51 protein-coding genes (1 of these 51 only partly in view) are annotated in these 56,364 nt (G+C 72.9%); 33 read left to right on the top strand and 18 right to left on the bottom strand.

From position 1 onward, the window contains the following. The 3 genes from ACIRRU_RS22565 to ACIRRU_RS22555 form a co-directional block, all read left to right on the top strand. Window positions 1-582, top strand: the 3' portion of a protein-coding gene (locus ACIRRU_RS22565; RefSeq protein WP_403683299.1) for an XdhC family protein. 561 nt of this gene lie to the left of the window's left edge; the window shows 582 of its 1,143 coding nt (coding positions 562-1,143); its start codon lies off the left edge, out of view; the stop codon is at window positions 580-582. Between the two features lie 113 nt (window positions 583-695). Further along, a complete protein-coding gene (locus tag ACIRRU_RS22560; RefSeq protein ID WP_403683297.1) occupies window positions 696-4,457 on the top strand; it encodes a S8 family serine peptidase in 3,762 nt (1,253 codons plus the stop codon). A 90-nt stretch (window positions 4,458-4,547) separates the two neighbouring features. Further along, entirely contained in the window at window positions 4,548-5,252 is a 705-nt protein-coding gene (locus tag ACIRRU_RS22555) for a hypothetical protein (protein ID WP_403683295.1), read from the top strand. A 67-nt stretch (window positions 5,253-5,319) separates the two neighbouring features. Here the strand turns inward: ACIRRU_RS22555 and ACIRRU_RS22550 are convergent, their stop codons facing one another. Both ACIRRU_RS22550 and ACIRRU_RS22545 read right to left on the bottom strand, forming a co-directional pair. Beyond that, entirely contained in the window at window positions 5,320-6,870 is a 1,551-nt protein-coding gene (locus tag ACIRRU_RS22550) for a peptidoglycan-binding protein (RefSeq protein ID WP_403683293.1), read from the bottom strand. 259 nt (window positions 6,871-7,129) lie between these two features. After that, a complete protein-coding gene (locus tag ACIRRU_RS22545) occupies window positions 7,130-7,576 on the bottom strand; it encodes a nitroreductase family deazaflavin-dependent oxidoreductase (RefSeq protein ID WP_403683291.1) in 447 nt (148 codons plus the stop codon). Window positions 7,577-7,824: 248 nt separating this feature from the next. On the opposite strand from ACIRRU_RS22545, the gene ACIRRU_RS22540 reads away from it, so the two are divergent. The 3 genes from ACIRRU_RS22540 to ACIRRU_RS22530 are packed head-to-tail and all read left to right on the top strand — an operon-like array spanning window position 7,825 to window position 10,242. Further along, a complete protein-coding gene (locus ACIRRU_RS22540) occupies window positions 7,825-8,058 on the top strand; it encodes an acyl carrier protein (protein ID WP_363201495.1) in 234 nt (77 codons plus the stop codon). Then, window positions 8,055-9,317: a beta-ketoacyl-[acyl-carrier-protein] synthase family protein gene (locus ACIRRU_RS22535; RefSeq protein ID WP_403683289.1), complete on the top strand. Its 1,263-nt coding sequence runs from the start codon at window positions 8,055-8,057 to the stop codon at window positions 9,315-9,317. The genes ACIRRU_RS22540 and ACIRRU_RS22535 overlap by 4 nt, the downstream gene beginning before the upstream one ends. A 22-nt stretch (window positions 9,318-9,339) precedes the next feature. After that, complete coding sequence (locus ACIRRU_RS22530) at window positions 9,340-10,242, top strand: alpha/beta fold hydrolase (RefSeq protein WP_403683287.1); 903 nt, start codon at window positions 9,340-9,342, stop codon at window positions 10,240-10,242. Between the two features lie 25 nt (window positions 10,243-10,267). On the opposite strand, the gene ACIRRU_RS22525 is transcribed toward ACIRRU_RS22530, so the two are convergent. From ACIRRU_RS22525 to ACIRRU_RS22515, 3 genes are all read right to left on the bottom strand, one after another. After that, the gene (locus tag ACIRRU_RS22525) at window positions 10,268-12,670 is read right to left on the bottom strand and encodes an endonuclease/exonuclease/phosphatase family protein (RefSeq protein ID WP_403683285.1); all 2,403 of its coding nucleotides are present in this window, start codon (window positions 12,668-12,670) and stop codon (window positions 10,268-10,270) included. Window positions 12,671-12,882: 212 nt separating this feature from the next. After that, window positions 12,883-13,968 carry a glycoside hydrolase family 5 protein gene (locus tag ACIRRU_RS22520; RefSeq protein WP_403683283.1) on the bottom strand — a complete coding sequence of 362 codons (1,086 nt, stop codon included), beginning with the start codon at window positions 13,966-13,968 and terminating at the stop codon, window positions 12,883-12,885. Between the two features lie 188 nt (window positions 13,969-14,156). Beyond that, window positions 14,157-14,552: a VOC family protein gene (locus ACIRRU_RS22515; RefSeq protein WP_363201500.1), complete on the bottom strand. Its 396-nt coding sequence runs from the start codon at window positions 14,550-14,552 to the stop codon at window positions 14,157-14,159. A gap of 140 nt (window positions 14,553-14,692) precedes the next feature. Here ACIRRU_RS22515 and ACIRRU_RS22510 point away from each other — a divergent pair, with 140 nt between their 5' ends. Beyond that, window positions 14,693-16,192, top strand: a complete 1,500-nt coding sequence (locus tag ACIRRU_RS22510; RefSeq protein ID WP_403683281.1) for an MFS transporter — start codon at window positions 14,693-14,695, stop codon at window positions 16,190-16,192. Window positions 16,193-16,202: 10 nt separating this feature from the next. Continuing rightward, a complete protein-coding gene (locus ACIRRU_RS22505) occupies window positions 16,203-17,237 on the top strand; it encodes a glutathione S-transferase family protein (protein ID WP_403683279.1) in 1,035 nt (344 codons plus the stop codon). A gap of 125 nt (window positions 17,238-17,362) precedes the next feature. Here ACIRRU_RS22505 and ACIRRU_RS22500 read toward each other — a convergent pair whose 3' ends face one another. Then, complete coding sequence (locus tag ACIRRU_RS22500; RefSeq protein WP_403683464.1) at window positions 17,363-18,205, bottom strand: response regulator transcription factor; 843 nt, start codon at window positions 18,203-18,205, stop codon at window positions 17,363-17,365. Between the two features lie 130 nt (window positions 18,206-18,335). Here ACIRRU_RS22500 and ACIRRU_RS22495 point away from each other — a divergent pair, with 130 nt between their 5' ends. After that, on the top strand, window positions 18,336-20,012 hold the full coding sequence (locus ACIRRU_RS22495; protein WP_403683278.1) for an AMP-binding protein: 1,677 nt from the start codon (window positions 18,336-18,338) through the stop codon (window positions 20,010-20,012). Continuing rightward, a complete protein-coding gene (locus ACIRRU_RS22490; protein ID WP_403683276.1) occupies window positions 20,009-21,619 on the top strand; it encodes an AMP-binding protein in 1,611 nt (536 codons plus the stop codon). Before ACIRRU_RS22495 ends, ACIRRU_RS22490 begins: the two co-directional genes overlap by 4 nt. A gap of 21 nt (window positions 21,620-21,640) precedes the next feature. Here the strand turns inward: ACIRRU_RS22490 and ACIRRU_RS22485 are convergent, their stop codons facing one another. The 5 genes from ACIRRU_RS22485 to ACIRRU_RS22465 all read right to left on the bottom strand — a co-directional run bounded on the left by ACIRRU_RS22485 (window position 21,641) and on the right by ACIRRU_RS22465 (window position 27,025). Beyond that, window positions 21,641-22,306, bottom strand: a complete 666-nt coding sequence (locus ACIRRU_RS22485; protein ID WP_403683274.1) for a GNAT family N-acetyltransferase — start codon at window positions 22,304-22,306, stop codon at window positions 21,641-21,643. A 144-nt stretch (window positions 22,307-22,450) separates the two neighbouring features. Continuing rightward, window positions 22,451-23,161, bottom strand: coding sequence for a hypothetical protein (locus tag ACIRRU_RS22480; protein ID WP_403683273.1), 711 nt, complete (start codon window positions 23,159-23,161; stop codon window positions 22,451-22,453). A 404-nt stretch (window positions 23,162-23,565) separates the two neighbouring features. Next, window positions 23,566-25,023 carry a catalase gene (locus tag ACIRRU_RS22475; protein ID WP_403683271.1) on the bottom strand — a complete coding sequence of 486 codons (1,458 nt, stop codon included), beginning with the start codon at window positions 25,021-25,023 and terminating at the stop codon, window positions 23,566-23,568. Window positions 25,024-25,211: 188 nt separating this feature from the next. After that, window positions 25,212-26,105, bottom strand: a complete 894-nt coding sequence (locus tag ACIRRU_RS22470) for a 2-hydroxy-3-oxopropionate reductase (protein WP_403683270.1) — start codon at window positions 26,103-26,105, stop codon at window positions 25,212-25,214. Window positions 26,106-26,185: 80 nt separating this feature from the next. Further along, entirely contained in the window at window positions 26,186-27,025 is an 840-nt protein-coding gene (locus ACIRRU_RS22465; protein WP_403683268.1) for a TIM barrel protein, read from the bottom strand. A gap of 232 nt (window positions 27,026-27,257) precedes the next feature. On the opposite strand from ACIRRU_RS22465, the gene ACIRRU_RS22460 reads away from it, so the two are divergent. From ACIRRU_RS22460 to ACIRRU_RS22420, 9 genes are all read left to right on the top strand, one after another. Beyond that, complete coding sequence (locus tag ACIRRU_RS22460) at window positions 27,258-27,497, top strand: hypothetical protein (protein WP_363201622.1); 240 nt, start codon at window positions 27,258-27,260, stop codon at window positions 27,495-27,497. Next, the gene (locus ACIRRU_RS22455) at window positions 27,494-27,895 is read left to right on the top strand and encodes a helix-turn-helix domain-containing protein (protein ID WP_403683266.1); all 402 of its coding nucleotides are present in this window, start codon (window positions 27,494-27,496) and stop codon (window positions 27,893-27,895) included. Before ACIRRU_RS22460 ends, ACIRRU_RS22455 begins: the two co-directional genes overlap by 4 nt. A 152-nt stretch (window positions 27,896-28,047) precedes the next feature. Then, window positions 28,048-28,584 carry a 2-oxo-4-hydroxy-4-carboxy-5-ureidoimidazoline decarboxylase gene (uraD, locus tag ACIRRU_RS22450; RefSeq protein ID WP_403683264.1) on the top strand — a complete coding sequence of 179 codons (537 nt, stop codon included), beginning with the start codon at window positions 28,048-28,050 and terminating at the stop codon, window positions 28,582-28,584. A gap of 20 nt (window positions 28,585-28,604) precedes the next feature. Continuing rightward, window positions 28,605-28,994 (top strand): hydroxyisourate hydrolase, encoded by a 390-nt coding sequence (gene uraH / locus ACIRRU_RS22445; protein WP_403683262.1) that lies wholly within the window; start codon window positions 28,605-28,607, stop codon window positions 28,992-28,994. Window positions 28,995-29,001: 7 nt separating this feature from the next. After that, window positions 29,002-29,925, top strand: a complete 924-nt coding sequence (gene pucL / locus ACIRRU_RS22440; RefSeq protein ID WP_403683260.1) for a factor-independent urate hydroxylase — start codon at window positions 29,002-29,004, stop codon at window positions 29,923-29,925. Between the two features lie 67 nt (window positions 29,926-29,992). After that, window positions 29,993-31,396: a nucleobase:cation symporter-2 family protein gene (locus tag ACIRRU_RS22435; protein WP_403683258.1), complete on the top strand. Its 1,404-nt coding sequence runs from the start codon at window positions 29,993-29,995 to the stop codon at window positions 31,394-31,396. Window positions 31,397-31,441: 45 nt separating this feature from the next. Beyond that, entirely contained in the window at window positions 31,442-32,830 is a 1,389-nt protein-coding gene (locus tag ACIRRU_RS22430; protein ID WP_403683257.1) for an 8-oxoguanine deaminase, read from the top strand. 330 nt (window positions 32,831-33,160) lie between these two features. Further along, entirely contained in the window at window positions 33,161-34,615 is a 1,455-nt protein-coding gene (locus tag ACIRRU_RS22425) for a nucleobase:cation symporter-2 family protein (RefSeq protein WP_403683256.1), read from the top strand. Window positions 34,616-34,727: 112 nt separating this feature from the next. Next, window positions 34,728-35,411, top strand: a complete 684-nt coding sequence (locus ACIRRU_RS22420) for an alpha/beta fold hydrolase (protein WP_403683254.1) — start codon at window positions 34,728-34,730, stop codon at window positions 35,409-35,411. A 112-nt stretch (window positions 35,412-35,523) separates the two neighbouring features. Here ACIRRU_RS22420 and ACIRRU_RS22415 read toward each other — a convergent pair whose 3' ends face one another. Then, on the bottom strand, window positions 35,524-36,150 hold the full coding sequence (locus tag ACIRRU_RS22415) for a TIGR03086 family metal-binding protein (RefSeq protein WP_403683252.1): 627 nt from the start codon (window positions 36,148-36,150) through the stop codon (window positions 35,524-35,526). A gap of 129 nt (window positions 36,151-36,279) precedes the next feature. Between ACIRRU_RS22415 and ACIRRU_RS22410 the strand changes: the two genes are divergently transcribed. Beyond that, window positions 36,280-37,272, top strand: a complete 993-nt coding sequence (locus ACIRRU_RS22410) for a fibronectin type III domain-containing protein (protein WP_403683251.1) — start codon at window positions 36,280-36,282, stop codon at window positions 37,270-37,272. A gap of 75 nt (window positions 37,273-37,347) precedes the next feature. Here the strand turns inward: ACIRRU_RS22410 and aceB are convergent, their stop codons facing one another. Both aceB and ACIRRU_RS22400 read right to left on the bottom strand, forming a co-directional pair. Further along, on the bottom strand, window positions 37,348-38,967 hold the full coding sequence (aceB, locus tag ACIRRU_RS22405; RefSeq protein WP_403683249.1) for a malate synthase A: 1,620 nt from the start codon (window positions 38,965-38,967) through the stop codon (window positions 37,348-37,350). Between the two features lie 256 nt (window positions 38,968-39,223). Then, the gene (locus ACIRRU_RS22400) at window positions 39,224-39,853 is read right to left on the bottom strand and encodes an NTP transferase domain-containing protein (protein ID WP_403683248.1); all 630 of its coding nucleotides are present in this window, start codon (window positions 39,851-39,853) and stop codon (window positions 39,224-39,226) included. A gap of 202 nt (window positions 39,854-40,055) precedes the next feature. Between ACIRRU_RS22400 and ACIRRU_RS22395 the strand changes: the two genes are divergently transcribed. Continuing rightward, on the top strand, window positions 40,056-40,358 hold the full coding sequence (locus ACIRRU_RS22395; protein WP_363201623.1) for a DUF5955 family protein: 303 nt from the start codon (window positions 40,056-40,058) through the stop codon (window positions 40,356-40,358). A 25-nt stretch (window positions 40,359-40,383) separates the two neighbouring features. Here the strand turns inward: ACIRRU_RS22395 and ACIRRU_RS22390 are convergent, their stop codons facing one another. Continuing rightward, window positions 40,384-41,187, bottom strand: a complete 804-nt coding sequence (locus tag ACIRRU_RS22390; RefSeq protein ID WP_403683247.1) for an IclR family transcriptional regulator — start codon at window positions 41,185-41,187, stop codon at window positions 40,384-40,386. 335 nt (window positions 41,188-41,522) lie between these two features. Here ACIRRU_RS22390 and allB point away from each other — a divergent pair, with 335 nt between their 5' ends. The 3 genes from allB (at window position 41,523) to ACIRRU_RS22375 (ending at window position 44,570) form a co-directional block, all read left to right on the top strand. Beyond that, a complete protein-coding gene (gene allB, locus ACIRRU_RS22385) occupies window positions 41,523-42,866 on the top strand; it encodes an allantoinase AllB (RefSeq protein WP_403683245.1) in 1,344 nt (447 codons plus the stop codon). A gap of 61 nt (window positions 42,867-42,927) precedes the next feature. Continuing rightward, the gene (gene alc, locus ACIRRU_RS22380) at window positions 42,928-44,049 is read left to right on the top strand and encodes an allantoicase (RefSeq protein WP_403683244.1); all 1,122 of its coding nucleotides are present in this window, start codon (window positions 42,928-42,930) and stop codon (window positions 44,047-44,049) included. Between the two features lie 191 nt (window positions 44,050-44,240). After that, window positions 44,241-44,570 carry a putative quinol monooxygenase gene (locus tag ACIRRU_RS22375; protein ID WP_363201526.1) on the top strand — a complete coding sequence of 110 codons (330 nt, stop codon included), beginning with the start codon at window positions 44,241-44,243 and terminating at the stop codon, window positions 44,568-44,570. Window positions 44,571-44,601: 31 nt separating this feature from the next. Here the strand turns inward: ACIRRU_RS22375 and ACIRRU_RS22370 are convergent, their stop codons facing one another. Together ACIRRU_RS22370 and ACIRRU_RS22365 are read right to left on the bottom strand one after the other, a co-directional pair. Continuing rightward, window positions 44,602-45,432 carry an aldo/keto reductase gene (locus ACIRRU_RS22370; RefSeq protein ID WP_403683243.1) on the bottom strand — a complete coding sequence of 277 codons (831 nt, stop codon included), beginning with the start codon at window positions 45,430-45,432 and terminating at the stop codon, window positions 44,602-44,604. Window positions 45,433-45,471: 39 nt separating this feature from the next. Then, window positions 45,472-46,137: a TetR/AcrR family transcriptional regulator gene (locus ACIRRU_RS22365; protein WP_403683242.1), complete on the bottom strand. Its 666-nt coding sequence runs from the start codon at window positions 46,135-46,137 to the stop codon at window positions 45,472-45,474. Window positions 46,138-46,370: 233 nt separating this feature from the next. Here ACIRRU_RS22365 and ACIRRU_RS22360 point away from each other — a divergent pair, with 233 nt between their 5' ends. Then, window positions 46,371-47,585, top strand: coding sequence for a sensor histidine kinase (locus ACIRRU_RS22360; protein ID WP_403683239.1), 1,215 nt, complete (start codon window positions 46,371-46,373; stop codon window positions 47,583-47,585). Between the two features lie 87 nt (window positions 47,586-47,672). Here the strand turns inward: ACIRRU_RS22360 and ACIRRU_RS22355 are convergent, their stop codons facing one another. Continuing rightward, on the bottom strand, window positions 47,673-48,692 hold the full coding sequence (locus ACIRRU_RS22355; RefSeq protein ID WP_403683237.1) for a Gfo/Idh/MocA family oxidoreductase: 1,020 nt from the start codon (window positions 48,690-48,692) through the stop codon (window positions 47,673-47,675). A 128-nt stretch (window positions 48,693-48,820) separates the two neighbouring features. Here ACIRRU_RS22355 and ACIRRU_RS22350 point away from each other — a divergent pair, with 128 nt between their 5' ends. The 8 genes from ACIRRU_RS22350 (at window position 48,821) to ACIRRU_RS22315 (ending at window position 56,223) form a co-directional block, all read left to right on the top strand. Next, entirely contained in the window at window positions 48,821-49,579 is a 759-nt protein-coding gene (locus ACIRRU_RS22350) for a GntR family transcriptional regulator (RefSeq protein ID WP_403683236.1), read from the top strand. A 226-nt stretch (window positions 49,580-49,805) separates the two neighbouring features. After that, window positions 49,806-50,786: a sugar ABC transporter substrate-binding protein gene (locus ACIRRU_RS22345; protein ID WP_363201624.1), complete on the top strand. Its 981-nt coding sequence runs from the start codon at window positions 49,806-49,808 to the stop codon at window positions 50,784-50,786. Beyond that, on the top strand, window positions 50,783-51,829 hold the full coding sequence (locus tag ACIRRU_RS22340) for an ABC transporter permease (RefSeq protein ID WP_403683235.1): 1,047 nt from the start codon (window positions 50,783-50,785) through the stop codon (window positions 51,827-51,829). Before ACIRRU_RS22345 ends, ACIRRU_RS22340 begins: the two co-directional genes overlap by 4 nt. Beyond that, the gene (locus tag ACIRRU_RS22335) at window positions 51,826-52,671 is read left to right on the top strand and encodes an ATP-binding cassette domain-containing protein (protein ID WP_363201533.1); all 846 of its coding nucleotides are present in this window, start codon (window positions 51,826-51,828) and stop codon (window positions 52,669-52,671) included. Before ACIRRU_RS22340 ends, ACIRRU_RS22335 begins: the two co-directional genes overlap by 4 nt. Before the next feature lie 133 nt (window positions 52,672-52,804). Next, window positions 52,805-53,971 carry an ROK family glucokinase gene (locus ACIRRU_RS22330; protein WP_363201535.1) on the top strand — a complete coding sequence of 389 codons (1,167 nt, stop codon included), beginning with the start codon at window positions 52,805-52,807 and terminating at the stop codon, window positions 53,969-53,971. A 70-nt stretch (window positions 53,972-54,041) separates the two neighbouring features. Continuing rightward, entirely contained in the window at window positions 54,042-54,638 is a 597-nt protein-coding gene (locus tag ACIRRU_RS22325; protein ID WP_403683232.1) for a hypothetical protein, read from the top strand. A 135-nt stretch (window positions 54,639-54,773) separates the two neighbouring features. After that, window positions 54,774-55,235: a DUF1772 domain-containing protein gene (locus ACIRRU_RS22320; RefSeq protein ID WP_403683231.1), complete on the top strand. Its 462-nt coding sequence runs from the start codon at window positions 54,774-54,776 to the stop codon at window positions 55,233-55,235. A 160-nt stretch (window positions 55,236-55,395) separates the two neighbouring features. Continuing rightward, entirely contained in the window at window positions 55,396-56,223 is an 828-nt protein-coding gene (locus tag ACIRRU_RS22315) for an NmrA family NAD(P)-binding protein (RefSeq protein ID WP_403683229.1), read from the top strand. Window positions 56,224-56,364 lie beyond the last annotated feature (141 nt).

Raw genomic sequence — 56,364 nt, 5'->3', positions numbered from 1 at the left:
CGATGCGGCCGCCCGGTCCAGCTCCTGGTGGAGTCCAGCGTGCCGCCGCCCCGCATGATCGTCTTCGGCGCCATCGACTTCGCGGCCGCCCTGGTGCGCGCCGGGAAGTTCCTCGGCTACCGGGTCACCGTGTGCGACGCCCGGCCGGTCTTCGCCACCGCCGCCCGCTTCCCGGAGGCCGACGAGATCGTCGTCGACTGGCCCCACCGCTACCTCGCCGGGACCGTGACCGACGCCCGCACCGTGCTCTGCGTCCTCACCCACGACGCCAAGTTCGACCTACCGCTGCTGGAGGCCGCCCTGCGCCTCCCGGTCGCCTACGTCGGCGCGATGGGCTCGCGCCGCACCCACCTGGAGCGCGACGACCGGCTGCGCGAGGCCGGTCTCACCGACCGTGAACTGGCCCGGCTGCACTCGCCGATCGGCCTGGACCTCGGCGCCCGTACGCCGGAGGAGACGGCCCTGTCCATCGCCGCCGAGATCGTCGCGGTACGCCGCGGCGGCAGCGGGGTGCCGCTCACCGGGGCGCACACCCCCATCCACCACGACAGCGGCGGACAACCGCTCGCCTCCGTCGCCTGAGCCCGGCCGGGCGGACCGGGCGGTCCGTCCACGCCGGGCGGGTTGCCGCCACGGCGGGTTCCCGCCCCATCCGGACGCGGCGGTCGCACGGGATTTACCGGTAGATCAGCTGCATGACTTCTTCCCCCTCCTCCGCCTCCGGCACCCCGGGCCGGGCGGGACCGTCCCGGCCCGGACGCGGAGCCCTGCTCCTGGCCACCTCGGCGGCGCTCCTGGGCGGCCTGCTGCTCCCCGCCGGACCGGCCGGCGCCGCCCCCGCGCCCACCGCCGCCCGCACCGACGCCCCGCGCTCCGAGAGCCGCACCGTCACCCTGGTCACCGGGGACGTCGTGCGGTACGTGGACGGGCCCGGCGCCCGGGACACGGTCACCGTGGACCGCCCGGCCGGCGCGCCCGGCGGCGTCCGGGTCCAGCAGGCGGGCGAGGACGTGTACGTCCTGCCCGACGAGGCCGCCGCCCTGCTCGCGGCGGGCGTCCTGGACCGACGGCTCTTCAACGTCTCCGCACTGGTGCGGATGGGGTACGACGACGCGGGCACCGGCTCCGTCCCGCTGATCGCGACCTACCCGCGGACCGGGGGCAAGGCGCTGCCGCCCGCCCCGCGCGGCGCGCACAGGACCCGTACCCTCGCCTCCGTCCGGGGCGCCGCGCTCACCGCGGACAAGGACGGGGCGCGGACGTTCTGGAAGAGCGTCACCGGCCCGGCGAACGCCCGTTCGCTGGACGCGGGCATCGGCGAACTGTGGCTGGACGGCCGCTCCGAAGCGCTCCTGACCGAGTCGGTGCCGCAGGTCAACGCCCCACAGGCGTGGGCCGCCGGGTTCGACGGGAAGGGCACCACGGTCGCCGTCCTGGACACCGGCGTCGACACCGACCACCCGGACGTCGAGGACCGGATCGTCGGCTCCCGCAGCTTCGTTCCGGGCGAGGAGGTGGACGACAGGAACGGCCACGGCACCCATGTCGCCTCCACCATCGCCGGTTCGGGCGCCGCCTCCGCGGGCGCGGCCAAGGGCGTCGCCCCCGCCGCCGGCCTGCTCATCGGCAAGGTCCTCAGCGACGAGGGCTCCGGCGCGGACTCCGGGATCATCGCGGCGATGGAGTGGGCGAAGGCCGAAGGGGCCGACATCGTCTCCATGAGCCTCGGCTCCCCGGTGCCGGACGACGGCTCCGCCCCGATGTCCCGGGCGGTGAACTCCCTCTCGGCGGACGGCGGTCCGCTGTTCGTCATCGCGGCGGGCAACGCCTACGGGGCGGGCACCATCGGCTCGCCCGGCGCGGCCGAGAAGGCGCTGACCGTCGGTGCTGTCGACAAGCGGGACGGCCGCGCGGACTTCTCCTCGATGGGCCCGCTGGTCCGCTCGCACGCCCTCAAGCCCGACCTGTCGGCCCCCGGCGTCGGCATCAGCGCGGCCGCCTCGCAGTCCGTCCCCGGCATCGACGGCATGTACCAGTCGCTCTCGGGGACCTCCATGGCCACCCCGCATGTCGCGGGGGCAGCCGCCATCCTGATGCAGCGTCACCCCGACTGGAGCGGCGAGCGCGTCAAGGACGCCCTGATGAGCTCGTCGAAGAAGCTCGACGCGTACACCCCCTACGAGCAGGGGACCGGACGGCTGGACGTGAAGGCGGCCGTCGACACCACGATCGAGGCCACCGGCTCGCTGCCGGTCGCCTCCTACGCCTGGCCGCACAGCCCCGCCGACGAGGTGGCCGAACGCACCATCGTCTACCGCAACACCGGTGAGCGGGACGTCACGCTGAACCTCGCCACCGACACCGACGAGGCGGCCTACACCCTCTCCACCCAGCGGCTGACCGTCCCGGCCGGGGGCACCGCGCAGGCGGTCCTCTCCCTCGACCCGGCGAAGGTCGCGAACGACACCACCTTCTCCGGCCAGGTCGTCGCCACCGACGCGGCGGGCACGACGCTCGCGCACACCGGCTTCGCCCTCACCAAGGAGAAGGAGCTGCACGACCTCACGCTGAGGCTCCGCGACCGCGCGGGCGAGCCGATGGACGGCGTCGTCGTCCTCGGCGAGCTGGGCGCCCCGCAGCTCGACCTCGTCCAGGTCTCCGGCGGCGAGACCACCCTGCGCCTGCCGCCGGGCAACTACACCGCCTGGGCCTCGCTCGACATCGACGGCGACCGGCCCGACTCCCGGGCGCTGGCGTTCCTCGCGGCCCCCGAGACGATCCTCACCCGGCCCACCACGGTCACCCTCGACGCCTCCAAGGCCCGCAAGGTCAGCGTGCGCACCCCGAAGGAGACCGAGACCCGCCAGCTCCGCTACGACATGGCGCGCACCGCCCCGGACGGCACGGTCCAGCGCGACGCCTACCAGATCCCGTTGACGTACGACCAGCTGTGGGCGAGCCCGACCAGGAAGGTCACCGAGGGCGCCTTCAGCTTCCTGACCCGCTGGCGGCAGGGCGAGAAGCAGATCGATGTCGAGGCCGACGGGCGGGACGTGCCGGTCTTCGCCCAGGGCGGTTCGGCGACGGCCGAGGACAGCGAGCAGAAGCCACGCACGGTGTACGCGGGCCGCGGCACGCCTGACGACTACCGGCGCCTGGACGCGCGCGGCAAGGCCGTCGTGATCACCCGCAGCGCCGACGTCACCCCCGCCGAACGCCTCGCGGCCGCGCTGGACGCCGGGGCGAAGGCGCTGTTCGTCGTCAACGACGGCCGGGGCGTGGCGATGGAGAGCTACACCCCGTCGGGCGAGCGGACCACCATCCCCATCGCCTCGGTCCAGCGGTCCGCGGGGGAGACCCTGATCCGGACGGCCCGGCGCGGCGGCCGGATCGAGGTCACCCAGAAGCGGTTCGCGGACTACCTCTACGACCTGGTGGACCGCCACGACGGCACGATCCCGGACCGCTCCCTCGCCTTCGCGCCCTCGCCCCGGGAGCTGGCGAAGGTCGAGAACACCTTCTACGGCCACCGCGAGACCCTCGGCGGCGGCTACCGCTACGACATCCCGGAGTACGGACCGGGCCTCGGCTTCGAGGAGTACGAGCGGTTCCCCGACGTACGCACCGAGTGGGTGAACCCGTTGCCGGGCGATTCCTTCTGGTACGAGAACCACTCGGTCCTCAACGCGGACCGCTCCGACCGGGCCCACGAGATGCGCAGCGACGAGCTGGACTACCGGGCGGGCAAGAGCTACCGGGCCGCGTGGTTCGCCCCGGTGGTCCGCCCCCGGCTGGGCACCGGCTACTGGGGCCCGTTCCGCACGGTGAACGACAGCGTCCAGTTCAACATCACCCCGTGGACGGACGGCGGGGCCGGCCACGCGGGGGCGATGCCGGAGGACGAGTACGACACCACCTCCTACGCCTTCCACCAGGGTGACAAGGAGCTGAAGAAGGGCGCCGGCCGGGCCGGACACATCGGCGACCTCGCCCCCGGCAAGCTCCCCTACCGCCTGGTCATCGAGTCCCGGCGGGACGCGCGGACCTGGAAGACCTCGACCCGTACCCGCTCCGAGTGGGGCTTCGTCTCCGGCGCGCTCGCCGAGGACGGCCCCTACCAGGCCGACATCCCGCTGCTCCAGCTGGACTACGGCGTCGACACCGACCTCGCGGGCGACGTCCGGGCCGGACGCACGACGCGGATCGTCCTCTCCTCCCGGACCCAGGAGTGGCTGCCGGGCGCGGTGAAGGCGAACAAAGCCTCGCTGTCGGTCAGTTACGACGACGGCAGGCGCTGGAGCAGGGTGGAGCTGCGCAGGAAGGGCGACGGCGAGTGGACCGCGACGTTCCGCACCCCCTCGAAGGGCGTGAGCGCGGTCTCGCTCAAGGCGCACGCCGAAGGGCCCGGCGGTCTCGTCGTGGACCAGGAGATCATCCGGGCCTTCGGCCTGAAGTGACCTGCTGAGCGCCCCCGTCGGCCCTGGTCCCGTGCCCCCCGGGGGGGTGCGGGACCAGGCCCGTGCGCACGGGTGCGGTTGGATGAGCCCATGAGCGTTCACGACGTGGCCCGCGGGCTGCCGGACATACCCGCCCTCACCGGTCTCTGCCGTTCCCTGGCGGTCCTCGACGCGATCCTGTGCCCGGAATGGGACCACCGCTGGCACAGCTTCGACGCGCGGTGGTCGCCCACCGAGGAGGCGGCCTCGATGCGGGACGGCTCGGGCGGGGAGTACACCGTGGTCTTCTCCGCCGCCGGCGCCTACGCCCGGGGCTTCGACCACGAGTCGCCGATGAGCCCCCACCTGGCCGACGGCCCCTGGCCCGGGGTGCTCGACGACGTGCCCGCCGTCTTCCGCCGGTACGTGGAAGAGCCCCGGTTCACCGACGAGGACGGTCTGCCCGAGGTCACCGCCTGCTTGTGGCGCGAGAGCACCGACGACCGCTGGCGGGCGGGCTCCGTGGAGTTCCCGGAGGATGGCGAGGACTCCGACGGCGCGGACTGGCTCTTCCAGCTCCTGGTGGCGGGCACCCCCGAGTCGTACCAGGAGTGGGCCGAGGACCACTTCGAGGTCGCCGTCGACCTGGCGGCCGTCCGCCACGTCTACGCGCTGCGCCCGCTCACCGACGAGGTGGTCGCCGCCCTCGCCCCGGGGCGGGGACTCGCCGAACTCGCCGCGGACATCGAGGAGACCGGCTACCCGGCCGCCCCGACCGCCCCCGCGGCGACGCCCCCGGCCGCGACCGGCGCCTGAGCGGCGGGGCGGCCCCGGACCCGGCCCGGCCTCCGCGCCGCCGGGAGGCGACCGGCCGGGACCGCGCTCACTTGCCGCTCTGCAACGCCCCCCAGGTCGTCGGGCCCACCCGGCCGTCGACGCCGAGCCCCCGGCCGCTCTGGTAGCCGCGGACCGCCGTCTCCGTGGCCGGGCCGAAGCTGCCGTCGGCGGCGACGGTGGTGCCGAGGGCGGCGGTCAGGGCGCGCTGGAGGCGCTTGACCGCGTCCCCCGAGGCGCCAGGTGCCAGAGCGGGGGTGGTGCCCGCCGAGAGCAGGGCCGTCCAGGTCTTCGGCCCGACGATCCCGTCGGCGCCGAGCGAGCGGGCCTGCTGGAACCTCCGCACCGCGTCCTGCGTACCGGATCCGAACCGGCCGTCCACCGCGCCCGGCTGGTAACCCTGCTGGGTGAGCAGTGTCTGGACGGCCCTGACCTGCGGGCCCGTCGAGCCGGACCGCTGGGTCGTGTACACGGGGAAGGTCAGGCCGTCGCCGCCGGTGCCCGGGTCGCCGTCGATCAGCTCCATGTAGTGGTCCCAGTCCCAGTTGGGGCCGGGGTCGGTGTGGGTGGCGCCGGGCGCCTCGCTGTGCCCGATGATGTGCGACCGGTCCTTGGGGATGCCGTACCGCGCGGCGAGGTGCGTGGTCAGGGCGGCCGACGAGCGGTACATCGCCTCCGTGTACCAGGCCGGGTCGTCGACGTAGCCCTCGTGCTCGATCCCCACGGACGAGGCGTTGGTGCTGCCCGCGTGCCAGGCGGTGTCCTTCTCCCGCACCGACTGGGTGACCTCGCCGTCCGATGAGCGGATCGTGTAGTGCGCGCTGACCTGCGACGCCGGGTTCTGGTACCAGCTGATGGAACCGGCGTACGACCCCTGGGTGGTGTGGACGACCACCTTGTCGACGGCGGCCTTGCGGCCGACGACGTAGTTCCCGGAGTACGCGGGCACCCAGCGCGCGGCGGGGTAGTCCTCGCTCCGGACGGACAGGCCGGACGACGACACCTCCCCGTCGTCCGGGGCGACCGGGCGGGAGGGCACCCGTACCTCCTCGCCGCCGCCCACCATCGCGCTCACGCCCTCCGCGAGGTACGTGTACACCGTCTCCGCGTACAGCGCGGCGGCCGGTCCGGCGGCGGCGCCGTACCGGGCGACCGCCGGGTACCAGGCATCCACGTCGCGGCGCTCGGCGGCGTCCAGGCCCAGCGCGTCCGCGTGGTCGCGCAGCACGGCCGCGCCGCCGAGGATGTTGGCCCTGGTGTCCCGGCGCAGCCGCGCCGTCGGCTCACCGGTCAGCTCGGACGCCCTCTCCAGGGAGCGGTTGACCGGGTTGTCGGCCAGGTGCATCACGCCGTAGCCGTTCGCCTGGCTGGGCCTGCCCGCGTGGCCGTTCAGCCGGGACTCGCCGTAGCCGACGGCGGCCAGGAGATCGCGCGGTACGCCGTACTCCCGGGCCGCGTCGGCGAAGGCGCGGTTCACCGGGTCCGCCGTGGTCCGGTGCGGCACGGCGTCCGCCGGTCCGGTGGCGAGGAGGGCCGTGGCGGTGAGGACCGTCAGGGCGCAGACGTGGACCCGGGCGCGGGCTGCGGTGCGTGGGGGCATCGGGGCTCCTGCTCTGTGGTCGTGGGAGGAAGAGAAAAGCCCTCGGGCCGGGGCGGCCGGAGGGACGGGGAGCACGGTCAGGCTAGCGATATGAGGTGGCCATGACAATGCGATGAACGGGGGTGACCGCTGACGGCCGACCGGCGAAAATGCGTGAAGTGGCCCCCTCCTGGCGGCTCTTCCCCGGCAGCCCTCTCCGGGCAGCCTTCTCCGGGCGGCCCTCTCCGGGCTTCTCCGGGCGCCCCTCCCCGGGACCCGCTCAGCGCCGGGTCAGCCGGACCACCGGGATGTCCCGCTCGGTGGCCGCCTGATACTCGCCGTAGCGCGGGAAAGGCTCCACCAGGCCCGGCCACACCCGCGCCTTCTCCTCGGCGGGCAGCGTCGCCGCGACCGCGCCGAACCGCTCGGTCTTCACCCGGAGTTCGACCTCCGGGTGCGCCTGGAGGTTGAGATACCACTGCGGCGGCCGGGGCGACCCGCCGTTGGACCCCACGATCAGGTAGTCCTCGCCGTCGCGCCCGTACATCAGCACCGTGCGCCGCACGAGGCCGCTGCGCCGCCCCACGTAGTCCAGCAGCAGACAGTCCACGCCGAGCTGGGTGGTGCCCTCCGTGCCGCCGGAGGACTCGTACAGCTCGGCCTGCCGGGCGACCCACTCGGTGGGCGGGAGTACGACCTCGCCGCGATCGTCCCGCTCCGTCGTCATCCGGATGCTCCTTCTCTCTCGCTCTCCCGTACGGGCTGCCCCCATCCTGGCACCCGGCCCGTGCCGCACCGGCGGGATTCGTACACCTGGACAGCCTTCCCACCGCACGGGGGAACGCGGGCCGGGGACCTGTCCGCGAAGGCGTATAAAGGGTCCTTCCGGAGCAGCCGGCGTCCCCCGATGGCCCCTCCCTCACCTCCCCTCACACGCGGCAGGCGTCACCGCGTCACCGAGCCCAGGAGAGTCGTATGAGCACGTCGGAAGAGATCAGCACCCTGCTGGTGACGAAGTTCGGGACCGACCCGGAGGCCATCCGCCCCGAGGTCCCGCTGCACCGGCTGCGGCTGGATTCCCTGGCCCTGGAGGAGTTGCGGCTGCTCATCGAGGACCGGCTGGACGTGGACCTGGAGGACGTCGCGCTGACCTCCCGCGACACCGTCGGACGGCTCATCGAGGCCGTCCACGTCAAGGTCGCCGCATGAGCGCCGCCGCCCGCCCCTACCGCCGTCCCGCGCTGCCCCCGTACGCCGCCGCCGTCACCGGGGTCGGCCTGGTCACCGCGGCCGGTACGGGCGTGGACGCCGCCTGGCACGGCGTCACCGAGGGGCTAACGCCCAACGTCGGCCCCCGCCCCGAACTGGCCGAGCTGCCCTGCGACTTCTTCTACTCCGTCACCGACAGTGACCCGGCCGCCGCCCTCGGGGTGGCCGCCCAGCGGCTGATGGACCGTTTCGCCCAGCTCGCCGTCGTCGCCGCACGGGAGGCCGTCGCGGACGCCGGGCTCGACCCGTCCGTGTGGGACAGCGGCCGGGTGGGCGTCGTCATCGGCTCCGCCCACGGCGGGCTGCCCTTCTACGACGAGCAGGCGGCCGCCCTCGCCGACCGGGGCCCCCGCCGGGTCTCCCCGAAGCTCGCCCCGCTCTGCGTCGTCAACGGCGCGGCCAGCAGCGTCAGTCTGGACCTAGGCGTCCGGGGCCCCAGCCAGGCCGTCTCCACCGCCTGCTCCTCCGGTACGGTCGCCATCGGCACCGCCCACCAGATGCTCCGCTCCGGTGCCTGCGACATCGTCATCGCGGGCGGCGCGGAATCCACCTGCACCCGTCTGCTGATCGCCAGCGCCTGCCGTCTCAAGGCCGTCTCCACCCGCCGTGAGGACCCCGCCGCCGCCTGCCGCCCCTTCGACACCCACCGCGACGGCTTCGTCGTCGGCGAGGGAGCCGGGCTGCTCGTGCTGGAGCACCCGGACCACGCGCGGGCCCGGGGTGCCACCGTCCGCGCCCACGTGGGCGGTTACGGGGCCTCCAGCGACGCCCACTCCGCCGTCGCCCCGGACCCCGACGGCCTCGGCATCGAAGCGGCCCTGCGCACCGCCCTCGCCGACGCGGGGCTCTCCCCGCGCGACGTCGGCCACGTCAACGCGCACGGCACCTCGACGCTCTCCAACGACCTGATCGAGGCGACCATGCTCCACCGGGTCCTCGGCGAGAGCCCGCTGATCACCTCCACCAAGGCGATGACCGGACACACCCTCGGCGCGGCGGGCGGCATCGAGACCGCGCTCACCGTCCTCGCCCTCCAGCACCAGCGCGTCCCGCCCACCGTCAACCTGGACGCGCCCGACCCGGCGATCCCGGTCGAGGTGGTGGCCAAGGAGGCCCGCGCCGCCTCCTTCGACTGCGCCGTCAAGACCTCGCTCGGCTTCGGCGGGCACAACGCGGCGCTCGTCCTCACCAGGGCCTGACCGGAAGGGAACACAGGAGCACATGCCCGAGGAGATCATCCGGACCCTGTCGGTCCAGGGAGTGCGCTACGGCTACCGCGTCCTGCCCCGGGACCGGAGCGGCGGGGCCGGCCCCCGCACCGAACCGGCGCTCATCCTGGGCGGCGCGCTCCAGGGCATGTTCGGCTGGCCCCAGATGGACGACCACCTCGGTCCGGCCGCCGACGTGGTCACCGCGGACCTGCCCGGCATGGGCACCGCCGACCCCCTGCCGCCCGGCCCCAGCGCCGACATCCTGCGCCGCGCCGTCCTCGGCATCGCCGACGACCTCGGCGCACCCCGGATCAACCTCTTCGGCTTCTCCTACGGCACCGCCATCGCCTTCGGGTTCGCCCAGCGGCACCCGGAGCGGGTGGCGCGGCTCGCCCTCGGCGGTGTCCCGGTCCACATCGACGCCGCCCAGGTCGAGTGCTGGCAGCGGGCGCGGGCGCTGCTCGCGGACGGCGACCACGAGGGGTTCGCGGCGCTCGCCGCCGACGCGCTGATGTGCCTCGACCCCGAACGGCCGGTCCACCGGCGTGAGCTGGCCCGGCGCTATGTGCGGCGCTCCTTCCTGCATGCGCTCGCCCACTCCCCGCACGCGGCGGATTCCCTCTACCGGGCCCTGGGCGACCGGCCGGACTTCTCCGGCGGGCTGTCCGGTGTGCCCGCGCTGGTCTTCGCGGGGGAGCACGACACGGTGACCTCGCCCGCGCGGCAGCGGGAGTTCGCGGCGACCATCGAGGGCAGCCGGTTCCTGACGATCGAGGAGTCGGACCACTGGGTGGTGCTGGAGCGGGCCATCGAGGTCGCGGAGCTGGTGTCGGCGTTCTTCACCGGGGGGACGCCCGTGGGCGCCCCGGTGAGCCTGCCCCGGCAGGCGGGCGCCCCGGTGGGCCGGAGCTGAGAGTCCGGCCCACCGGGGCCCGGTCTCAGAACCAGAAGCCGGTCCGCACCCGCACCACCTGCGGGTCGTGGTCGCTCGCCTGGTCGGCGAACTCCGCGTTGATGTGCACCACGTCGTAGTCGAAGCGCCGGATGCCGGGGCTCGTCAGGATGTGGTCCAGCGTCTGGGAGTTGCCGTCGAAGACGTAGCTGTACCGCTCGGACGCGGGCAGCGTGGTGATCAGCGGCTTGAGCACCCTGCCCCGGGTCAGCGCCGTGAACGTCGGGGAGAACTCGAAGTCGTTGAAGTCCCCGAGCGCCACCACCCGCGCCGACCGGTCCGCCTTCAGCAGCGAGGTGACGAAGGAGTTGACCTCGGCGGCCTGCTGGACCCGCTTGGTCTCCGAGGACCGCGTCGGCTCCTGGAAGCGGCCGTGCAGCGGCTGGTCGCCGCCCTTGGAGCCGAAGTGGTTGCCGATGACGAAGACCGGCCTGCCCCGGAAGACGAACTCGCCCACCAGCGGCTTGCGGCTGGACTCCCACGCGGGGCTCGCCGGGTTGATCCGGCCGGGCGAGGCGGAGAGCTTCACGCCCTTCCAGGTCTTCACCGCCTCGACGGGGGTGGTGGCGTCGCCGCCGGGCCGGTCGGCGAAGGAGACCCGCTCGGGGTTGAAGAGGAAGACGTTACGGATGTTGCCGCCGGGCTCCCCGCCGTCCTTGTTGTTCTCCGGGGCGATGTAGCGCCAGGCGTAGCGCGGGCCGCCCTGCGCGACGATCGCGTCCGTGAACCGCTTCAGCGTCGCCTCGGAGCCCGTGGTGCCGTCGTTCACCGGCCCGTTGTCGTCCTGGATCTCCTCCAGCGAGACGATGTCGGGGGAGGAGAGGTTGACCGCGACGCCCTCGGCCAGCGTGTCGAACTTCGCCTGCTCGTCGGCCGCGTCCAGGTTCTCCACGTTGTACGTGGCGATGGCCAGCTCGTCCGACCGCTGCGCGCGGGTCACCTCGCGCCGCAGTCTCCGGTCGACGTGCGTGCCCAGCTCGGTGGCCTGGAGCTGATAGCCGCCGAAGGAGGCGTAGTCCAGCACCCCGGTGCTGCGGCCCTTCAGCACGTCCCCCACGTTCGCCGCGGGGACCGGCCGCGCCGGGTCCAGCGACATCACCTTGAGGCGGCCGGTGTTCTGGTCCTGGTAGGAGGCGTAGCGCGTGCCGCCGCGCCGGGTCGGGTTCTCCCACGGCTTGACGGTCACCCAGATCTCGTCGTACGCGGTCCTCGCCCCGGTCACCCGGGTGTCGGCGATCTCGACCCGGGACCCCTCCAGCGCCTCGTACAGGTCCAGGGCGTAGCGCCGCGGCTCCAGCGGCAGCGCGTCGATGGACCCGCCGCCCGCCGTGGGCACGTAACCGGCGGGCACCGAGCGGGCGTCGAGGACGACCGGGGCGGGCAGCGCGTTGCCGGAGGACAGGACGGTGGTGCGGGGGCCGGTGATCTGGGTGACCGACTGGGTGGCGGTGCCCGGGTAGTACTCGGCGACCTTGCCGCTCACCAGGACGGAGTCGCCCGCCTTCACGGCCGGTGCGGTGGAGCCGGTGTAGACGAACAGCCCCTCGCTGGTGCGCGGGTCGTCGTCGGGCGCGGTGTCCTGGATCCAGAAGCCGCGCGAACCCGTGGTCCGCACGCCGGTGACGATGCCCGGGACCCCGGTCACCGCGGTGCCGTCGAGCGGGGAGACGCGCGTGGTGCCCTGGATGTCGTGGACGCGCACCGGACCCGGCTCGGTCGGACCGGGCTCCTGCGGCCCCGGGCCGCCGGACGTCTGGCCCGCCGTGTTCGTCGGGGTCGGAACGCCCGCGGCCAGGTCGGCCGCGTTGTCGTCGGTGTCGGCCAGGGACGCGCCCCGGGCGACGGACGCGGTGGCCGAGGCGCCGGCGGCCGCGCCGCCGCCCTCCCGGACGACCGCGGAGCCGTAGCCGACCAGGTCGACGATGCGGGGGTCGGCCGCGCAGTCCGCCGCCGACTTGCAGCTGAGCGGGGCCGTTCCGGATACCAGGGCGACCGTGCCGCTGCCCGCCGCCATGGCGACGGTGCCGGTGGCGTCGGCGGTGGGCAGGGCGACCGTCCCGCCGGTGCCCGCGGCCTGGGCGACCAGGTAGCGGCCGCCCGGCGCGATCGAGCCGGACAGGGCGGAGACCTGCCACAGCGAGCCCGCCGACGGGGAGCCCGGCAGGTACTGGAGGCTGAGGCCCCCGACCTCGAAGGGCGCCGTGCCCGCGTTGGCCAGCTCGACGAAGTCACGGGTCAGCGTCGCGCCCGCGTTGCCGCCGCCCCCGTACACCTCGGAGATCACCGCGGTGGCGGACGGGGCCGCGTGGGCGGCGGGCAGGGCGGTCACCGCGAGCGCGACGGCGACCGCGCCGGTCAGCAGGACGGAACCGGATCTGGATATCTGCACGAGGGGTGCCCCCAACTGGACGGCGGAGAGGCCGAACTGAGTGATAGGGGCAAAAGCTATGCGCGTAGAACGGGGCGTGACAAGACGGCGGAGGTTAATTCCGGGCATCGGGCAGGGGTGCGCCCGGCGCGGCGCTGTGGGGGAAGCGGCCGTGCCGGGCGCGGCAGGCTGACCGGCCCCGCCCGGTCGGCGGCGGGCGGGGCCGGCCGGGCTCACTGGCGGATGCGGTCGCGGATCCAGACCCCGGCCTCCTTGAGGACCCCGGTGCCGGTCCAGGTGGAGCCGTTGCAGGTGCCGGTCTTGAAGACGGCGCCGGAGCGGTGGTCGTCGGAGTAGTTCCAGTTGGTCCAGGAGATCTTCTTGCGCTTCATCAGGTCGAGATAACGCTGTGCCATGGCGAAGTCGTTGGCGCCCTCGCCCGCGTAGTCCTGCGTCCCGAACTCCGTGACGAAGACCGGCAGCCGGTCGGAGGCCCGGTCGAGGGCGGCGAGGTAGGCCTCGCGGTGCGAGGCGGCGTAGAAGTGGAAGGTGTACATGATGTTCGAGGCGTTGACCGGGTTGTTCACGACCTCCGACTCGTTCGCGCCCTCGGAGACGCCGAAGGAGGACCACGCGCGCGTCCCCACCAGCACGACCCCGTCGGGGTCCTCGGCCCGGATCACCGGGATGATCTGCTCGGCGTAGGACTTGACGGCCGACCAGCTCACCCCCGAGGGCTCGTTGGCGATCTCGTAGAGGACGCCCGGGTGGTTCTTGTACTTCTTCGCCATGGCCCTGAAGAAGGTCTTCGCCCGGTCCAGGTTCGCGTTCGGGTCGCCCGGGGTCAGCATGTGCCAGTCGATCACCGCGTACATCCCGCGCGCGTGCGCCGCGTCCACGAACTGCTGGGCCCGCGCGGTGAATCCGGCCGGATCGGTCTCGTAACCGCCCTCCTGTACGTACGTGGAGACGCGCAGCACGTCGGCCCGCCAGTCCTGGGCGAGGGCGTCGAGCGAGCCGCCGGTGACGCACTGGGCGTACCACTGGGTGCCGTGCGTGCTCATCCCGTTGAGGGCGACCGCCTGGCCGGAGGCGTTGCAGAGCTGGCGGCCGCAGACGGAGAGCTGGCCGTTGGCCGCGAGGGGCGTGGCGGCGGTGGGCGAGGCCCCGGCGGGGGAGACCGGGGCCGGGGCGGCGCCCGCCCGGACGGGAGCCATGAGGGCGGTGACCACACCGAGCGCGGACGCGGCGAGCAGGGCCTTGCGGGCGAGACGGCGGCGGCCGGTGGGCCCGGTGGGGGGTGTGGGGCGCTGGTGCATGGTGGTGCTCCCTTCGGAGGGGGGTGGGAGGCGCCATGTCGGCAGCACTGAAAGTAAAGCTTCCTTCCAATTGGCGTCAACAGTGTTCGGAAACTTTCCTGTCAGTTAACGCGCGTACGACGGAAGGGATCGGAACCCGTGCGGCGGAGGGGCCCCGGACCCCTCCGCCGCCCTCCCGGGCCCCGTGCTCAGCCCTCCGGCAGCGGATAGACCGCCAGGGTGAACGAGTGCCCCGCCGGGTCCCCGTACGTCCGGACGTCCCGGGGGCCGCTGTTGCTGTCACCGGTGTCGACGGGCCGGGCCCCGAGCGATATCGCCTCCCGCTCGGCCTCGTCGATGTCCTCCCGGCCCACCAGGATGCGCAGATGCGCCTGCTGCGAGTCCTCCGGCCGGGGCCAGCTCGGCGGCGCGTAGCCGTGGTCGCGGCGGATCGCCAGCCGGACACCGTCGTTGCCGACGATCTCCACGAAGTCGGGATCGGTGCCGACACGGACCTCCGCGCCGAACAACCCGGCGTAGAACTCGGCCAGCTCCATGGGTTCGGCACAGTCAAGGACGAGGACGCTCGTCTTCTTCACAGTCATGCCGAACCCTTACCCCCCGCGGGCTCTGACACGCCGTCGCGGGGGCCCGCCGCCCGCGCGGGACGGACAGGCCCGCCCTGGGGGGTGGTCCTGCCGATCATGCCGGGCTGATCACCAAGACAGCCCTTAGGCTGCCAACCATGGCAGCGAGCGCGGAGCAGACCGGTCCGTCCGGGCGGGACACCACCCCCGGCGATCCCGACCCCCGACGCTGGCAGGCGCTCGGCGTCTGCCTGGTCGCGGGGTTCATGACCCTGCTGGACGTCTCCATCGTCAATGTGGCCCTCCCCTCCATCCGGGAGGGGCTGAACACCCCCGAGTCCGACCTCCAGTGGGTGCTGTCCGGCTACGCCCTCGCCTTCGGCCTCTTCCTCATCCCCGCCGGACGCCTCGGCGACGCGCGGGGGCGCCGGGCGGTCTTCATGGCGGGCCTCGCCCTGTTCACCCTGGCCTCGGCCGCCTGCGGGGCGGCCCAGTCCAGCCTCTGGCTGGTGATCGCCCGACTGGTCCAGGGCATCGCGGGCGGTCTGATCTCCCCGCAGATCTCCGCCCTGATCCAGCAGATGTTCTCCGGCCGCGAGCGCGGCCGCGCCTTCGGCATGTTCGGCACCGTCGTCGGGATCTCCACCGCCGTGGGCCCGCTGCTGGGCGGCCTGCTCATCCAGCTGGTGGGCCCGGAGCACGGCTGGCGCTGGGTGTTCTACGTCAACCTCCCGCTGGGCGTCCTGTGCCTGCTGCTGGCCCGGCGGCTTCTCCCGGACACGCCCTCCGCCCGCCGGGTGCGGCCCCGGGACCTGGACCCGGTCGGCGTACTGCTCCTCGGGTCGGGGGTGCTGGCCCTGCTGCTGCCGTTCGTCCAGGCCCAGCAGTGGCCCGGCAACGGCAAGTGGCTGCTGCTCGTCCTGGCCGCCGCGCTGCTCGCCGCGTTCACGGCCTGGGAGTCGCGGTGCACCGGCGGACGCGTCCAGCCGGTGCTGGACCTGTCGCTGTTCCGGCTGCGCTCCTACTGGCTGGGCTGCCTGCTGATCCTGCTCTACTTCGCCGGGTTCACCTCGATCTTCTTCGTCACGACCCTCTACCTCCAGTCCGGCCTCGGCTACTCCGCCCTGCTGGCCGGGCTCGCCGTCACCCCCTTCGCGCTGGGCTCCGGCGTCGCCGCGTCCATCGGCGGCCGGCTCGTCGGGCGCTTCGGCCGCCCCCTGGTGGTGGCGGGTCTGGTCATGGTCGCCCTCGGTCTCGCGGCCACCGCCCTCGTCGTCCACCTGGTCCCCGGCTCCGGTGCGGGCTGGGCCATGGCCGCACCGCTGCTGCTCGCCGGGCTCGGCAGCGGCCTCGTCATCGCCCCGAACCAGACCCTGACGCTGGCCGAGATCCCGGTCGACCGGGCCGGAAGCGCCGGGGGCACCCTCCAGACCGGCCAGCGCGTCGGCTCCGCGATCGGCATCGCCGCCGTGGGCGCGGTGTTCTTCGCCCAGGTCGGGCCGGACGGCTGGGCCGACGCCTACGACCACGGGCTCATCGTCTCCGTCGCCTTCGTGCTCGCCGCACTGATCGTGGCCCTGGCCGATGTCGGGGCGGACCGGCGGGGCAGAAGACGAGGCAGGCGACCCGACAGCGGCGCATCCAGCGGCACGACATGAGGAGCACCACATGAGCGACACGGCAGCGGACGCCCGAGGCGCGGCCGACGCGGACAGCGCGGGAAGCGACGGCAACACCTCCTACGGGCACAAGCCGTTCAAACGGTCCCGCAGCCACTTCGCGGACCGGATCACCGCCGACGGCCGCGACGGCTGGCCGGTCGAACCCGGCCGCTACCGGCTCGTCGTCAGCCTGGCCTGCCCCTGGGCGAGCCGCGCCCTGGTCTCCCGGCGGCTCCTGGGCCTGGAGGACGCCCTGTCCCTCGCCGTCGCCGACCCGATCCAGGACGACCGCAGCTGGCGCTTCACGCTCGACCCGGACGGCAAGGACCCGGTCCTCGGCATCCGCCACCTCGCCGAGGCCTACGAAGCCCGGGAGCGCGACCACCCCGGCGGGGTGAGCGTCCCCGCGATCGTGGACGTGCCGAGCGGGCGGCTGGTCACCAACGACTACCAGCAGCTCACCCTGGACCTCGCCACCGAGTGGACCGCCCTGCACCGCCCCGGCGCCCCCGACCTCTACCCCGAGCCGCTGCGCGCCGAGATCGACGACGTCATGGAGGACATCTACCGGGACGTCAACAACGGCGTCTACAGGTCCGGGTTCGCCAGCTCGCAGCAGGAGTACGAGGAGGCCTGCACAGCCCTCTTCGCCCGCCTGGACCAGGTCTCCGCCCGCCTCGCCGACCGCCGCTACCTCGTCGGCGACACCATCACCGAGGCGGACATCCGGCTCTTCACCACCCTGGTCCGCTTCGACGCCGTCTACCACGGCCACTTCAAGTGCAACCGGAACAAGCTGACCGAGGACCCCGTCCTGTGGGCGTACGTCCGCGACCTCTATCAGACGCCCGGGTTCGGCGACACGGTCGACTTCGACCACATCAAGCGCCACTACTACGAGGTCCACACCGGCATCAACCCCACCGGCATCGTCCCCCTCGGCCCCGACCTCTCCGGCTGGACCACCCCGCACCACCGCGAACAGCTCGGCGGCCGCCCGTTCGGCGACGGCACACCCCCGGGGCCCGCGACACCCCGCTGACCCACCGAGGCCACCGAGCAGGCTCAGCGGACGCCGGGCGGGACGAGGGACGCGGCGGACCACGCCGGACCGTGGCGTACGGTCCGGCGCCTCCCGGACTCCGGGGAGGGGGAGCGGCGCGCGGCTCAGGGCAGCAGGCCCGCCCGGCGCGCCGCCACCACCGCCTCCAACCGGGTGTGCGCGCCCAGCTTGCGCATGGCGGAACGCAGATAGCCCTTCACCGTCTCCGGCCGCAGCCCCAGCCGCTCGGCCGCCGCCGCGTTCGTCGCGCCCGCCGCCACACACGCCACCACGTCCACCTCGCGCGGGGCCAGCCGCACCTCGCGGGTGGCCGGGACCCGGGCCCCCGACGCCGACGACAGCCGCCCGCACACCTCCAGCAGCTCCGCGCGCAGCACCGTGTCGAGGATCCTGGGGGCCAGCGCGCGCAGCTCGCGGTGGGCCTCGCGCACGTCCTCCCAGCAGCCGGGGACCGGGTCCGGGTCGGCCACCTCCTGGCGGGACGCCGCCAACAACCGGCGTGCCTCGTCCCGTACGGCGAGGGCCTGCTCCACGTCACGGGCCGCCGCCACCACCGCGTCGAAGGTCCGGTCCCCGAGCGTCACCGGGGTGCGCAGCGCCCCGTACAGCACCCCCCGCACGGAACGCCCCACGACGACCGGCACCGCGACCACCGAGCGCAGCCCCTCCGCCGCCACCGCCGTGTCGTACTCGTGGCTGATGTGGCGCGAGGAGGCGTAGTCCGTCACCGCGCAGGGCCGGGACAGGGCGATGGCCTTGCCGCCCAGACCGCTTCCGGCGGAGATGACCAGCCCCCGCAGGGCGCTGGTCTGCGCCCCGTTCAGCTCGGCGATCCGCGCGTGCCGGGCGTCGGACAGCAGGCCGCCGAAGACCACGGGCAGCCCGCTCGTACGGCGCAGCCTCGCCAGCGCCGCCTGCATCTCCACCACGTCGACCGGTTCCCGCACCCCACGCCCCTCCGCCCGGTCCGCGCCCGCCCGGGGCGGGATCCGGCCACCCCCGTCCGGGGGTGGTGAGACCTGGGTCACTCTCTGGAAGATGGTAGGCGACCGGCCGGAGCCGTACCGAGGAGGGCACATGTCGGCAACCAGCGCCACGGACACGTTCCGGGCCGCCCGGGACTTCCTGCTGGCACACCGCGAGGACTACGAGACGGCGTACGCCGGTTTCCGCTGGCCCCGGACCGACCGCTTCAACTGGGCGCTGGACTGGTTCGACGTCATCGCCGAGGGCAACGACCGCACCGCCCTGCACATCGTGGAGGAGGACGGCCGGCGGACCGAGGTGTCCTTCACCGCGATGTCCGAGCGCTCCGACCGCGTCGCCAACTGGCTCCGCGCGCAAGGCGTCCGGGAGGGCGACCGGATCCTCGTCATGCTCGGCAACCAGGCCGAGCTGTGGGAGAGCGCGCTGGCCGCGATGAAGCTGCGCGCGGTCGTCATCCCCGCCACCCCGCTGCTGGGCCCCGCCGACCTGCGCGACCGCGTGGAGCGCGGCCGGGTCCGCCAGGTGCTCGTCCGGGACGTGGACACCGGCAAGTTCGACGAGGTGCCGGGGGAGTACACCCGCATCGCGGTGGGCGAGGAGGTGCCGGGCTGGCTGCGCTACGGGGACGCGGCGCGGGCGGCCGCGGAGTTCACCCCTCTCCGGGAGACCGACGCCGACGAACCCCTGATGCTCTACTTCACCTCGGGCACCACCGCCCGGCCCAAACTGGTCGAGCACACCCACGCCTCCTACCCCGTGGGCCACTTGTCGACGATGTACTGGATCGGGCTGCGCCCCGGCGACGTCCACCTGAACATCTCGTCACCCGGCTGGGCCAAGCACGCCTGGTCCAGTCTCTTCGCCCCGTGGAGCGCCGAGGCCACCGTCTTCGTCGTCAACTACACCCGCTTCGACGCCACCCGCCTGATGGCCGAGATGGACCGCGCGGGCGTCACCAGCTTCTGCGCCCCGCCCACCGTCTGGCGGATGCTCATCCAGGCCGACCTGTCGGGCCTCGCGGTCCCGCCGCGTGAGGCCGTCGCCGCCGGGGAGCCGCTGAACCCCGAGGTCATCGAGACGGTCCGGCGGGCGTGGGGGGTCACCATCCGGGACGGCTTCGGCCAGACGGAGACCGCGGTCCAGGTCGCCAACACCCCCGGCCAGCACCTGAAGACCGGCTCCATGGGCCGCCCCAGCCCCGGCTACACCGTCGAACTGCTCGACCCGGTCACCGGGCGGCCCGGCGCCGCGGAGGGGGAGATCGCCCTCGACCTCTCCGACCGCCCCGTCGGCCTGATGACCGGCTACCACGGCGACCCCGACCGCACCGCCGAGGCGATGGCGGGCGGCTACTACCGCACCGGGGACATCGGGGCCCGCGACGAGGACGGCTACATCACCTACGTGGGCCGCGCCGACGACGTGTTCAAGGCCTCCGACTACAAGATCTCGCCGTTCGAGCTGGAGAGCGCCCTGCTGGAGCACGAGGCGGTCGCCGAGGCCGCCGTCGTCCCCGCCCCCGATCCGCTGCGCCTCGCCGTCCCGAAGGCCTACGTCGTCCTGGCGGAGGGCTGGGAGCCGGGGCCGGACACCGCGAAGGTGCTCTTCGCCCACTCCCGGGCGGTCCTCGCCCCGTACAAACGCCTCCGCAGACTGGAGTTCGCGGAGCTGCCCAAGACCGTCTCCGGCAAGATCCGCCGGATCGAGCTGCGGGAGCGCACCGCGGCCGGTGAGGGCACCGAGTACGACGAGGGGGACCTAACGTGAGCGCCGGACTGTCCTACGCGCACGGCACCGGCGCCACCGCCCTGCTCGGCGACACCATCGGCCGCGACCTGGACCGGACGATCGCCGCCCACGGGGAGCGCGAGGCCCTGGTCGACATGGCCTCCGGCCGCCGCTGGACCTACACGCGGTTCGGCGAGGACGTCGACGAACTGGCCCGCGCCCTGATGGCGTCGGGGGTGGAGAAGGGCGACCGGGTCGGCATCTGGGCCGTCAACTGCCCCGAGTGGGTGCTGCTCCAGTACGCCACCGCCCGCGTCGGGGCCGTCCTGGTCACCGTCAACCCGGCCTACCGCGCCCACGAGCTGGCGTTCGTCCTGAAGCAGGCCGGGGTCCGTCTGCTGGTCGCCTCCCTCGCGCACCGCACCAGCGACTACCGCGCCTTGGTCGGCGAGGTCCGCGACGACTGCCCGGCGCTGCGCGCCGTCCACTACATCGGCGACCCGTCCTGGGACGCACTGACGGCCACCGCCTCCGCCGTCACCCCGGAGCACCTGGCCGCCCGTGAGGCCGGGCTGTCCTGCGACGACCCGATCAACATCCAGTACACCTCCGGCACCACCGGCTTCCCCAAGGGCGCCACCCTCTCCCACCACAACATCCTCAACAACGGGTATTTCGTGGGGGAGACGATCGCCTACACCGAGGCCGACCGGGTCTGCCTGCCGGTGCCCTTCTACCACTGCTTCGGCATGGTCATGGGCAACCTCGCCGCCACCTCGCACGGCGCGTGCGTCGTCATCCCCGGCCCCTCCTTCGAACCGGCCGCCGTGCTCGCCGCCGTCCAGCGGGAGCGCTGCACCTCGCTGTACGGCGTCCCCACCATGTTCATCGCCGAACTGGACCTGCCGGACTTCGCCTCGTACGACCTCTCCTCGCTGCGCACCGGGATCATGGCCGGTTCGCCGTGCCCGGTCGAGGTGATGAAACGCGTGGTGACGGAGATGAACATGGCCGAGGTGTCCATCTGTTACGGGATGACGGAGACGTCGCCGGTCTCCACCCAGACCCGCCGCGACGACGACCTGGAGCGGCGCACGGGCACGGTCGGCAGGCCGCTGCCGCACATCGAGGTCAAGGTCGTGGACCCGGACACCGGCGTCACCCGGCCGCGCGGCACCCCCGGGGAACTGTGCACCCGCGGCTACAGCGTGATGCTCGGCTACTGGGACCAGCCCGAGCGCACCGCCGAGGTGATCGACGCGGGCCGCTGGATGCACACCGGGGACCTCGCGGTGATGCGCGAGGACGGCTGTGTCCAGGTCGTCGGCCGGATCAAGGACATGATCATCCGGGGCGGCGAGAACGTGTACCCGCGGGAGATCGAGGAGTTCCTGTACGGCCACCCGAAGATCGCGGACGTGCAGGTGGTCGGCGTGCCGGACGAGCGCTACGGGGAGGAGATCGTGGCCTGCGTCATCCCCCGCGACCCGGCCGACCCGCCGACGCTGGAGGAGGTCGCGGCGTACTGCCGGGAGAGGCTCGCGCACTACAAGATCCCGCGCGGACTGCGGATCATGGACGCCTTCCCGATGACGGTCAGCGGCAAGGTCCGCAAGGTCGAGCTGCGCGAGTCGTACGAGCGCTGAACCCGCCCCGGCCCGGGAGCCCTACGCGCCGCCGCCGACCGCCACCGCGCGCGGATCCCCGAGGACCCCCGGGCCCCCGGGGACCCGGACCTCCCGGGCCCCGGGGTCCGCCGGGCTCTCCCGGGCTGTCGACGGCCCGGGCGGCTCCGGGTCCTGGGCGGCGGCCACCACCACCTCGCGCCGCATGCAGACCCGGGGCCAGCGGTCCAGCCCGTTCTGGGCCTCCTCGGCGCGGATCGCCCGCAGCCCGTCGGTGAGTTCGCCCTCGGCCAGCACCCGGAAGCCGATCCGGGCGTAGTACGGGGCGTTCCACGGCACGTCGGTGAAGGTGGTGAGCGTCAGCGCCCTCATCCCGCGTTCGGCGGCCGGAGCGGCCAGCCGGTCGATGAGGGCGCGGCCGATGCCCCGGCGGGCCGCGGCCGGATCGACCGAGACCTGCTCGATGTGCAGGGCGCCGTCGACGGGGTCGGCGAGCAGATAGCCGAGCGGCCGGTCACCGGTGGCGGAGAGGGGGTCGGTGGCCACCCAGCAGCGGTCTGCGAGCCGGTAGCTCTCCAGCAGGTCGAGCGGCGGCGGATCGTCGTCGGCGACGAAGGCCATGCCCAGGGTGCGGAACGGTTCCCCTGCGGCCCGCTCGATGTCCTGGAGATACGGGAGATCGGAGCGTCTGGCGAAGCGGATACGCATGGACCAAGTGTGCCGCGCCGGACGCGGCACCGGTACGCCGTAACCGGATTCCCCCCTCCGACACGCCGCCCGGCCACTTACGCGGGGGCAGGTGCGGAGCACCGCTCTCCTAAAGCGGGTGTCTCTTGCCACGCCCCGCCTCGCTCAAGGCCCCGTGCTGACCAGTTCGTCGGCCGGGCTGTTCACCGGCTGCGGGGTCCCGGCGAGGTCCAGGACGAAGAGCGGGAGTCCGACGCCGTCGGCGCGGGCGCGAGCGTCCGGCGCGTACCCCGCGAGGGAGAAGAAGACCCCGGTCACCGAGGCGCCCAGGGCGTTGAGCCAGAGCGTCTCCACCGCGCGCAGGGTGGCCGGTCGGGTGCTGGTGTCGACCTGGGCGATCAGTCCGTCCGCCCGCAGGTCGATCCCGGAGGCGGGGCCCGCCCCCGGGCGGCCGACCTCGTGGTAGCCGAGCCAGGTCAGGTAGAGCCCGGCCGCGCTCACCGCGTCCTGGCCGGTGCGGATCGTCATCGGCCGGAACGCGGGGCGCGGGTGGGCGGCGGTGCGGGGCAGCGGGATGTGGGCGGGGGAGACCGGCGGGTCCGGGGCCGCCGCCTCGGCCGCCGGGCGCACCGGGAGACGCAGGACGGTCCCGCACGGGCAGCCCAGTTCGGGCTGCGGCCACTGGTCCTCCCGGCCGCAGGACGCGCAACGGACGGCGACCCAGGTCTCGTTCCAGCTGCGGTGGGTGACGGGGAGCGGCGGAGCGCCGGGCAGCAGCTGGGGGACGGTTGGCGCCCCGCACGGGCACGGGTAGGCCGGTGCGCTGTAGGAGTGGTCCCGGCCGCACGACGGGCACCGGACCGGCACGGATTCCACGATCGTCTCCCTCCGGCACGGTGTGCGCGGACGACTGCGCTCCGTGCCTCCCTGGTCACTCCATCGTCCACCAGGAGCGAGGCTCGGGGGAGGGGTTCGCCGTATTTTCGCGGGCGGGTGAAGGGCGGCCGGCGGCCCGGACGTGGAGAAGGGCGCGGAGTACGGGACCGTATCCGTACTCCGCGCCCTCGTTCGGGGAGCGACAGAGGTGTCGCCGGGGTGACAGGGACCGCGGCGGCGGGCGATCGCCCCGGGGGAGGGCGTCTCCTTCAGGTCAGGAGACGGCCCCCGGCGCTTCACCACCGCACTGGCATCGCACAGCCGCCGCGGCCTCGTCGACCTGCCCGTGCCGCGCGGCACCCCTCATCCGGGTGCGCGGTACGGGCAGGGATCCAAGGGGAGGCTCAGTCCTCGCGCAGGGCGCGGACGGCCTCCTCCACGCGCTTGCCGTAGTCGGCGTCGGCGGCGTGGAAGTGGGCGAGGTTCTTGTCGATCACATCGTCCCGGGAGACCTGGGAGAGGCCTCCGGCGATGTTGGCGACCAGGCGGCCCTTCTCGTCCTCCGACATGAGCCGGAAGAGCTCGCCCGCCTGGAAGAAGTCGTCGTCCTTGGCGTGCGCGGGCGCCTCGTGCGCACCCGTCCAGCCGTGGACGGCGAGCGGGGCGCCGAGCGCCGCGTCGGTCTGGGCCGGACCGGAGTACGAGTTGGGCTCGTAGTTCTTGTCGTGGCGCGAGCCGTAGCGGGTGGCGTGCAGTCCGTCGCGGCCGTAGTTGTCGGCCTCGGTCGCCCGGGGGGCGTTGACCGGCAGCTGGGTGTGGTTGACGCCCAGGCGGTAGCGGTGCGCGTCGGCGTAGGCGAACAGGCGGCCCTGGAGCATCTTGTCCGGGGACGGGCCGATACCGGGTACGAAGTTGTTCGGCGAGAACGCGGCCTGCTCGACCTCGGCGAAGACGTTGTCCGGGTTGCGGTCCAGCACCAGGCGGCCGACCCGCTGGAGCGGGTAGTCGCCGTGCGGCCACACCTTGGTGAGGTCGAACGGGTTGAACCGGTAGTCCGCGGCCTCGGCGGCGGGCATCACCTGGACGTACAGCGTCCAGGACGGGTTCACGCCGCGCTCGATGGCCTGGAGCAGGTCCGTCTGGTGCGAGTTGGCGTCCTTGCCGACCAGTTCGGCGGCCTGGTCGGCGGAGAGGGACCGCACGCCCTGGTTGGTCTTGAAGTGGTACTTGACGAAGAAGGCCTCGCCCTCGGCGTTCGTCCACTGGTAGGTGTGCGAGCCGTAGCCGTTCATGTGGCGGTAGGAGGCGGGGATGCCGCGGTCGCCCATCAGCCAGGTGACCTGGTGCGTCGCCTCGGGGGAGTGCGCCCAGAAGTCCCAGACGTTGTCCGGCTCCTGCTTGCCCGTGAACGGGTCGCGCTTCTGGGAGTGGATGAAGTCGGGGAACTTGAGCGGGTCCTTGATGAAGAACACCGGGGTGTTGTTGCCGACCAGGTCGTAATTGCCCTCGGCCGTGTAGAACTTCAGGGCGAAGCCGCGCGGGTCGCGGACCGCGTCCGCGCCGCCGAGCGAGTCGGCGACGGTGGAGAAGCGCAGGAACGTCTCGGTGCGCTTGCCCACCTCGGAGAGGAAGTCGGCGCGCGTGAAGCCCGTGACGTCGTCGGTCACCTCGAAATAGCCGTACGCGCCCGAGCCGCGGGCGTGGACCACGCGCTCCGGGATGCGCTCACGGTTGAAGCGGGCGAGCTTCTCCAGCAGGTGCTGGTCCTGGAGGAGGACCGGCCCGCCGACGCCGGCGGTGGCGGAGTTCTGGTTGTCGGCGACCGGGGCGCCTGACTCGGTCGTGAGCACACGCTTAGCCATGTGGCGGGATGACCTTTCGTACGAGCTGCTGACGGCTTGAGGAGCGTAGGTTCGCCGCGAAGAGAACGTCAACAGTTTGTTGAAAACGAAGTGTGTGGTTCCGGGCCGCGGCGGCGCCTGGGCGCGACAGGACAGGTGTCAGCACCACCGCGGCCCGGAGTTCAGGGGCCCCTTCGCGGGGCGAGGGGTCAGACCTGGGAGCCGGAGAGCCGCTCGACCGAGCGCAGCAGCGCCGAGTGGTCCAGGCCGCCGTCGCCCTGGGCGCGCAGCGAGGCGACCAGCTGGGCGACCACGCCGCCGACGGGCAGGGCCGCGCCGACGTTGCGGGCCGCGTCGGTCACGATGCCCATGTCCTTGTGGTGCAGGTCGATCCGGAAGCCGGGGGCGAAGTCCCGCTTGAGGAAGTTGTCCTTCTTGCGGGTCAGCACGGTCGAGCCGGCGAGGCCCCCGTTGAGGACGTCGAGCGCGGCGGTGAGGTCCACCCCGGACTTCTCCAGGAAGACCACGGCCTCGGCGCACGCCTGGATGTTGACCGCGACGATCAGCTGGTTGGCGGCCTTCACCGTCTGGCCGGAGCCGTGCGGGCCGCAGAGCACGATGGTCTTGCCGAGCGCCTCCAGCAGCGGCTTCGCGGAGTCGAAGTCCGCCTGCTCGCCGCCGACCATGATGGACAGGACCGCCTCGACGGCACCGGCCTCGCCGCCGGAGACCGGCGCGTCCAGGACCCGGATGCCCTTGTCGGCCGCGTTCTTCGCCAGGTCCACCGAGGTCTGCGGGGTGATGGAGGACATGTCCACCAGCAGCGCCCCGCGCCGGGCGTTCTCCAGGATGCCGTCGGGGCCGTAGGCGATGGCCTCGACCTGCGGCGACGCGGGCACCATCGTGATGACGACATCCGCGTCCCCGACCGCCTCCGCGATCGAGGAGGCGCCGGTGCCGCCGGCCGCGACCAGCCGGTCGATCTTGTCCTGCTCCAGGGTGTACCCGGTGACGTCGTAACCGGCCTTGATCAGGTTCTCCGACATGGGGGAGCCCATGATGCCGAGACCGATCCAGGCGACCTTGGGGAGGTTGTTGCTCATGAGGGTGCCTTCCTGAAAAACGTGTGTACGTGAGGGGGGCGGGCCCGCCCGGGGGCGGCCCGGCCCGTCCGCGCGGCCGGTCAGCCCGCCGCTCGGGCCGACGCCGGGAGCCAGTCGAAGGACTCCGCGCTCGGCCGGTCGCCCGGCTTGTACTCCAGGCCGACCCAGCCCGCGTAACCGGCGTCCTTGAGTTCGTCGAGCAGCCGCTCCAGCGGGAGGTCGCCGGTGCCCGGCGCGCCGCGGCCCGGGTTGTCGGCGATCTGGACGTGGCCGGTCCTGGCCGCGTACGCCTTGATGACCTGGCTCAGGTCCTCGCCGTTCATCGACAGGTGGTACAGGTCCAGCAGGAACTTGGCGTTCCCCAGGCCCGTCGCCGCGTTGACCTTGTCGACGACCTCGATCGCGGCCGGTGCGCTGACCAGCGGATAGCGCGGCGACTCCGGCTTGTTGAGGGTCTCGACCAGGAGGATCGCTCCGACGCGGTCCGCCGCGCGGGCGGCCAGCACCAGGTTCTCCAGGGCGAGCGCGTCCTGGACCTGCGGGTCCGCGCCCTCGACGCGGTTGCCGTACAGCGCGTTGAGCGCGGTGCAGCCGACCGAGGCGGCGAAGTCGGCCGCCACCTCGATGTTGGCGCGGAAGCGGTCCGACTCCTCACCGGGCACGGAGAGCGCGCCGCGGTCGGGGCCGGGCAGCTGACCGGCGTAGAAGTTCAGCCCCACCAGCTGGGTGCCCGCGTCGTCGAGCGCCTTCTTGAGCGCGTCCAGTTCGGCCCGCGGCGGGGTGGGGGTCTCGATCCAGGGCCACCACAGCTCGACCGCGGTGAAGCCCGCCGCGGCGGCTGCCGCGGGACGCTCCAGAAGCGGGAGTTCCGTGAAGAGGATCGAGAGGTTCACATTGAAGCGCTGGTCCGGGTATCCCATGAGGAAGTCGGCGCTCCTTCCGTATTGCGGAAGTTAGTTTCTGCTTAACGGAAGATTGCCCGGAGCGGGGCGAGGCTGTCAAGGGGGCGGGGGAAAATTCGCCCCGGTCAGAGCCCCCTCCGCCCGGGGGGACGGCCGGGCGGCGGCCCCCCGGCCGCGGATACAGTCGTGGCCGAGCCGCGCGGGCCCGCACCCGCGGCGAGGACATCAGGGAGGCACAGTGCGCTTGAGGGTGGAATTCACCACCGAGCCCTTCGATCTGGACGAGGCGCCCGCCCACGCGGTGGTGGCCCGCGAGGTCATCCAGGGCGCCGAGCTGGACGCGGTGGACGTCGGCCCGTTCGGCAACACCGCGGAAGGGGGCGAGGAGCAGGTGCTCACCGCGGTGGACTCCCTGCTGCGCCAGGCCCTCGCCGCGGGCGCCACCCGGGTCTCCCTCCAGGTCAACGTGATCGGGGAGGACGCACGGTGAGCGCGTCCGCCGACCGCCCCCCGGGCCTGCCCGACCACCCGCTGGTCTCCGCCATCAAGCCGCTCGTCGACGCGATGGGCGCCGAGCTGCTCGCTCCCGGACAGGCCCAGCCGGACGACGTGGTGCTCGCCTGGGAGGGCCGGGACGTCATAGCCGTACGGCTGCCCCAGCTCTCCGACTCGCTGGACCGCATCCTCGCCGCGATGGAGCGGCGGCACGGGATGCCGCTCGCCGACCTGGACCGCAGGTCCAAGCAGTCGGTGGTCCGGACCCTGGAGGCGCGCGGTGCCTTCTCCGTACGCCACGGCGTGGAGACCGTCGCCGGGGCGCTGGGGGTCTCCCGGTTCACCGTGTACAACTACCTCAACCGGCAGGATTCCCCCCAGGGCGAGCAGTAGGCCGAACGCACGGGAAAGCCGCCGTCCGCACGCCGGGACGGCGGCTTTCTCCGTTCGCGAGATTTCAACAAAGTGTTGACGTGGTGTTGCGGAGGGCGTTAGCTGTCCGCAGCCCGAACAACGCACAGCGAAAAACAGCCACGGAGGCTCCCGTGACGTCGAGCTCCACACCGGGCCTCACCCGGTTCAACACCCTGGCGGACGGCGAGGCCACTGCTGTACTCCACGAGGTGTGCGCCAGTGGAACCTGGGGAAACAGCCTTCTCGCCGGGCGTCCGTACGCCACCGCGGAAGCCCTCCTCACCGCGAGCGACGCCGTCATGGCGCGGCTCGACGCGACGGATCTGGCCGAAGCGATGGCAGGGCACCCGCCGATCGGCCGCCCGAAGCCCGGCGACCCGACCTCCTCCCGCGAGCAGCGGGGGATGGCCGGTGCCTCCGAGGAGCTCAAGACCGAGATGCTCGAACTGAACCTGGCCTACCAGGAGCGGTTCGGACACGTCTTCCTGATCTGCGCCACCGGTGCCACCGGTGAGCAGATGCGCGACGCGGTGAAGTCCCGGATCGGGAACGCGCCCGAGCAGGAGCGGGAGATCGTGCGCACCGAACTGGGCAAGATCAACCGCATCCGGCTGACCCGTCTCGTGACGGAGGCCCTCGCCGAGGACGCCCCCGCACAGGACTCTTGAGATCTAGGAGAGTGACGGTCTTGAGTACCGACACGACCGCATCGGTGTCCACGCACATCCTGGACACCAGCGTCGGCCGCCCCGCCGCGTCCGTCGCCGTCTCGCTCGCCGCCCGCGGCGGCGGTGACGCGCCGTACGTGACGCTCGGAGCCTCCGCGACCGACGCGGACGGGCGTTGCAAGGACCTCCCGGCGCTGCCGGAGGGCACCACCCATGTGCGTCTCGCATTCGACACCGAGACGTACTTTTCCAAGAAGCAAGCCGAGGCGCAGCAGGACGCCCCCCGCGTAAGGGACAGCGGCGCGTTCTTCCCGGAAGTGACGATCGCCTTCGCGGTCGTCCCGGGCGAGCACTATCACGTACCGCTGCTGCTCAACCCGTTCGGCTACTCCGTTTACCGAGGGAGCTAGCACCGACATGCCCACGATTCTCGGCCAGAACCAGTACGGCAAAGCAGAGAACCGCGTCGTGAAGATCACGCGGGACGGCGACACCCACCACATCAAGGACCTCAACGTCTCGGTCGCCCTCTCCGGCGACATGGACGACGTCCACTACTCCGGCTCCAACGCCAACGTCCTGCCGACCGACACCACCAAGAACACGGTGTTCGCGTTCGCCAAGGAGCACGGGATCGAGTCCGCCGAGCAGTTCGGCATCCACCTCGCCCGCCACTTCGTCTCCTCGCAGGAGCCGATCCACCGCGCCCGCATCCGGATCGAGGAGTACGCCTGGGAGCGCATCGCGACCTCCGAGGGCAACTCCCGGTTCATCGGCGCCGACGAGGTCAAGCACTCCTTCGCCCGCAAGGGCCAGGAGACCCGGGTCAGCCAGATCACCTACGACGGTGAGAGCTGGGAGGTCGTCTCGGGCCTCAAGGACCTGAGCGTGATGAACTCGACCAACTCCGAGTTCTGGGGCTACGTCAAGGACAAGTACACGACGCTGAAGGAGGCGTACGACCGCATCCTCGCGACCGACGTCTCCGCCCGCTGGCGGTACAACTGGACCAGCGACGAACAGCGCATGCCGAACTGGGAGAAGTCCTACGAGCAGGCGCGCAAGCACATGCTCCAGGCCTTCGCCGAGACCTACTCCCTCTCGCTCCAGCAGACCCTCTACCAAATGGGTTCGCGCATCATCAACAGCCGCAGCGAGATCGACGAGATCCGCTTCTCGCTGCCGAACAACCACCACTTCCTGGTGGACCTCGAACCGTTCGGCCTCAAGAACGACCATGAGGTCTACTTCGCGGCCGACCGTCCCTACGGTCTGATCGAGGCCACCGTGCTCCGGGACGGCGTCGAGCCGAAGATCCCGGTCGACATGACCAACCTCTGACGCGGAACCGACCCGCCCCCGTCCGCCCGCAGTCGGGCGGGGGCCGGTCGTCCCGGAGGGAACACCCATGGCACAGCCTGCAACGGGGCCCGCCGAAGGCCCGTGCGAAGACCCCGCCGAACCCCCGGCCGGCACAGCAGTCCACCCGGTCGACGAGAAGCTTCCGCCCGCGCGGCTCCTGCCCGCGGCGCTCCAGCACATCGCCGCCATGTACGCGGGCGTCGTCACCCCTCCGCTGATCATCGGCCAGGCCGTCGGGCTGGACCCCGCCGGAATGACCCGGCTCATCGCGGCGAGCCTCCTGATCGCCGGACTCGCCACCCTCCTCCAGACGATCGGGGCCGGCCGCTTCGCCGGGAACCGGCTCCCCTTCGTCAACGCCGCCTCCTCGGCCGGAATCGCCCCGATGCTGGCCATCGCCGAGACCAGCGCCCCCGGCCGCCAACTCCCCGCGATCTACGGGGCGGTGCTCGTCGCCGGAGCCTTCTGCCTCGCCGTCGGACCGTTCTTCGGCAGGCTGCTGCGCTTCTTCCCACCGCTCGTCACCGGCGTGGTCATCACCCTCATCGGTGTCACCCTCATGCCGGTCCCGGTCGCCTGGGCCCAGGGCGGCGACGCCGAAGCCGCCGACTTCGGCGCCATGAAGTACCTGGCGCTGGCCGCCTTCACGCTCGTCGTCATCCTGCTCGTCCAGCGCTTCGGCCGCGGCTTCCTCAAGCAAGTGGCCCTCCTCGCGGGCATGTTCGTCGGCACGCTGGCCGCGATCCCGTTCGGCCTCGCCGACTTCTCCGCGCTCACATCCGCCCCGCTCGCCGCCCTGCCGACCCCGTTCGCCTTCGGCGCACCGGAGTTCCAGCCCGCGGCGATCCTCTCCCTCTGCATCGTCATGCTCGTCCTGATGACCGAGTCCTCGGCCGGGATGCTGGCCCTCGGCGAGATCTGCGACCGCCGCACCGACGGCCGCACGATCACCCGCGGCCTGCGCACCGACGGCATCGCCACCCTCCTCGGCCCGGTCTTCGGAGGCTTCCCCACGAGCGCGTTCGCCCAGAACGTCGGCGTCGTCTCACTCACCCGGGTGCGCAGCCGGTACGTCGTCGCGGCGGCGGGCGGGGCCCTGCTGGTCCTCGGCGCCTTCCCGGTGCTCGGCGCGGTCGTCTCACTCGTGCCGATGCCGGTCCTCGGCGGCGCGGGCATCGTCCTCTTCGGCTCCATCGCGGTGAGCGGCATCCGTACGCTCTCCGAGGCCGGACTCGACGACAGCTCCAACATCATCCTGGTCGCCGTCGCGCTCGGCGCGGGCATCATCCCGCTCGCCGCGCCCGCCTTCTACGCCGGTTTCCCGGCCTGGGCGCAGACCGTCCTCGGCTCCGGCATCAGCGCGGGAGCGCTGGTCGCGGTCGTCCTCAATCTGTTCTTCCACCATCTCGGCACCCACAGCCGCAACGCTGTGGCACTCAAATCCTCCTAGGGTCCTGCCGTGCCCACATCGCCACAGAGAGAAGAAGGAAGCGCCATGGCAGCTTCGGCAGACCCTCAGCGCATCGTCATCGAGAACTGCTCGATCGCCACCGTCGACGCCCAGGACACGGAGTACGCCTCGGGGTACATCGTCGTGGCGGGCAACCGCATCGAGTCCGTGGGCGCGGGCCGGGCCCCGGAGGGCCTCGCCGGGGTCGTCCGGCGCATCGACGCCACCGGCCACCTCGCGACCCCCGGCCTGGTCAACACCCACCACCACTTCTACCAGTGGATCACCCGGGGCCTGGCCACCGACCACAACCTCTTCAACTGGCTCGTGGCGCTCTACCCGACCTGGGCGCGCATCGACGAGCCGATGGCCCGCGCCGCCGCCCAGGGCTCGCTCGCCACGATGGCCCGCGGCGGGGTCACCACCGCCATGGACCACCACTACGTCTACCCCGAGGGCTCCGGCGACCTGTCCGGCGCCATCATCGGGGCGGCCCGCGAGACGGGCGTACGCTTCACCCTCGCCCGGGGCTCCATGGACCGCAGCGAGAAGGACGGCGGACTGCCCCCGGACTTCGCCGTCGAGACCCTGGACGGCGCGCTCGCCGCCACCGAGGCGACCATCGACGACCACCACGACGCCTCCTTCGACGCCATGACCCAGGTCGCCGTCGCCCCCTGCTCGCCGTTCTCGGTCTCCACCGAACTGATGCGCCAGGGCGCCGAGCTGGCCCGCCGCCGGGGCGTACGGCTGCACACCCACGGGTCGGAGACCGTCGAGGAGGAGCAGTTCTGCAAGGAGCTGTTCGGGATGGGCCCGACCGACTACTTCGAGTCCACCGGCTGGCTCGGCGACGACGTGTGGATGGCGCACTGCGTCCACATGAACGACTCCGACATCGCCGCCTTCGCCCGTACCGGAACGGGCGTCGCCCACTGCCCGTCCTCCAACGCCCGGCTCGCCGCGGGTATCGCCCGGGTCACCGACATGCTCCGGGCCGGGGTGCCCGTCGGCCTCGGCGTGGACGGCACCGCGTCCAACGAGTCCGGCGAACTGCACACCGAACTGCGCAACGCCCTGCTCATCAACCGCCTCGGCGCCCACCGCGAGGCCGCCCTGAACGCCCGTCAGGCCCTGCGCCTGGGCACCTTCGGCGGCGCCCAGGTGCTGGGCCGCGCCGACCAGATCGGCTCCCTGGAGGCCGGCAAGCTCGCCGACCTCGTGCTGTGGAAGCTGGACACGCTGGCCCACTCCTCGATCGCCGACCCGGTGACCGCGCTCATCTTCGGCGCGGCCGCCCCGGTGACCCTCTCCCTCGTCGACGGCAAGCCGGTCGTCGAGGGCAACCACCTCACCACGGTGGACGAGGACGCCGTCGCGCGCTCCACCCGCGACGAGGCCCGCCGCCTCGCGCGGATCGCCGCCGGAGCCTGAGGCCCGGCGGTGCCCCCGACCGGCCGGTCTGGGGGGACGGCCCGAGACCGGCCGCCGTGGACCCGAGCCGGGTCCACGGCAGCCGGTCCGGCGGACGCGCGCCCCAGGGCGCCCGTCCGCCGGACCGGTGAGACCCCCTGCCCGTACGCGCCCCCACCGCGACGGTTCCGCACCACGACACCCGCACCGCCCGCACGCCGTGAAGCACCCGCACCCCCGCACGACCTGAACCACCTGAATCACCTGAGAGAGCCGCATCACCGCACTCCTACGCACCACCTCCCTGACACCCGCGTCACCGACGACGTGTAACCGACCGGAGGAACCGCCGTGGCCGCCAAGCCCAGGTTTCACAAAGACGCAGACACCGCCGCCGAAGCGCCGGACGCTGCCGTCGCAGATGCAGGAACCGACCGCAAACACCCGGTCGACGAGACCCTTCCCCCCTTCAGGATGTTCACCAGCGGCCTCCAGCACGTGGCCGCGATGTACGCGGGCGTGGTGGCCCCGCCGCTCATCGTGGGGCCCGCCGTCGGCCTCACCGCCAAGGAGACCGCCTTCCTGATGGGGGCGAGCCTCTTCACCGCGGGCATCGCCACCCTGCTCCAGACCATCGGCTTCTGGAAGGTCGGCGCCCGGCTGCCCTTCGTCAACGGCGTCTCGTTCGCCGGGGTCGCCCCGATGATCGCGATAGGCAAGGACCGGGGGCACGACGGGATAGCCGTGATCTTCGGCGCGATCATCGTCGCGAGCCTGCTGGGGTTCGTCCTCGCCCCGTACTTCTGCAAGCTGGTCCGCTTCTTCCCGCCGGTGGTCACCGGCACCGTCATCACCCTGATCGGTGCCTCGCTCCTGCCGGTCGCCTTCAACTGGTCCCAGGGCGGCAACGCGGCGGCGGACGACTACGGTTCGATGACCAACATCACCATGGCCGCCGTGACCCTGGTGATCGTGCTGGCCCTGCGCAAGCTGCTGCGCGGCTTCCTCCAGCAGATCGCGATCCTGCTCGGCCTGGTGATCGGCACCCTGATCGCCGTCCCGGCCGGCATCACCGACTTCAGCGCCATCAGGAACGCCGACGTCGTCGGCTTCCCGACGCCGTTCGCCTTCGGCGCCCCGCAGTTCGAGATCGCCGCCATCATCTCCATGTGCATCGTGATGCTCGTCTGCATGACCGAGTCCACCGCCGACATGCTGGCCCTCGGGAAGATCGTCGGCCGCCCCGCCGACGAGAAGATCATCGAGGGCGGTCTGCGCGCGGACACCCTGGGCAGCGCCATCAGCCCGGTCTTCAACGGGTTCATGTGCAGCGCCTTCGCCCAGAACGTCGGCCTCGTCGCCATGACGAAGATCCGCAGCCGGTTCGTCGTCGCGGCGGGCGGCGGCATCCTCATCCTGCTCGGCCTGGTCCCCGTCGCCGCCTCCGTCATCGCCCTCGTGCCGCTGCCGGTGCTCGGCGGGGCGGGCATCGTCCTCTTCGGCACGGTCGCCGCCAGCGGCATCCAGACCCTGGCCACCGCCGCCCTGGAGAAGGGCGAGAACGCGCTGATCGTGGCGGCGGCCCTCGGTATCGGGCTCATCCCGATCGCGGCGCCGCAGTTCTACCACGCTTTCCCCGAGAGCCTGCTGGTCGTCCTCGACTCGGGCATCTCGACCGGCTGCGTGGTGGCGATCGTGCTGAACCTCGCCTTCAACCACGTCGGCCGCGGGGCCGAGGAGCGGGACGAGGAACAGCGGCCCGGCGAGCACGTCGTCCCGGCCGCCTCCGGGACGGGCCTGCACTGACCCGTCCCACGGCCGGTACGACAGGCCCGAGGGCCCCGCGCACCGGGCGGGGCCCTCGCCGTACGACGGGGCACCGGGGGCGCCCGCGGCCGACGGCTGTAGCGTCGGGGGCATGGAAGATCAGTCGGTGGTTGATGTCGGCGATGTGCGCCTCGCGTACCGGACCTGGGGCGACTCGTACGGCTCGCCCGTCGTGCTGCTGCACGGCCTGGGCGGCTCGGCCGCGGACTGGGAGGAGGCCGGGCCGCTGCTGGGGCAGGAGTGGCGGGTCTTCGCCCTGGACCTGCGCGGCCACGGCGAGAGCGACTGGCCCGACGCCTACGACCTGGAGCTGATGGCCGAGGACGTCGTGGGCTTCCTGGGCGAACTGGAGCTGGACCGGGTCGGTCTCGTCGGCCACGGCATGGGAGGCGCCGTCGCCCGGCTGGTGGCCCAGGAGCACTCCGACCGGGTGGAGCGGCTGGTGCTGGTGGAGACCCCGGCGCCGTTCCCCGGCGACCCCGGACCGGCGGGGCGGCCCGAGGGGCCGGTGGACTACGACGAGAACGCGGTGGCGGCCGTACGCGCCCAGCTCGCCGAACCGGGACCGGGCGCCCCCGACGGCCTGGGGGACATCGTCTCCCCGACGCTGATCGTCACCGGTGGCCCGGACAGCGCCCTGGAGCAGCACCGCCAGGCCGACATGGCCTCCCTGATCCCGGACTCCCGGCTGATCACGGTGCCCGGCGGCCACCGGCCGCACCGGACCCGCGCGGACCAGGTGGCCGCGCACATCACGGAGTTCTTCACCAGCTGACCGCGGCCCCGCGCGCGTCGGGGCGCGCCCCCGGTCCCCGACGTCCGCACGCGGGAAGCCTCCGCGGGCGCGGGGCCTCGTACGCGCCGAGGCCTGGCCCGGTGCGGGCGGCTCAGCCCCCGGGCAGCCAGTCCGGGCGGCGGCCGCTGAGGGCGATCACCCGGTCCAGCAGCGGCGCGTCGTCCGGTACCGGGACCGGCGGCCCGAAGATCCCGCCCCGGTCCGGGTCCTCCTCGTCCGGGGCGAGCAGCGCCGCGCAGGCGAGCAGTTCGGCCTCGCCCGCCTCGTACGGCTGACCCGTCGACCGGGCCAGATCCCAGCCGTGGACGACGAGTTCGTCCAGGGCGACGGCCCCGGCCGCCTCGCCGGGCAGCTCCACCCCGCCCGCCCGGGTCATGCCCGCCCAGGCGCCGGGGGAGCGCCAGGCGGCGGCCACCTCCGCCAAGCGGAGCGGCAGCGCCGCCCGCCAGCCCTCGTCCAGGATGGGCAGCACCGCGCCCGGGTCGGTGGCCGTGCCCGGCCCGAGGTCCTTGCGGGCCGCGTCCCGGAAGGCGGCGGTGAGCATGAGGAGGTGGCCGAGCAGCTCGCGTACCGCGTAGTCGGGGCAGGGGGTGGGGGCGTCCAGCCGGGCGTCGTCCACCCCGTCGAGCAGCTTCGCGACGCGCCGGGCGGCGGGCCCGAGGTCCAGGGCGGGGAAGCCGGCGGCGGAGCCGGACGCCGGGGTCTCATGAGTGTCCATACAGTGACGACTCCCGCGCCCGCCCCAACTCATCGCCCCGCACACCGGCACATAGCGGAAGGTTCCCCGCCGGACCCTTGTCGGCTGCCCCCACCCCGTGTCATACAGGTCTGGACCATTGCTGTCCGGATGGAAGGCACCCTCGTGCGACGCCCCCACAGATCTGCCGCGTTGGCCTGTTCCGCCGCCCTGCTCCTCGCCGCCCTCACCGCCTGCGGCGGTACCGCCGACGCCGACACCCAGCGCCCGAGCACCCCGGAGGGTGTCACCGCGCAGGCCAGCAGCTCCACCTCGGTGCACGTCATGTGGGCGCCCGCCACCGACGACGAGAAGATCGCCGGGTACGAGGTCTACCGCGGCGGGACCAAGGTGAAGTCGCTCCCGGCGGCCAAGCACATGACCGACGTCGACGGGCTGACCGCCGCCACCGACTACACCTTCACCGTCCGGTCCAGGGACACCGCCGGGAACCTCTCCACGCCGAGCGCCGCCGTCCCCGTCACCACCCAGGAGACCCCGCCGAAGGACGAGACTCCCCCCACCGTCCCGGCGAAGCTGACCGCGACCGCCGAGGGCGGCCGCGCCGCCACCCTGACCTGGCGGCCCGCCAAGGACGACGTCGGCGTCACCTCCTACGACGTCTACCAGGAGGACTCCCGCATCCACAGCGTGCCGGGCACCGAGACCACCGCGAAGGTGACCGGTCTGCGCCCCGGGACCGTCTACACCTTCACCGTCCGGGCCCGCGACGCCTCCGACAAGTCCTCGCCCGACAGCGACGCCGTCGACCTCACCACCGCTTCGGCCCCCGGCGCCCCCGCGAGCACCGCCCCCACCGGGCTGCGCGCCGAGACCGGCAAGGAGGGCGCGGAGTTCACCGTCGACCTCTCCTGGGACCAGCCCGAGACGGGGGGCGTGATCCCGGCCTACGAGCTGTACCTGAACGGCAAGCTCACCACCACCGTCGTCTGGGGCGGTACGCCTCCCCAGGGCCGGGCCACCTACCGGCTGACCCTCGCCGACCCGCCCGGCACCCGCTACTCCATGAAGCTCAGGGCCAAGCTCCCGGACGGCAAGTGGGGCGACTTCTCGGCCCAGCGGACGGTCGTCCTGGCCGGCTGACGCCCCGCCCGCACACCGCCGCCCCCGGCACCGTGCGGTGCCGGGGGCGGTTCGCGTACGGTCCCGCCGGGCGGCTCAGCGCAGCTGCTCGTACGCGGGCAGGGTCAGGAAGTCCGCGTAGTCCTGGTCCAGGGAGACCTGGAGCAGGAGGTCGTGGGCCTGCTGCCACTTGCCCGCGGCGAAGGTCTCCTCGCCGACCTCCTCGCGGATCGCGGCCAGTTCCTCGGCGGCGACCTCGCGGGCCAGGTCCGCGGTGGCGTGCTCGCCGTTCTCGAAGACCACGTCCGCGTTGATCCACTGCCAGATCTGGGAGCGGGAGATCTCGGCGGTGGCCGCGTCCTCCATCAGGTTGAAGATGGCGACCGCGCCCAGGCCCCGCAGCCACGCCTCGATGTAGCGGATGCCGACCGCGACGGCGTTGCGCAGCCCCTCGTACGTGGGACTGGCGTCGAGCGTGTCGATGGCGATCAGGTCGCCCGGGGCCACCGAGACGTCCTCGCGCAGCCGGTCCTTCTGGTTCGGCTTCTCGCCGAGGACCGCGTCGAAGGAGGCCAGGGCGATCGGGACCAGGTCGGGGTGGGCGACCCAGGAGCCGTCGAAGCCGTCGTTCGCCTCGCGGTCCTTGTCCGCCTTGACCTTCTCGAAGGCGACCTTGTTGACCTCGGCGTCGCGGCGCGAGGGGATGAAGGCCGCCATGCCGCCGATCGCGTGCGCGCCGCGCTTGTGGCAGGTGCGGACCAGGAGTTCGGTGTAGGCGCGCATGAACGGGGCGGTCATCGTCACCGCGTTGCGGTCCGGCAGGACGAACTTGGCGCCGCCGTCACGGAAGTTCTTGACGATGGAGAAGAGGTAGTCCCAGCGGCCCGCGTTCAGCCCGGCGGCGTGGTCGCGCAGCTCGTAGAGGATCTCCTCCATCTCGTACGCGGCGGTGATCGTCTCGATCAGGACGGTCGCGCGGACCGTGCCCTGGGGGATGCCGACGTAGTCCTGGGCGAAGACGAAGACGTCGTTCCAGAGGCGGGCCTCCAGGTGCGACTCCGTCTTCGGGAGGTAGAAGTACGGACCCTTGCCGAGGTCGATCAGGCGCTGGGCGTTGTGGAAGAAGTACAGGCCGAAGTCGACCAGCGCGCCGGGCACGGAGACTCCGTCCAGCTGGAGGTGGCGCTCCTCCAGGTGCCAGCCGCGCGGGCGCATGACGACGGTGGCCAGCTCCTCGGCGGACTTCAGCGCGTACGACTTGCCGGATTTCGGGTCGGTGAAGTCGATGCGGCGCTCGTAGGCGTCGGTCAGGTTGAGCTGGCCGAGGACCACGTTCTCCCAGGTGGGGGCGGACGCGTCCTCGAAGTCGGCGAGCCAGACCCTCGCGCCCGAGTTCAGGGCGTTGACCGTCATCTTGCGGTCGGTCGGACCGGTGATCTCCACCCGGCGGTCGTTCAGCGCGGCCGGGGCCGGGGCGACCCTCCAGGAGTCGTCCGCGCGGACCGCCGCCGTCCCGGGCAGGAAGTCCAGCGTGGAGGTGCGGGCGATCTCGGCGCGGCGCTCACCGCGCCGGGCGAGCAGCTCGTCGCGGCGCGGGGTGAACCGCCGGTGCAGCTCGGCCACGAACGCGAGGGCCGCGTCGGTCAGGACCTCCTCCTGCCGGGGCAGGGGCTCGGCATCGACGATGGCCAGCGTGGACGGCGCTGGTGCGGACATGAGCTGTCACTCCTTCAGCGGGCGGCGGCGTCGGGCCGCCGGGTCGCCTGTAACGGCACAGCGTGCCAAGGCTCCGAGATACGGCCGTGGGCGCCGTCTGAGGTTCAGAGGGCTTCTGACCAGTGGATAGTAGTTTCCTCATAGTGGAAGTTCAATGGTTTGTTGACGTCGAGATTCTCCGGGTCGACAGAAACCGCCTCCCGGTGGCGCGGCGTGCCAGGACGGCCACCCAGGGTGCACCCCGGCCTCCCGCCCCTCACTCCAGGTGCCCGAGATCCGCCGCGGTGTCGATGTCGTACGCCTGCGCCACATCCGAACACTCCACGAGCGTGATCGCATCGCGGTGCTCCCGCAGATAGCCGCGCGCCCCCTGGTCGCCCACCGCCCCCGCCGCGATGTCCGCCCACCGGTCGGCCCCGAACAGCACCGGATGGCCGCGCTCCCCGTCGTACGCGGCCGCCGCCAGGCTCGACCGGGAGCGGCAGGCCTCTCGCACCCGGGCCACCGCCTCCGCCCCGATCCCCGGCTGGTCGACCAGCAGGACCAAGGCCGCGTCCGCGTCCGAGCCGGCCAGCGCCGCCAGGCCCAGCCGCAGCGAGGAGCCCATGCCCTCCTCCCAGCCCGGGTTCACCGTCACCGCGCAGCCCGTGAGCTCGGCCCGCTCCCGCACCTCCCCGGCCGCGGCGCCCAGCACCACGTGCAGCGGGCCGCAGCCGCCGTCGCGCAGGGAGCGCACCGCGTGTTCGACCAGGGGGCGGCCCCGGTGCTCCAGCAGCGCCTTCGGGCGGCCGCCCAGCCGGCGCCCGCCGCCCGCGGCCAGGAGCACCCCCGCCACCTCGGGGCGCCGCGTACCGGATGCCGCGTTCGCGGCCGTGTTCGTCACCATGGGGCCTGGATACCACCGAGTCCTTCGCACACGCGACAGGCATGTCACTCTCAGGGGGCACCCTGATTTCTTTCCGTGGGCTGGCGCACACGGCCTGTCATGGCGTTAACTTGCGGGCGAGCCGCAGGACTTGGCCACGGCCCCGGTTGGGGGTCGCACACCGGCACGAGGACGTGCGAGGGGGAGTGCTGTGTTGCGAAGCGTGGGGCAGAAGCGGCTGACCGGCAGCGGCGAGGACCCGAGAGTGGCCGGGCTGCGGGTGGCGGTCTCCCGGCTCCGCCGTGAGCTGGCCGGGCTCCGGGCGGACTTCCCCGACCGGCCGATCGCCGAGGACGAGCTTGCCGCCCTGGACGCCATGGCCGTGAGCGGCGTCCCGGAGATTCCCCGGATGCGCAGCTCCCTGCTGCTGATCGCCGGGGCGATCGGATCGGTGAGCGCGCTGGCCCTCGCCCTGCGCGAGGTGCGCAACGCGGTGGACCTCTTCGGCGAGCCGCCGCGCGGCTGAGCACTCCGGCCGCGCGGAGCGGGGCTCAGCCGCCGGTCGTACCGCTGCTCGCCAGCGCCTGTGACAGCTCCCCCGCGACCTGCTGGAGGATCGGCACGATCCGCTCCGTCGCCTGCTCCGTCACCCGCCCCGCCGGGCCCGAGATGGAGATCGCGGCCGAGGTGGGGGAGTCCGGCACGGAGACCGCGAGGCACCGCACCCCGATCTCCTGCTCGTTGTCGTCCACCGCGTACCCCGCCCGGCGCACCTGCTCCAGGGCCTCCAGGAAGCCGTCCGGCGTGGTGATCGTCTTCTCCGTGGCGGCGGGCATGCCCGTACGGGCCAGGAGCGCGCGGACCTCGTCGGCGGGGGTGTGCGCGAGGAGCGCCTTGCCCACGCCGGTGGAGTGCGGGAGGACCCGGCGGCCCACCTCGGTGAACATCCGCATGGAGTGCTTGGACGGCACCTGCGCGACGTAGACGATCTCGTCCCCGTCCAGCAGCGCCATGTTCGCCGTCTCTCCGGTCTCCTCCACCAGCCGGGTGAGGTAGGGGCGGGCCCAGGTGCCGAGCAGCCGGGAGGCGGACTCGCCGAGCCGGATCAGCCGGGGTCCGAGAGCGTAGCGGCGGTTGGGCTGCTGGCGCACGTAGCCGCAGACGACCAGGGTGCGCATCAGCCGGTGGATGGTCGGCAGGGGCAGACCGCTGCTCGCGGACAGCTCGCTCAGCCCGACCTCGCCCCCGGCGTCGGCCATCCGCTCCAGCAGATCGAAGGCGCGCTCGAGGGACTGCACGCCACCGCTGGGACCGGCGGGCTTGGAGTCTGCTGTGCTGGCGTGGGACGGCGGCACGTGTGCGGTCCTTTCGAAGCGGAAGGCAAGGCAGCAGCCTACCGGGCGCCGCCCGATCGGCCCACAGCCGTCCGGGCGGCGTCCGTGCCGGTCAGGGCCGGTTTTGTCCGGGTGCCGACGGTCGGTGCGGGCGGTTCCGGGCGGCGTATCCTGGCTCATACTACGTTCCACAGTCCGAAATATGAGTTTTACTTTGTGGAATCTCCAGCCGGGGTGGCAAGGCTGGCCCGCCCGCCCTCCGTGCCGGAAGGTGGGTCTTGACGAGGGCGATTCCCCGGTGAAGACTCCGTCGAGTCTTCAACAGTTCGTTGAATTCCTGGCGGTAAGGAGCAGAGGTGTCCGGTGCGGACGTGAACCTGGTACTGCGTTCGACGCGTGTCGTCACGCCCGAGGGCATCCGTCCGGCGGCGGTCGCCGTCGCGGGCGGGAGTATCGATGCGGTGCTGCCGTACGACGCCGGGGTTCCCGCCGGGGCGCGGCTGGAGGATGCCGGTGACGACGTCGTGCTGCCGGGTCTGGTCGACACCCACGTGCATGTGAACGACCCCGGCCGCAGTGAGTGGGAGGGTTTCTACACCGCCACCCGGGCCGCGGCGGCGGGTGGGATCACCACGCTGCTGGACATGCCGCTCAACTCGCTGCCACCGACCACGACAGTGGAGAACCTGCGGGTCAAGCAGGCGGTGGCCGCCCCGAAGGCGCACGTGGACACCGGGTTCTGGGGTGGGGCCGTGCCCTCCAACGTCGGGGATCTGCGGCCGTTGTACGAGGCGGGGGTGTTCGGTTTCAAGTGCTTCCTGTCGCCCTCGGGGGTGGAGGAGTTCCCGGAGCTGGACCAGGAGCAACTGGCCGGTGCGATGGCGGAGATCACGGGGTTCGGCGGGCTGCTGATCGTGCACGCCGAGGACCCCGGCCATCTGGCCGGTGCCCCGCAGCGGCCCGGTCCGGCCTACGCCGACTTCCTGGCCTCCCGTCCGCGTGCCGCGGAGAACGCGGCGATCGAGGGGCTCATCGCCCAGGCGAAGCGGCTGGACGCGCGGGTGCACGTACTGCATCTGTCCTCCGGTGACGCGCTGCCGCTGATCGCGGCGGCCCGGCGGGAGGGGGTGCGGGTGAGTGTGGAATCCTGCCCGCACTTCCTGACCCTGACGGCCGAGGAGGTGCCGGACGGGGCCACGGAGTTCAAGTGCTGTCCGCCGATCCGCGAGGCCGCCAATCAGGACGCTCTGTGGGCGGGGCTGGCCGATGGCACCATCGACTGTGTCGTCAGTGACCACTCGCCGTGCACCACCGATCTGAAGACCTCCGACTTCGCGTCGGCCTGGGGCGGTATCTCCTCCCTCCAGCTCGGGCTGCCCGCGATGTGGAGCGAGGCCCGCAGGCGGGGTCACACCCTGGAGGACATCGCCCGCTGGATGTCGGCCGCTCCGGCGGAGCTGGCGGGGCTGCGCCGCAAGGGGGCCATCGAGGCCGGTCGTGACGCCGACTTCGCGGTGCTGGCTCCGGAGGCGGTCTTCACCGTCGATCCCGCCGAGCTCTTCCACCGCAACCAGGTCACCGCCTACGCGGGCAGAACCCTGCACGGTGTGGTCCGCTCCACCTGGCTGCGCGGCGTGCGCATCGCCGCCGACGGCGTCCTCACCGAACCCACCGGCCACCTCCTCGAACGCGACCGCTGAGCCCCTGCCCGGCCGCTCGCCCGAACGCGGGCCCCGGCCGTCCCCGAAAGGACCCCCGACCATGACGGACGCCGCGATACCGCGCTTCACCGGCGACGCGAGCCCGTACGCGGGCGGCGACCCCTACGCCGACCACCGCACGGCCGACTTCCCCTTCACCCACCTGGTCGACCTGGCCGACCGCCGTCTCGGGGCCGGGGTCATCGCCGCCAACGACGAGTTCTTCGCCGAGCGCGAGAACCTGCTGAAGCCAGGGCCCGCCGTCTTCGACCCGGAGCGCTTCGGCCACAAGGGCAAGATCATGGACGGCTGGGAGACCCGCCGCCGGCGCGGTGCCGGCGCCGCCGAGCCGCATCCCACCGCCGACGACCACGACTGGGCCCTCGTCCGGCTCGGCGCACCCGGCGTCATCCGGGGCGTCGTCCTGGACACCGCCCACTTCCGCGGCAACTACCCGCAGGCCGTCTCCGTCGAGGCCACCTCCCTGCCCGGCTCCCCGTCCCCCGAGGACCTGCTCGCCCCCGACGTGAGGTGGACGACCCTCGTCCCGCGTACCCCGGTCGGCGGCCACGCGGCCAACGGCTTCGCCGTCGACGCCGGACAGCGCTTCACCCATCTGCGGGTCAACCAGCACCCGGACGGCGGGATCGCCCGGCTGCGCGTGCACGGAGAGGTCGCCCCGGACCCCGCCTGGCTCGCCGCTCTCGGCACGTTCGACCTGGCGGCCCTGGAGCACGGCGGCCAGGTCGAGGACGCATCCGACCGCTTCTACTCCCCGGCCACCAACACCATCCAGCCCGGCCGCTCCCGCCAGATGGACGACGGCTGGGAGACCCGCCGCCGCCGCGACCGGGGCAACGACTGGATCCGCTACCGCCTCGCCGCCCACTCCGAGATCCGGGCCGTGGAGATCGACACCGCGTATCTCAAGGGCAACGCGGCAGGCTGGGCCGCCCTGTCCGTCCGGGACGGGGAGAGCGGCGAGTGGACCGAGATCCTGCCCCGCACCCGGCTCCAGCCCGACACCAACCACCGCTTCCCGCTGGACGCGCCCGTGCGGGCCACCGGCGTACGGATCGACATCTTCCCGGACGGCGGCATCTCCCGGCTCCGGCTGCACGGATCGCTCACCGACGAGGGCGCCGCCGCCCTGGCGGCCCGGCACCGGGAACTCGGCGGCTGATCCCCGCCGCCCACGCGCCGGCCACCGGGCGCACCGCGGTCGCAGGGGTACCGCGGTGCGCCCGGCCGGTCCCGTTACGTGAGGGTGTGTCACCCTGTCGAGGTGTGGGGAGCGGGCCCGGAGGGCAGGCGAACCGCACCTTTCGGTGTCGCGACGTATCCGGCGTTCCACCGCCCCGACCAGGAGCCCCCATGATCTTCATCGCCGTCAAGTTCACCGCCCTCGTCGCCGAGCGCGACAACTGGCTGCCCCGGCTGGAGGACTTCACCCTCGCCACCCGCAGTGAGCCCGGGAACGTCTTCTTCGACTGGTCCTACAGCGTGGAGAACCCCAACGAGTTCGTCCTGCTGGAGGCCTTCGCCGACGCGGCCGCCGGGGAGGCGCACGTGAACTCCGACCACTTCAAGGCGGCGATCGGGACGATGTCGGAGATGGTGGCCGACGTCCCCGAGATCATCAACGTCGAGGTGGAGGGCACCGGCTGGTCGCGGATGGCGGAGGTCACCCCGCGCAACCGCTGACGCCGCGTCGGGGCGGACGGCCGTCGGCGGCTCAGAACTCCTCGTGCGACTCCGGGTCGCCGCCGATCCGCCGCTGCCGCCCGGCCCCGATGGTCGTCAGCTCCTGGGCGGTCAGCTCGAACCCGAACAGGCCGAGGTTCTCGCGCTGCCGTCCGGGATCGGCCGACTTGGGGATCGGCACCGCGCCCAGCTGGGTGTGCCAGCGCAGCACCACCTGACCGGGGGACACCCCGTGGTCCCGGGCGATCGCGACGGTCGAGGGGTCCTCCAGCACCTCGCGTCCCCGGGCCAGCGGGCTCCAGCTCTCCGTGACGATGCCCTTCGCCGCGTGCACCGTCCGCAGCTCCTCCTGCGGCAGCAGCGGATGCATCTCGATCTGGTTCACCGAGGGCAGCACCCCCGTCTCCCGCTCCAGCCGCTCCAGATGGTCGGCGGTGAAGTTGGAGACGCCGATCGAGCGGACGAGCCCGTCCTCGCGGAGCCGGATCATCGCCTTCCAGGTGTCGACGTACTTGTCGACGCGGGGGAGCGGCCAGTGGATCAGATAGAGGTCGACGTACGCGACGCCCAGCCGGGCCCGCGACTCCTCGAACGAGGCGAGGGTCTCCTCGTACCCCTGGTGCCGGCCGGGCACCTTCGTGGTGACGAAGACCTCCTCGCGGGGGACGCCGCTGCGGGCGATGCCCCGGCCGGTGCCGGTCTCGTTGCCATAGTTGAGGGCCGTGTCGACGAGCCGGTAGCCCATCTCCAGGGCCCCGGCGACGGCCTCCTCGGCCGCCGCGTCGTCCAGCGGGTAGGTGCCGAGCCCCACCGCGGGGAGCTCGTTGCCGTCGTTGAGCGCGTGAACCGGTGTGCCGGACATGTGCTGTTCCTGCCCTTCCCGTCGTCGTCCCCGTCCCGGTCAGCGTAGAGGTGAGGGAACCCGCCGCGGCGTCGGCAGCAGTGCCGGGTCCGTCGCCGCCGCCCGCAGCCGCCCGAGGACGGAGCGGGCCGCCTTCTCGTAGCCGAGGCTGCTGTTCTGGAGCACCGACTCGGCGTTGGCCAGCTCCAGGAAGGCGATGATCTCGAACGCCAGCTGACCCGCGTCGGTGTCCGCGGCCAGCTCCCCGGCGGCCCTGGCCTCGTCGATGGTCTGCTCCACGAAGGTGACCCAGCCCGTCTGCGCGGCAGCCAGGGCGTCGTGGACCTTGCCGGGCCGCGAGTCGAACTCGGCGGTGGCGGCGTAGAAGAAGCAGCCGCCCCGGAAGACCCGGTCGCGGGAGTAGGCGGTCCACGCCTCGCACAGCCGCCAGACCCGGCGGAGACCCGGGGGCACCGAGCGGGCGGGGCGCAGCACATGGTCGACGTAGACGGTCACCGCGGCCCGCACGGTGGCCAGTTGGAGCTCCTCCTTCGAGCCGAAGAGCGCGAACACCCCGCTCTTGCTCAGGCCCAGCTCCGTCGCCAGCCGCCCCAGCGACAGCCCCTCCAGCCCCTCGACCGAGGCGATCTGCACCGCTCGCCCCAGGATCATCTGCCGGGTCTGGTTCCCCCGCTCGACCCGGCCGTCCGCCCTCGCCAACGCCATGTGACCAATCCGTGCCTCAGAGTTATCGGGCCGTCAGTCTACTGACGCCCCGGCGGCCGGGGCGGGCCGCCGCACGCGCCGCCTCGGCCGGCCGACCGCGTCCGGCGCCGTCATGACCACGGCCCCCGTCGCCGGTCTCCGCCGGGCGCCGAAAGGGACGAACCGCGCGACTTTGGCCGCCGATGGGCGGCGCGACTCCCCTCAGGGGCGAGATGCTGCGTAACTTTGTCGACATGAAGCGCACCGAGTACCGCTGGCTGCTCCCCTCGGCGATGGCTGACACCGAGCTGCCCGGCGACCGGGCCAGGGCGCGCCGGACCGTACGCGACTGGATCGTCGACCTCAGCGCGTTCCTCATCGCCGTGGGCGTCGGCCTGGCCGCTCTCGCCGCGGTGGAGGCCGACGGCTCCACGGGGGACGCGGTGCTGTTCGTGGACGCCGTGGTGGGCGCTGCCGCCTGCTGCGCGCTCTGGGTCCGCCGCCGCTGGCCGTTCGGGCTGGCGCTGACCCTGACCCTGGTCTCCACCGTGGAGCCGGTCGCCGCCGGGGCACTGCTGGTGGCGCTCTTCAGCCTCGCCGTGCACCGCCCGTTCCGGCCGGTGGCGGTGATCGGGGCGCTCGCGCTGGTGCTGGTTCCCCTGCAACCGTTCCTGCGCCCCGACCCGGCGACCAGCTTCCTCGCCTCGGTCATCTTCGGGGTCCTGATGATCCTGCTGGTGATCAGCTGGGGCATGGCCGTACGCTCCCGGCGCCAGCTCGTCCTCACCCTCCGCGAACGGGCCCGCCGCGCGGAGGCCGAGGCGGAGCTGCGCGCCGAGCAGGCCCAGCGCCTGGCCCGCGAGGCCATCGCCCGCGAGATGCACGACGTCCTGGCCCACCGCCTCACCCTGCTCAGCGTGCACGCCGGGGCGCTGGAGTTCCGCCCCGACGCTCCCGCCGCCGATATCGGCCGGGCCGCCGGGGTCATCCGGGACAGCGCCCACGAGGCGCTCCAGGATCTCCGCGAGATCATCGGCGTCCTGCGCGCCCCCGGCGACAGCGACGAGGGCGGGCGGCCGCAGCCCACCCTCGCGACGCTGGACGCCCTCGTCGCCGAGTCCCGGCTCGCCGGGATGAAGGTCACCGTCGACAACCGGGTCGCCGACCCGGGGGCCGCCCCCGCCGCCACCGGCCGCACGGTCTACCGCATCGCGCAGGAGGCCCTGACCAACGCGCGCAAGCACGCCCCGGGCACCGAGGTCACCGTCCTGGTGGCGGGCGGCCCCGGCCAGGGGCTCACCGTGGAGGTGGAGAACCCGGCCCCCGTCGAACCCTTCGAGCGCGTCCCCGGCTCGGGCCAGGGGCTCATCGGCCTCACCGAACGCGCCACCCTCGCCGGGGGCGAGCTGGAGCACGGCCCGACCCGGGACGGCGGCTTCGCGGTCCGCGCCCGGCTCCCATGGCCGTAAGGGCAGGCCGTCGAACTGTCGCGCGGCCGCCCTCCGTGCGGCCACCCCCTGGGGAGCGCCCCGCCGGTCACACCGGGGCCGGGCCGCTCAGCCGCCGGGGATCTCGGTCAGCGCCACCGGCCTGCGTTCGCGCCGGGACACCTCGCACGCCTCGGCGATCCGCAGCGCGTGCAGGGCCTCCCGCCCGTCGCACGGATTGGCCAGCTCGCCCCGGACGACCCGGACGAAGGCGTCCAGCTCCGCCTCGTAGGCGGGGGCGAACCGCTCCAGGAACCCCGGCCACGGCTTCGGCGGGGCGCCGGGGCCCTCCGGCTCGGCCGAGGTCAGCGGCGTACGGTCGTCCAGGCCGACCACGATCTGGTCCAGCTCCCCGGCCAGCTCCATCCGCACGTCGTACCCGGCGCCGTTGCACCGGGTGGCGGTGGCGGTGGCGAGGGTGCCGTCGTCCAGGGTGAGCAGGGCGGCGGCGGTGTCCACGTCGCCCGCCGCCCGGAACATCGCGGGACCGGCGTCCGAGCCGGTGGCGTACACCTCGCCGACCTCGCGGCCCGTGACCCAGCGCAGGATGTCGAAGTCGTGGACGAGGCAGTCGCGGTAGAGCCCCCCGGAGAGCGGCAGGTACGCGGCGGGCGGCGGCACGGGGTCCGAGGTGACGGCCCGTACGGTGTGCAGCCGCCCGAGCCGGGCCTCCCGTACGGCGGTCCTGGCCTCGCCGTACCCCGCGTCGAAACGGCGCATGAAGCCGAGCTGGAGGACGCTGCCCGCCGCCTCGACCTCCGCCAGCGCGGCCAGGGTGCCGGGCAGGTCCAGGGCGATCGGCTTCTCGCAGAACACGGGCAGCCCGGCGCGGGCGGCGCGGGAGATGAGAGCGGCGTGGGCGGCGGTCGCCGAGCAGATCACCACGGCGTCCGGCAGGCCCCCGGCCTCGCCGCCACCGGTGAACAGCGCGTCCACCCCGACGGCGGTGGCTCCCGTCCGGGCGGCGGTCACGGCGGCCCGCTCCGGGTCCGCGTCCGCCAGCAGCAGGGCGTCCACGGCGGGGTGGCGGCTGAGCGCCTCCGCGTGGAACGTGCCGATCCGTCCCGTTCCGATCAGTCCGATGCGCATGGCCCCCAAGGTGGCGTTCGCCCGGTCGTCATGTCAAGCGTTTGTCCTGACAAATGGCCGCCATGTGGACCGTCGCTCCCGCCCGGCGCGCCATGGCTTTGTCCGGACAACCGAACTACGCTCGCCCCGTGACCGCACAAGGAGCCGATCAGCCGCTGCCGCTGAGCGTGGACCGCACCAGCCCGGTGCCGCTCTACTTCCAGCTCGCGCAGCAGTTGGAGGCCGCCGTCGAGCAGGGGCGGCTGGCCCCCGGCACCCTGCTCGGCAACGAGATCGACCTCGCCGCCCGCCTCGGGCTGTCCCGCCCCACCGTCCGCCAGGCGATCCAGTCCCTGGTCGACAAGGGGCTGATGGTGCGCCGACGCGGCGTCGGCACCCAGGTCGTCCACCGCCGGGTCCGCCGCCCGCCGGAGCTCAGCTCGCTCTACGACGACCTGGAGGCGGCCGGCCAGCGCCCCGCCACCCGCGTCCTGCGCCTCACCACCGAGGCGGCCACCGCCGAGGTCGCGGCCGCCCTCGGCATCGCGGAGGGCAGCGAGGTCCAGATTCTCGAACGGCTGCGCAGCGCGCACGACGAGCCGATGGCCCTGCTGCGCAACCACCTGCCACCGGGGCTGCTGACCCCGACCAGCGAGGAGCTGGAGGCCACCGGCCTGTACCGGCTGATGCGCGTCTCGGGCATCACCCTGCACAGCGCCCGCCAGTCGGTCGGCGCGCGCGCCGCGGCTCCGGGGGAGGCGCGGGCCCTGGACGAGGAGCCGGGCGCCCCGCTGCTGACCATGGAGCGCACCACGTACGACGACACGGGCCGGGTGGTGGAGTTCGGCGCGCACGTCTACCGGGCGGCGCGGTACGCGTTCGAGTTCCAGCTGCTGGTACGCACCTGAGGGCACCGGGCCCTCCCCTCCCGGAGGCCGGAGGGCCGGAAATGGTCCGGGCACACGGGTTGCGCGCGGCGGCCACCGTGCCCCAGGCTCCGTGTCCGTCGGGCGCTCGGGGATACTTGGGCAGCCGGTCCCGGGCTCACAGCCCGTCCCGGCCAAGCGAAGCGCACAGCGAGCAGCAGGAGAAGGGCACCGCGTCGTGGCAAGGGTTCGGACAGGGGTACGCGCACTGGGCGCCGTGCTGGCAGTGGTGCTGGGCGCCTCCCTCGTGGGATGCAGCAGCACCGGCGGCAAGCGGGCGGAAGAACGCGCGGCCGCGGCCGCCGAGGGGCGGGCCGCGGTGAACACCCCGCGCTGGACCTTCGCCATGGTCACCCACTCGGGAGACGGCGACACCTTCTGGGACATCGTCCAGAAGGGCGCCGAGCAGGCCGCCGTCAAGGACAACATCAACTTCCTGTACTCGCACAACGACGAGGCCCAGCAGCAGGCCCAGCTCGTGCAGACCGCGATCGACAAGAAGGTCGACGGGCTGATCGTCTCGCTGGCCAAGCCGGACGCCATGAAGGCCGTGGTCGCCAAGGCCGTCAAGGCGGGCATCCCGGTCGTCACCGTCAACTCCGGCTCCGCCGAGTCCAAGGAGTTCGGCGCGCTCACCCACATCGGCCAGGACGAGACCATCGCCGGTGAGGCCGTCGGCGACGAGCTGAACGAGCGGGGCCGCGAGAAGGCCCTGTGCGTCCTGCACGAGCAGGGCAACGTGGGCCACGAGCAGCGCTGCGCCGGGGCGAAGAAGACCTTCGAGGGCACGATGCAGAACCTGTACGTCGACGGCACCAACATGCCCGACGTCACCGCCTCCATCGAGGCCAAGCTCCAGTCCGACAAGAGCATCGACGCGGTCGTCACCCTCGGCGCCCCCTTCGCCGACGCCGCCGTCCAGGCCAAGCAGACGGCGGGCAGCAAGGCCGAGGTCGACACCTTCGACCTGAACGCCAAGGTCGCCACCGGCCTCCAGGACGACAAGCTCGGCTTCGCCGTCGACCAGCAGCCCTACCTCCAGGGCTACCAGGCCGTCGACCTGCTCTGGCTCTACCGCTACAACCGCAACGTCCTCGGCGGCGGCCTCCCCGTCCTCACCGGCCCCCAGGTCATCACCAAGGACGACGCCGGGGCGCTGGCCGACTTCACCAAGCGGGGCACCCGATGAGCGGTTCCACCGCCGCCCCCGGGCGGCTGGACGAGCGCCTGGTGCACACCTCGCCGCTGCGCAGACTGCTCGGCCGCCCCGAACTCGGCTCGGTCGTCGGCGCGCTCGCCGTCTTCCTGTTCTTCGCGGTCGTCGCCGACAGCTTCCTCCAGGCCTCCAGCTTCGGCACCGTGCTCTACGCGGCCTCCACCCTCGGCATCATGGCCGCCCCGGTCGCCCTGCTGATGATCGGCGGCGAGTTCGACCTGTCCGCCGGTGTCCTGGTGACCAGCTCCGCGCTGATCTCGTCGATGTTCAGCTACCAGATGACCGCCAACGTCTGGGTCGGCGTCCTGGTGTCACTCCTGGTCACGCTCGCCATCGGCGCGTTCAACGGGTTCATGCTGACCCGCACCAAACTGCCCAGCTTCATCATCACGCTGGGCACGTTCCTGATGCTGACGGGCCTCAACCTCGGCTTCACCAAGCTGATCAGCGGCACCGTCTCCACCAGGGCCATCGGGGACATGGAGGGCTTCGACTCGGCCCACGCCCTGTTCGCCTCGACGCTGACCGTCGGCGGCGTCGAGTTCAAGGTGACGATCCTCTGGTGGATCGCGCTGGTCGCGCTCGCCACCTGGATCCTGCTCCGCACCCGCTTCGGCAACTGGATCTTCGCCGTCGGCGGCGAGGCGGACGCCGCCCGCGCGGTCGGCGTCCCGGTTATCCGCACCAAGATCGGGCTCTACCTCGGCGTGGCCTTCGCCGCCTGGGTCTCCGGTCAGCACCTGCTGTTCAGCTACGACGTCGTCCAGTCCGGCGAGGGCGTCGGCAACGAGCTGACGTACATCATCGCCGCCGTCATCGGCGGCTGCCTGATCACCGGCGGCTACGGCTCCGCGATCGGCTCGGCGGTCGGCGCCTTCATCTTCGGCATGACCAGCAAGGGCATCGTCTACGCCGAGTGGAACCCCGACTGGTTCAAGTTCTTCCTGGGAGCCATGCTGCTCCTGGCCACCCTGCTCAACGCGTGGGTGCGCAAGCGCGCGGAGGCGACGACATGACGACCACGTCCGACAGGCCCGCGGGCCCCCTGGTCGAGCTGGACGACGTCGCGAAGTTCTACGGCAACATCAAGGCCCTGGAACACGTCTCCCTGGAGGTCCACGCGGGCGAGATCACCTGCGTCCTCGGCGACAACGGCGCGGGCAAGTCCACCCTGATCAAGATCATCGCCGGGCTGCACCGGCACGACGCCGGACGCTTCCTGATCGACGGCGAGGAGACCGCCCTCGCCAACCCGCGCGACGCCCTGGACCGGGGCATCGCCACCGTCTACCAGGATCTCGCCGTCGTCCCGCTGATGCCGGTCTGGCGGAACTTCTTCCTCGGCTCCGAGCCCACCACCGGCGTCGGCCCCTTCCGGCGCCTGGACGTGCGGACGATGCGCGAGACGACCCGCAGGGAACTGCTGCGCATGGGCATCGACCTGCGCGACGTCGACCAGCCCATCGGCACCCTCTCCGGCGGCGAGCGCCAGTGCGTGGCCATCGCCCGCGCCGTCTACTTCGGCGCCAAGGTCCTCGTCCTCGACGAGCCGACCGCCGCCCTCGGCGTCAAACAGTCCGGGGTCGTCCTCAAGTACGTCGCCGCGGCCCGCGACGCCGGGCTCGGCGTGGTCCTCATCACCCACAACCCGCACCACGCCTACCTCGTCGGCGACCGGTTCGTGCTGCTCAAGCGCGGCGCCATGTCCGGCAGCCACACCCGGGACGGCGTCACGCTCGACGAGCTCACCCGGCAGATGGCGGGCGGCAGCGAGCTGGAGGAGCTCAGCCACGAGCTGGAGCGCACCCCGGCACCCACCCTCCCCGGCGGCCCCGCCGCCGCCCACGAGGACTCCTGACCGCCGGAGGGCCCCGGCGCGGCCCACCCCGGCCGACGGCCGCCGGGGCCCGGCAGTGGCAGAATCGAGCGCGGCGGGCGCCGTCCGCCGCCGGACACCCCACCCGCCCGGCCCCCACCACCCCGCAGGGACGATGAGCACGTACCGCGACTTCGCCCACCGCGGCTCCGCCCGCGCCACCGTCCTCAAGACGGTCGGCACCAAGGAACGCCGCTCGCACCTGTCCGCGCCCCGCGTCCCCACGGTCGGGATCGACATCGGCGGTACGAAGGTGATGGCGGGCGTCGTCGACGCCGACGGCACCATCCTGGAGAAGGTCCGCACCGAGACGCCCGACAAGTCCAAGAGCCCCAAGGTCGTCGAGGACACCATCGTCGAGCTGGTCCTGGACCTCTCCGACCGGCACGACGTGCACGCGGTCGGCATCGGCGCGGCGGGCTGGGTGGACGCCGACCGGTCCAAGGTCCTGTTCGCCCCGCACCTCGCCTGGCGCGACGAGCCCCTGCGCGACGCCATCGCCTCCCGCCTCGTCGTCCCCGTCATGGTCGACAACGACGCCAACACCGCCGCCTGGGCGGAGTGGCGCTTCGGCGCGGGCCGCGGCGAGGACCACCTCGTCATGATCACGCTCGGCACGGGCATCGGCGGCGCGATCCTGGAGGACGGCCAGGTCAAGCGCGGCAAGTACGGGGTGGCCGGTGAGTTCGGCCACATGCAGGTGGTGCCCTCGGGCCACCGCTGCCCCTGCGGGAACCGGGGCTGCTGGGAGCAGTACAGCTCCGGCAACGCCCTGGTCCGCGAGGCGAGGGAGCTGGCCGCCGCGGACTCCCCGGTCGCCCACTACCTGCTGGACCGGGTGAAGGGGAACGTCTCCGACATCACCGGCCCCCTCATCACCGAACTGGCCCGCGAGGGCGATGCGATGTGCATCGAACTCCTCCAGGACATCGGCCAGTGGCTCGGCGTCGGCATCGCCAACCTGGCCGCCGCGCTCGACCCCTCCTGCTTCGTCATCGGCGGCGGGGTAAGCGCCGCCGACGACCTCCTGATCACCCCCGCCCGGGACGCCTTCAAGCGCCACCTCACCGGCCGCGGCTACCGCCCCGAGGCGAGGATCGCCAAGGCCCAGCTGGGGCCGGAGGCGGGTATGGTCGGCGCCGCGGACCTGGCCCGGCTGGTCGCCCGCCGCTTCCGCCGGACCAACCGGCGCCGCGTCGAGCGGTACGAGCGCTACGCCCAGATCTACGACCAGGCGGCGAGCACCATCCGCAACACGCGCTCCACCCGCGCCGTCGACTGAACCGCGGCCGCCCCCCTCGGCGTCCCCCTCCCCGTACGCCACGACCGCAGCACCTAGGGACCACCTGATCATGATCGCAGCCGAGCACCCCGTGGTACCGCACCAGTCGGAGTCGCCGGGCGGCGGCGAGAGCAAGCCGCCCGAGGACCGCCGACGGGTGTTCAAGCGGCGGTTCATCACCGCGACGATCATCGTGCTGCTCATCGGCATCCCGGCGGGCTACCTGCTGATCTCCGCCGGTCAGAGCCGCCGGTCCGGCATGGACAAGGAGACCGAGGCCGCCGCCCAGGGGCTCCGCGAGGGCTGGCCCTCCAAGATGCAGCGCCGGATCTTCGAGGTACCGGTCCCCGGCAACGGCGCCGGGGTCCAGTACTACGAGACCAACAACTGGAAAGCCAGCCGGATGTACGTGAAGTTCCGGACCACCTCCGCGGGACTGGACCGCTTCCTGACCGGCATCGGCACCGGCCGCGCGGCGCTGGAGCCGGACAGGATCGACATCAGCGACCGGGACGTCAGGATCACCGGCTGGCACTTCGGCCCGGACCAGCACTGGGCCAGCACCACGCACCGGAACAAGAAGCCGCGGCCCACCCAGAACATCACGGTCAACATGACCGATCCGGCCAGCCCCGTGGTGTACGTGGTCTCCGCGGCGACCCCCTGACCCTCTGACCGGCGCTTTCGCCGTGCCCGGAGCGGGAGCCGCCGGCCGCGGACGGGCCGAGAACCGGCCGAGTTCTTTCGGCTCGTCTCAAAGTCGCCCTGCGAAGGCACGCCTCCGGCGGCCATGATGATCCACATGCCGGAAGCTCTGGAGATCCTCGCCCTCGCCTGTACCGGTCTGTACGCCGGGTACATGCTCGCTTTCCTGTCGGGCGTCATGCCCGCCCTCAAAGAGATGGACGACGCGTCGTTCACCTCGGTCATGCGGACGGTGAACCGCAAGGTTCCCGGCCCGCTCTTCCTGCTCCTCTTCCTCGGATCGCTCGCCTTCCCCGCGGTCTCGTTCTTCGTCGAGCCGGACGGGCGGGCGGGCGGCGACACCACCCTGGTGGGCGCCGCGGCCGTCTGCGCGCTGGTGGGCCACCTGGTCACCTCGGGCGGCAACGTCCCGCTGAACAACGCGCTGGAGTCCGCCAAGGGACGTGACGCCCGGAGCGCCCGTACGGCGTTCGAGGGCCGGTGGAACGCCCTGCACGCCCTGCGCACCCTGCTCGCCACCGCCGCCTTCGGCCTGGTCGCCGTCGCCGTCACCGGCTGAGACACCACCCGGGGTGCCGCCCCGGCCGGTGACGCGGCGCCCCGGGTGGTGGCCAGGCATGGTCCTACCTACGTGAAGCTTCGACTAGATGAGACGATGACGAATGAAACTGAGTCAGTGAGCTATTCACCGTCTGCGGCCCGAAGACTTTAATGAATTCATGAGCACTCACGCACAGAACACAGCGCCCATCCTCGTCATCGGCGGCACCGGCAAGACCGGACGGCGCGTCGCCGAGCGCCTGGAGACGCTCGGCCGCCCGGCCCGCGTCGGCTCGCGTTCCAGCGACATCCCCTTCGTCTGGGAGGACGAGAGCACCTGGGAGGCCGCTCTCGACGGAGTCTCCGCGGCCTACGTCACCTACTACCCGGACCTGGCCTTCCCCGGGGCCAAGGAAGCCATCGGGCGGTTCGCCGCCACCGCGGTGGCGCGGGGCGTCAAGCGCCTCGTGCTCCTCTCCGGCCGCGGCGAGGAAGGCGCGGTCGCGAGCGAGGACGCGCTCAAGGCGTCCGGCTGCGACTGGACCGTCGTCCGCTGCAACTGGTTCAACCAGAACTTCAGCGAGAGCTTCTTCCTCGACCCCGTCCTCTCCGGCGAGCTGGCGCTGCCCACCGGTGACGCCGTCGAGCCCTTCGTGGACGCCGACGACATCGCCGACGTCGCCGTCGCCGCCCTCACCGACGACCGCCACATCGGCAAGACCTACGAGCTGTCCGGACCGCGGCTGCTGAGCTTCCACGACGTGGCCCGTGAGCTGTCGGCCGCCACCGGACGGACCATCACCTACATCCCGGTCAGCGTCGACGACTACCGGGCGGCCCTGCGGCAGCTGGGCGAGCCGGAGGAGTTCGCTGACCTCTTCACGCTGATCGTCGACGGCCGCAACGCCAGCATCGTGCACGGCGTCCGCGAAGCGCTCGGGCGGGAGCCCAAGGACTTCGCGGACTACGCCAAGGAGGCCGCGGCGAGCGGCGCCTGGAACGCCTGACCGCTCCCGTTCGAGCAGTGGTGGGGGGGGGGGCCCCGCGGGCCCGGCCCCCGCCCCCCCCCCGGGCCCCGCGGGGGCCCCCCCCCCCCCCACCGGGGGGGGCCCCCCCCGCCCGGCCCCCCCCCCGCAAACGGGCGGCCC

Source organism: Streptomyces sp. NPDC101181, assembly GCF_044767975.1.
GTDB lineage: Bacteria > Actinomycetota > Actinomycetes > Streptomycetales > Streptomycetaceae > Streptomyces.
The sequence above is the reverse complement of the archived record's forward strand: the minus strand, read 5'-3'. Positions and strand labels throughout refer to the sequence as shown.

What these genes read in the sequence shown, in the direction of transcription:
- ACIRRU_RS22560 (WP_403683297.1), top strand. Translation starts at nt 696, where the DNA reads ATGACTTCTTCCCCCTCCTCCGCCTCCGGCACCCCGGGCCGGGCGGGA.
- ACIRRU_RS22555 (WP_403683295.1), top strand. Translation starts at nt 4,548, where the DNA reads ATGAGCGTTCACGACGTGGCCCGCGGGCTGCCGGACATACCCGCCCTC.
- ACIRRU_RS22550 (WP_403683293.1), bottom strand. Translation starts at nt 6,870, where the DNA reads ATGCCCCCACGCACCGCAGCCCGCGCCCGGGTCCACGTCTGCGCCCTG.
- ACIRRU_RS22545 (WP_403683291.1), bottom strand. Translation starts at nt 7,576, where the DNA reads ATGACGACGGAGCGGGACGATCGCGGCGAGGTCGTACTCCCGCCCACC.
- ACIRRU_RS22540 (WP_363201495.1), top strand. Translation starts at nt 7,825, where the DNA reads ATGAGCACGTCGGAAGAGATCAGCACCCTGCTGGTGACGAAGTTCGGG.
- ACIRRU_RS22535 (WP_403683289.1), top strand. Translation starts at nt 8,055, where the DNA reads ATGAGCGCCGCCGCCCGCCCCTACCGCCGTCCCGCGCTGCCCCCGTAC.
- ACIRRU_RS22530 (WP_403683287.1), top strand. Translation starts at nt 9,340, where the DNA reads ATGCCCGAGGAGATCATCCGGACCCTGTCGGTCCAGGGAGTGCGCTAC.
- ACIRRU_RS22520 (WP_403683283.1), bottom strand. Translation starts at nt 13,968, where the DNA reads ATGCACCAGCGCCCCACACCCCCCACCGGGCCCACCGGCCGCCGCCGT.
- ACIRRU_RS22515 (WP_363201500.1), bottom strand. Translation starts at nt 14,552, where the DNA reads ATGACTGTGAAGAAGACGAGCGTCCTCGTCCTTGACTGTGCCGAACCC.
- ACIRRU_RS22510 (WP_403683281.1), top strand. Translation starts at nt 14,693, where the DNA reads ATGGCAGCGAGCGCGGAGCAGACCGGTCCGTCCGGGCGGGACACCACC.
- ACIRRU_RS22505 (WP_403683279.1), top strand. Translation starts at nt 16,203, where the DNA reads ATGAGCGACACGGCAGCGGACGCCCGAGGCGCGGCCGACGCGGACAGC.
- ACIRRU_RS22495 (WP_403683278.1), top strand. Translation starts at nt 18,336, where the DNA reads ATGTCGGCAACCAGCGCCACGGACACGTTCCGGGCCGCCCGGGACTTC.
- ACIRRU_RS22485 (WP_403683274.1), bottom strand. Translation starts at nt 22,306, where the DNA reads ATGCGTATCCGCTTCGCCAGACGCTCCGATCTCCCGTATCTCCAGGAC.
- ACIRRU_RS22475 (WP_403683271.1), bottom strand. Translation starts at nt 25,023, where the DNA reads ATGGCTAAGCGTGTGCTCACGACCGAGTCAGGCGCCCCGGTCGCCGAC.
- ACIRRU_RS22470 (WP_403683270.1), bottom strand. Translation starts at nt 26,105, where the DNA reads ATGAGCAACAACCTCCCCAAGGTCGCCTGGATCGGTCTCGGCATCATG.
- ACIRRU_RS22465 (WP_403683268.1), bottom strand. Translation starts at nt 27,025, where the DNA reads ATGGGATACCCGGACCAGCGCTTCAATGTGAACCTCTCGATCCTCTTC.
- pucL (WP_403683260.1), top strand. Translation starts at nt 29,002, where the DNA reads ATGCCCACGATTCTCGGCCAGAACCAGTACGGCAAAGCAGAGAACCGC.
- ACIRRU_RS22435 (WP_403683258.1), top strand. Translation starts at nt 29,993, where the DNA reads ATGGCACAGCCTGCAACGGGGCCCGCCGAAGGCCCGTGCGAAGACCCC.
- ACIRRU_RS22430 (WP_403683257.1), top strand. Translation starts at nt 31,442, where the DNA reads ATGGCAGCTTCGGCAGACCCTCAGCGCATCGTCATCGAGAACTGCTCG.
- ACIRRU_RS22420 (WP_403683254.1), top strand. Translation starts at nt 34,728, where the DNA reads ATGGAAGATCAGTCGGTGGTTGATGTCGGCGATGTGCGCCTCGCGTAC.
- ACIRRU_RS22415 (WP_403683252.1), bottom strand. Translation starts at nt 36,150, where the DNA reads ATGGACACTCATGAGACCCCGGCGTCCGGCTCCGCCGCCGGCTTCCCC.
- ACIRRU_RS22410 (WP_403683251.1), top strand. Translation starts at nt 36,280, where the DNA reads ATGGAAGGCACCCTCGTGCGACGCCCCCACAGATCTGCCGCGTTGGCC.
- aceB (WP_403683249.1), bottom strand. Translation starts at nt 38,967, where the DNA reads ATGTCCGCACCAGCGCCGTCCACGCTGGCCATCGTCGATGCCGAGCCC.
- ACIRRU_RS22400 (WP_403683248.1), bottom strand. Translation starts at nt 39,853, where the DNA reads ATGGTGACGAACACGGCCGCGAACGCGGCATCCGGTACGCGGCGCCCC.
- alc (WP_403683244.1), top strand. Translation starts at nt 42,928, where the DNA reads ATGACGGACGCCGCGATACCGCGCTTCACCGGCGACGCGAGCCCGTAC.
- ACIRRU_RS22375 (WP_363201526.1), top strand. Translation starts at nt 44,241, where the DNA reads ATGATCTTCATCGCCGTCAAGTTCACCGCCCTCGTCGCCGAGCGCGAC.
- ACIRRU_RS22370 (WP_403683243.1), bottom strand. Translation starts at nt 45,432, where the DNA reads ATGTCCGGCACACCGGTTCACGCGCTCAACGACGGCAACGAGCTCCCC.
- ACIRRU_RS22365 (WP_403683242.1), bottom strand. Translation starts at nt 46,137, where the DNA reads ATGGCGTTGGCGAGGGCGGACGGCCGGGTCGAGCGGGGGAACCAGACC.
- ACIRRU_RS22360 (WP_403683239.1), top strand. Translation starts at nt 46,371, where the DNA reads ATGAAGCGCACCGAGTACCGCTGGCTGCTCCCCTCGGCGATGGCTGAC.
- ACIRRU_RS22355 (WP_403683237.1), bottom strand. Translation starts at nt 48,692, where the DNA reads ATGCGCATCGGACTGATCGGAACGGGACGGATCGGCACGTTCCACGCG.
- ACIRRU_RS22340 (WP_403683235.1), top strand. Translation starts at nt 50,783, where the DNA reads ATGAGCGGTTCCACCGCCGCCCCCGGGCGGCTGGACGAGCGCCTGGTG.
- ACIRRU_RS22335 (WP_363201533.1), top strand. Translation starts at nt 51,826, where the DNA reads ATGACGACCACGTCCGACAGGCCCGCGGGCCCCCTGGTCGAGCTGGAC.
- ACIRRU_RS22330 (WP_363201535.1), top strand. Translation starts at nt 52,805, where the DNA reads ATGAGCACGTACCGCGACTTCGCCCACCGCGGCTCCGCCCGCGCCACC.
- ACIRRU_RS22325 (WP_403683232.1), top strand. Translation starts at nt 54,042, where the DNA reads ATGATCGCAGCCGAGCACCCCGTGGTACCGCACCAGTCGGAGTCGCCG.
- ACIRRU_RS22320 (WP_403683231.1), top strand. Translation starts at nt 54,774, where the DNA reads ATGCCGGAAGCTCTGGAGATCCTCGCCCTCGCCTGTACCGGTCTGTAC.
- ACIRRU_RS22315 (WP_403683229.1), top strand. Translation starts at nt 55,396, where the DNA reads ATGAGCACTCACGCACAGAACACAGCGCCCATCCTCGTCATCGGCGGC.